Source organism: Bradyrhizobium jicamae (genome assembly GCF_018130695.1).
Taxonomy (GTDB): Bacteria; Pseudomonadota; Alphaproteobacteria; order Rhizobiales; family Xanthobacteraceae; genus Bradyrhizobium; species Bradyrhizobium jicamae_B.
Map to the genome: position 1 here is coordinate 1 of NZ_JAFCJX010000002.1, position 55,873 is coordinate 55,873.

A 55,873-nucleotide genomic window follows, 5' to 3' on the forward strand; every position below is an offset into this window, starting at 1 on the left:
ATCGAGCTGATCAGCTTCTACAAAGAGAACCCTGGACTGCTCAAGCGGTAACCCTGCGGCCTACGCCGAATGGATACGAATCGTTCCGGGCGCACCATGATTCAAGGTGTTTTTGACTTCGCGCTTCGGAGCAGAAGCGGTCCAGCTACCAACCAGCAACCATCGTGTTCGAACTCGATGCTGTCGGCGTGATGATTGCGCTGCCGGAGTAGGACCATTTTTTTATTCGACGTAGCCCCCACTGGGCAATCCGCCCCATACTTCGAATTTGCAAAAGGCGATTTATCCGTCGCTCCGTGTTGGCCAATCAAAGGGTATGAGCGCGCGCCCTGAAGCACGAGTCCAGCGCTCCCGAGTCGCAGCAACGTAACGCGCGTCGTCAGCGAAATATGCGTGCTCGATCAGGAGCACCTGTAATCCAACACGTCGAGCGGTTTCCTCGAAAAGAAAATTGATGTGCCGCCGCATGGCCTGCACATCCTCATCTTCCTCACCGCCGGCAATTTCAGCCTCGTCCTGTTGTTCCTCGCCACTAGTCGGAAAATAGGGGCGGCTGATTTGGTCGAGGACGAGAAGCCCCGGAACTGGGGCTTCCACCATCTCAAAATACCTTTGCAAAGCGAAGGAAAGCGCAATGTGAATGGCGAGGTAATTCTGGTCTGATCCGACGTCCGACATTCGAAGCACAGCTGCGCTTTCTGCCTCGATCACTGCCACCTCTGGTTCTCGGGACGAAAACTCAAGTTCTGATCCGATACATGGGGCCACGGTTGGCAGCGCTGCGAAAGCCTCAGACGCGAATTGTGAGATTTTTCGCTCGGCTCTTTGGAGCTTGATCTTCTTCGCCTCGCGATCGACGCGCGCCTCTAGCTCAGCGATCTCGGCTCGAAGGACATTCAAATCCCTAGAGGCTTGGCGCGGTTCATCAATGCTTGCCTCAAGGAAGAAAGAGACGCGCCCCAGTAGATGTGCCCTAACTTGCGCGAGATCGGCCAACCGGCGCGTCTCGTCAGTCTGGCGAAGCCACGTCTGGATTTGGTCATCTACTTGTCGAAGTTGGGCATTCAGATCTCGGATCTGTTCGTCTAAAGCGCGATCGTGCTCTACCAACCGCGGTTTTACTCGTTCTACTGCTGCGCTCTCTGCGCGCACCCTAGTCAAGATAGACTGAAGGGCACTTGCCGTGGCGCGACCGCGTTCTGAGGGGGCCTCGCAGACTGGACAGACAGATGTGATATCATGGATCTGAAGATGCTCAGCCAGCATAAGCTTCTCGCGCTGGCGGGAGACCGCTCTTCCGAAGCCTGTAGCCTCACGTATCGCTGTTTGAGTTGCTCGCAATTGGCGCCGTGCTTCCTCCAGCCCGGACAAGATCTCCCGACGTCTGCTGTGAAGCGCAGCCAGCTCGCCCTCGGAAGGATAGGCATTTGCCTCCAATTGGACGCTGGCCACAGTCTCCAGCTGTCCCAATAGCTCTGCTTCGCTGGAGTCAGGCGAGGGCGCACTGGCTATACCTATGCGATGTGCTTCTGTCAGCAGGCTCGTCGCCCGCTGCTTCAACGCAGTCTCCGCTGCCTCTCGTGACCTAGCCTTCGCTTCCTCCCGGTCGAGAGCGCGCTGCAGTTGCCGCAACCGTTGCTCATCCATCGCCGTCGCCTCGTCGGTGGCGCGAAGAAAATATGGCATGGTCGCGACGATATCGCGCGCCTTCTCAGCCCTTTCTAGTCCGTGGAGCAGGACCGTTTCACTGTCTATGACCTCCTTAGTGACAAACATATAGGGGGTGACGAAGCGAACGGTAGCTCGACCCCGATGGCCGGCACCTGGCTCGGGCTCTTCACGCACATCCCCGATTCCGAACACGCGCTCGATGAACGCTTTGGCTGCGTCGAGCGTCGTTGTTCCGTCAAACTCTTCGAGTGTCGTTGGTAGCGTCAGATTTCGGCCCGAAGCGGCGAACATCCGTGTGCTGGTCGCCTGTCCCACCGGCGGGATGACCCGGCCGATGATCATCTCGGCCTCGTCCAAAACCCACTTCACCCCAACTGCGATGCTGCGACGGCGTATATGAGCTGGCAGTTCACAGTTGCTGGAGCCGAGGCAATAGTCGATCGCTTTAATCAGCGTGGATTTTCCCGTGCCTGAGGCACCGGTAATGATGTTGACCGACCCAGGCATCAACGACACGTCGCGACGTTGACCAGAGGCACCCAAGAAAAAAATGGTTGCTATGTTCCAGCGGCTCATACCGTGAGTTCCATAACGTTGAAGACAGTTCTTGTTGAACCAGCCATCGCAAACCAAAAGCCAAGCCGTTCGGCGTGCTTTATCGATTGGGCTGGCTCATCACTCAGCGCCTTTACCGCACTCTTCTTCAACTTACTCGGCCCGAGCTGTAGACATCCCGCTTCGTTGAGATGCAATATCCGAGCGAAGCACGCAAATCGGATGGCATCGGTAACGATGTTCATGGATGCATTGATGCGGATCGATAGTCCTACATGAACGCGCGGATTTCGCTCCAGCCACTCCAATAGGCCTGTGTTTTTATTGGTGCCGGTGAACGTGGATGCCAGATCTCCCGATAAAGCTAGTGGCAGCGCCATATACGAGATCGGTAGCTCTGGTCCGTCTTTCTTGATGGAAAGATAGGATGTCACAAAGGCAGTTAGCACATAGGTACAAAAAGCCGGATTAGTCTCGGCGAATACGTCATGAGCAACAGTCATGCGTCGCCCCTGAGCAGATCGGTAAAATCAGGATGCCAGCCTACGGTTAGGTTAATGGCAAGCACTTGGTAGCTACCGCGCACGTAGTAGGGCGCGGTCCAACCCTCTGCTATCGGCCGGACGGAGAGGGGAGCCTCGTCATGCGTCCAGCGAAGCAGTTTCAGACCCTCTTTGCGCTTACTATCGTCTTGCTTTGAGCAATCCTCGCACATCTGCATGTGACGATCGGACCAGTGTTCTTGCAGTATCAGATCATATTCGGTGATGGTGGAGGCCATCGCCGAGTTCGCGCTTATCCAACTCGCTCGCTGCTCTCGGGCCTTCCACTCCTCCCGGATCGCCTTCATTAGGTCGGAAGGTTTCCCCTCCACAAGTTCAATTTGGCGAGCAAGCATGCCGTCGGGCTGGTAATCCTTTGGTTGAGTCGCTGTTTCGAACTCTGCGAAGAGCTTGCCCTGCTCTAAGTCGGCAACAATCGCCATGATCTGGGCCTGCAGCTCCGTCCGGGCTATCGCGCGTTCACGCTTGCCACAGAGTGAGTAGATTATCTGTCTGTCCCACCACTCGATCAGGCGCTTGGCGACAAGTGGCCGTTGATCGACCGGGAGTAATTTCAGGTGATCCGCAACTTGGCCCTCAATCTTGTCGATCGTTGAGCTGTTTTGCTTCACCAGAGCGCGGCGCATAAGATTAAGACGTTCGGTGTTCGAAAGACCCATGAATGCTTCGGCGCCATCTACTCGATCACCGTAGGGTAAGGGCTTTCCGGATTTCTTCGCCTCGGACCGGGCATCGACGACCCGCTGCGCTTCATCTACCATCGCGGCCACTAGCGCGGAGCGGTCCGTCTCAAGACTCGTCAGAGCTTGCAGAGGGCTGTCTTTGGGAATCTCGCCGATTGCAACTAAGTGCAACGTTGTGTCTGAAAGGGTGAGCGTAGGTAGGATATCGACCCAAACCTTGACCGTGCGCCAGAGCGCACGCGCCTTCACTGAGATCGGCGGGGGTGTCGCGCTGATTGAGTGCTTCAGCTGATAGAGCAACGTGTGGCCGTCAGCGCTCAGCTCGACGTCGTCAAGACGTTCCACCGCGATCGAGGCATCATCCGCACTCTGCGTGACCAAAGTCTCGAGCGCGAAGAACGTTTGAAAGTAGAAGCCGAGCGCGGCAGCCTCAGCCGTATGCAGCCCAATTTGTCCGTCGTTGCTCATAGTAGGTTGCGAATCGCTTTCGAGTACAACCAAGGCTTTACTGCCAATTTTTCGGGCACAAGAGCTTTATCGAAGCCGTCCCCGAGATTCAGGATGGGCTAATTGGCGTGGCCAGGGGACTTCTTACGCATCCCATAAAAGGGGAATTGCGAATTTTGAGAAGGGAGCTGCTGAGGCACTGCATCTTTTGTATAGCGCCGCGACTAGTCGCCTACAGCACGGACATGTCCCTGGACTAGTCGTTGCTTCGTGTAGCCGACATCCCAAGCGAAGAGGCAGTCGGCGTGACCTGCAATAGGTGTTGGTAATGGGGTTATGCCGCAGCGCACAAACAAAGCGCCTCGCTTCTTCCTCGAGTTTCGTGCATTCTAATTTGGTACTCATGATTGCAATGAGGATTTGCGATGGAAACCATCGGTGACAACTACGTTCGGTTGGTTGGCGGCGATCTGGTGTCCTCCATCATCACCGATACGCCGAGCATGCGGATCGAAATTCTTCGCAGGGAGACGGTCGGGCGCATGCATTGGCATTTTCGTCAGCCTGAGCTGTCTTTGTTCTGGTTCGGCAAGGGGGCCGAACGCTTAAGAGCGACGATTGACGGGCGTCCGGTCGAGCGCCGATTCCCGGGAAAATCTAAGCTCGCAATCTTTCCTGCCGCAACCGAGATCGAAGGTGAGTGGAACGTAGGACCGACCCTCGATTACACCGTGGTTTTCTTGAATCCATCTTTCGTGGGCGAACGCCTGCAGCACGCGATCACGAACTGCACGATCGCTTTTGAGCACGATGGATTGACGCGTGGCCTCGCCGAACTTTGCCGCGAAGCGACCTCGCCGGACAATGTTTTCAGTCTCATGGCGGAAGGATGGTCGATCCAGGCGCTGGCTCACATTTCTCGCGTCAGCGAGCGAAGTCAGCAGCCATGCAACAAACTGCGCGGTGGTTTGCCAGGCCGAAGCTTGCGGTATGTCGAGGAGTATGTGCGCGAGAACCTTACCCAGCCGATAACTCTCGCCGAACTCTCCGAAATCGCCGGCTTAAGCAAGCGGCACTTCCTGCGCGCATTTCAGGAAAGCGTCGGGCTGACGCCATACAGCTACGTTCTTTCGCTTCGGATCGACGAGGCGAAGCGGCGGCTGTCGGAAACGGCAGACAGTATCACCGATATAGCCCTTGCGATCGGTTTCAATGACGCCCAGCATTTCTCGACGCGCTTCAAGAAGGCGACCGGCATCACTCCATCCGCATTCCGTCAACGTTGCCTGTCATAGGCAACACCCCCTTCGGCTTTCGGGTCTAAATGGCGCTTTTACGGAAGCCCTGGCGCTATCCTGCAAGCCAGGATCAGATTCGCGATCTAACACTCTCCCATAAGAATCACGCAGACCCCGGCCGCTTTGCCGTGGCTCAAGGGAAGTTTGCGGGCGGAACCGGCCGGCACAAGGGAGAGCAGAATGGCAGTTTCTTTCAAGGGGTATGCGCTTATTGGGCTCACCGGAGCGATCGGTCTCGCCGCATCGGCCGGCGTGCCGACCTACGCGCAGGAGAAGGGCGCCATCAAGATCGGCCTGATGCTGCCGTACAAGGGCGTCTATGCAGTTCCGGCGGAAAGCATCGATCGCGGCTTTCAAATCGCACTGGAAGAGTACGGCGGCAAGATCAACGGCCGTCGCATCGAGATCATCCGCGCGGACGACGAACTGACGCCGAGCGTGGGCGTTCAAAGATTCAACAAGTTCGTTCAGTCGGACAAGGTCGATCTCGTTGCCGGTGTCGTCGGCTCGAATGTTGGCATTGCCGTCTCGGAACTCGCCGACAAGAACAAGATGCCGATGGTGTTCGTGAACGCTTTTGCGGACGAGATCACCGGTAAGTTCTGCAGCCCATACATTGCGCGCACCTCGTTCAGCGCCAACGGATTCGAATATGCCTCCGGCAAGTACTGGGCAAGCAAGGGGATCAAGACCGCCGTGACGATGGGGCCTGATTACTCCGCCGGCCGCGCATTCATCGGTGGCTTCAAACGCGGCTTTGAAGACAACGGCGGAAAGGTGATCGAGGAAATCTGGACGCCGTTCCAGAAGACCAAAGACTACAGCGCCGCACTGACGCAGGCTGCCAACTCCGGCGCGCAAATCATCTACGCATTCTATGCGGGCGCGGAAGCAATCCAGGTCGTCAAGCAGCACGCGGACTTCGGCCTGCGAAGCAAGATCCCGTTCATCGGCGATCACTGGGTTTACGACGAGGCGTTGTGGCCCGCACTCGGCGATCTCGCGCTCAATGCCCAGCACGTCGCCACGCACTACCCCGGCATCGAAACCGAGGTGAACCAGAAGTTCGTCAAGGCCTACAACGCGAAATACAAGCAAGATCCCGACGTGAGCGCAGCGCTTGGTTACGACAACGGCAAGGCGATCATGCTCACGCTCGAAACGCTCGGTGGCGAGATGCCGGAAGACCGTGCGAAGTTCATCTCGACCATGCGAGACCTTACGTTCGATTCACCGCGCGGGAAGATCAAGTTCAATGCGCAGAACAGCGCATTGCTCGAGAAGGTCTATGTGGTCGAGATCGTCAAAGGTCCCGACGGCAAGATGCAGCGTAAGCCCCTGGACCAGTTTCCGGGCGCCGGCGATCTGCCGGGTTGCACGAAGTCGTTCTGATCCGAGGCAGGCTTCGCCCGGCGGGGCCCGCGTCTCTCGAATTTGGGTGAAGCATGCAGCCTTTCCTGATCCAACTTCTCAACGGCGTGCAATTGAGCATGTTGGTCTTCCTTCTCGCCGTCGGCCTTACGTTGATCTTCGGGCTGATGAACATTCTCAATTTGGCTCACGGCGCCTTCTTTACGATGGGGGCCTATTTCGGGTTGGTCGTCGCCAACAGCACGGGTTCGTTCTGGCTCGCGCTGCTCATAGGTCCGCTGCTGCCGTTCGTGGCCGGCTTCGCCCTGCAGTTCTTCGTCCTGCAACCCCTGGCTCAGCGCGGCCGCTCGACGCATCTCGATCTCGCGCTGCTGACGTTCGGGCTGCTGTTCGCGACTGCCGGAGCAGTCGAGCACGTCTTCGGATCGGCGTTTCACAGCATTGTTACGCCTGACCTCCTGAAGGGCCGCGTCGGCCTGCTGGGAATGGAGTATCCGATCTATCGGCTGTTCATCATCGCGGTTGGCATCGCCATCGGCGTCGCACTCGTCCTGGTAATCGACCGCACGCGCGTCGGGGCCACGCTGCGGGCCGGGGTCGACAACCGCGAGATGGTCACGGCCCTCGGCATCAACATCAACATGTTGTTCGCGCTGGTATTCGGATTTGGCTCCGCACTCGCCGGATTTGCCGGAGTCGTCTCGGCCCCGGTCATGAGCATCTATTCCAGCATGGGCATCGGAATTGTCGTTACGACTTTTGTCGTCGTGGTGGTGGGCGGTCTCGGCAATCTCAAGGGGTCGTTCTACGCCTCACTCATCGTCGGCATGACGGATACGTTTGCCCAGGCCTACGTTCCGGAAGCCGAGCTGTTTGCGATCTATATTCTTCTGATAGCCGTGATGATCTTTCGTCCGCAGGGTCTTTTTGGCGCGGTCGGGAGGATTGCATGAGCGCAGATGTCGCCCTCTCGAGCGAGCAGAGAATCGGCGTGCTGAAGCGTCTGCCGCTTCCAGCTTCACGTCGTGCATACGCTGCGTTGTTCGCACTTTTTGCTGTCAGCTTGTGCGCGCTGCCATCGTTCGTGTCTGGCTACGTCATGACACTGGCAGTTGAAGCCATGATCGCGGGGGTATTTGCATCTGGCATCAATCTTCTGACCGGCTACACCGGTCTCGTGTCGCTCGGACAGGCGATGTTTCTCGGGTTCGGTGGATACGGCATTGCGATCGGAACGGCGCTGTTGGGCTGGCCGCTGTGGATCTCTGCCCCCGTCACGCTGGTGGTCGTGGCCGCGATTGCGGCGCCAATCGGTGCGATTTGCACCCGGACGCGTGGCGTCGAATTTCTCCTGATCACACTGGCGTTCTCGCAGATGTTCTATGGTGCCGCAATCAAGCTGCGCTGGACCAACGGGTCGGATGGCATGACGGGAATCCCGCGGCCGGATCTGTCGCTGCTCGGCGTGAGCGCAGACAACCCGACCGTCTTTTATTACTACGTACTTGCTGTCGCGGTCCTCTCCCTGTTGATGCTGTGGCGGATCGTAACGTCGCCTTTTGGCAGCGTACTCGTCGGCATTCGTGAAAACGAGCGTCGCATGATGTCGATGGGATACTCGGTAGCCAACTACAAGATCGGATCATTCGCGTTGGCCGCCGTGATCTGTGCGGTCGCGGGTATTCTTCAGTCGCAGTACACCTACTTCGTCAATCCCGACGCAATGAGCTGGCAGATGAGCGGTGAGGGCGTGCTGATGGTCATCATCGGCGGCGCCAATGTCGTTCTTGGGCCGTTTGTTGGAGCCACGGTCTTCGTGGTGGTCAAGCAGGCGCTGAGCATGATTACGGAAGAGTACAATCTGTTCTTCGGCATTTTCTTCATGCTTGTGGTTGCACTTTTTCGTGGTGGTGTTCTCGGCTTTATCAGCACGCTGATCGGAAAACGGCAATGAGTGCACTCGAGATCAGAAACCTGCGCAAGGCTTTCGGCGGTCTCCAGGTCATCAGTGACCTCGATCTTAAGGTACCGCCCGGCCAGCGCCATGCGGTGATCGGCCCCAACGGCGCCGGAAAGACCACGCTGTTCAACATCATCACGGGATGGCAGCCGCCCACCAGCGGTGAAATTCTCATTCAGGGCGTTCCGGTGCAGCAGGGCCGACCCGACCTCGTCACGCGGGGCGGCCTTTCGCGCTCCTTTCAGAAGAACATGCTGCTCGAGAGTGTCACGGTTCTGGAGAACCTGCGCGTTGCATGTCAGGCCCTCGATGCGTCGCGCCATTCGGTGTTCCGGTCATCCCGGTCGTTTTCCGACGTCATTCGGAAAGCTCGCCGCGCGGCCGAGCAGATGCATTTGGACACCGTGCTGGATCGGAAAGTCAACGAACTATCCTACGGGCAGAAACGTCAACTCGAAGTGGCGATCGCATTATGTGCGGAGCCGAAGATCTTACTGATGGACGAGCCGGCGGCGGGCACGTCGCCTGACGAGCGCAACAGTCTGATCAAGCTGATCAACGGCTTGTCACCGGAATTGACCATTCTGCTTGTGGAGCACGATATGGATGTCGTGTTTGCGATCTGCGACATCATCACGGTGCTGAGTTACGGCAGGGTGCTCGCAACCGGGACGAAGGACCAGATCCAGTCCAATCCTCAGGTTATCGAGGCTTATCTGGGGCGGCGCCATGCTTAAGGTCGAGCACCTTCACACCTACTATGGCGAAGGCCATATCCTGCAAGGCGTTGATCTCTCTGTGACCACCGCGCAGTGCGTGGCGGTGCTCGGCCGCAACGGTGCGGGCAAGACGACGACGCTGCGCTCGATATTGGGGCTGACGCCCGCGCGGCGTGGCCGCGTCGTCTTCAATGAAATTGATATCACACGGCTGTCGACGCATCGGATTGTGAGATCCGGCATTGCTTTCGTGCCGGAGGATCGCGGCATTTTCCCGACCGTGACTGTCGAGGAGCATCTTGCCATTGCCTATGGCGCGTCGAAACACCGGCCCCGACGTAAGCCCATCGCGTATGTGTTCGAGATCTTTCCCCGCCTCGCCGAACGGCGCAGGAGTCTCGGCGGACAATTATCTGGCGGTGAGCAGCAGATGCTGGCTGTTGGGCGGGCGCTGGTGGCTGGTCCTGACCTGATGATACTCGATGAGCCCAGCGAAGGCCTGGCGCCGGTGATCATCGAGAAGCTCGAAGCCGTGCTCAAGGACATCAAGGCATCCGGGACCGCCCTTCTGCTGGTGGAGCAGAACTATCACCTTGCGACCCAACTGGCTGACTATGTCTACGTGCTCAGTCAGGGACGGGTTCAATTCGCCGGCGACACGGAATCGCTGATCGCAAATAACGATATCAGGCGCACGTATTTGAGCGTGTGAGATTGAAGCTAAAGACCAAGCGTCGACCGAGGAGTGAAGAAATGCGAGGGCCTTTGAGTGGAGTGCGCGTCCTGGATCTGACAGCTGTGGTGTCGGGTCCATATGCGACCATGTTTCTGGCGGATCAGGGAGCGGATGTGCTCAAGATCGAACCGACCAGCGGCGACGGTACCCGCCGGAGCCGGACGCTGATCGACGCGGCCGGTGAATTCTCGGCGCTATTCGTATCGTGCAATCGCGGCAAGCGCTCGCTTTCGATCGATATCAAGAGCAAGACGGGCCGTGAGGTGCTGGCAAAGCTCGCGGCACAAGCGGACGTGCTGGTGCAGAACTTCCGTCCCGGCACGATGGAGCGCCTCGGGCTTGGCCAGGAGGAACTGCGCAAGAAGTATCCGCGGCTGATCTATGTCTCGATCAGCGGAGTCGGCGACTCAGGGCCGTATGTGAAGAAGCGCGTCTACGATCCGATCGTCCAGGCGCTGTCCGGCTTTGCCGACATCCAGTCGCAGCCGGTGACCAATCGCCCGCAGATGATCCGCACCATCGTCTGCGACAAAACAACCTCGCTGTTCACAGCGCAGGCGGTGTCCTCGGCGCTTTATGCGCGGGAGAGGACCGGGCAGGGGGACCACATCCAGGTGGCAATGCTGGATGCCATGATCTCGTATCTGTGGCCGGAGGGCATGATGCAATACACGGTGGTCGGCGCCGAAGCCACGACCACGGATCCCAACGACCGTCCAGACCTCGTGTTCAAGACGCTCGACGGTTATATCACCTGCGGCACAATCTCCGACTCGGAATGGCAGGGCTTCTGCAAGGCGTCTGGCGATCCGATGCTGGCCCAGGACGAGCGGTTTGCCACACCGGGAGCGCGCTTTGTAAACGCCACCGCGCGGATCAACAAGATGCAGGAATACATCGGAAAGCACACCACGGTCGAGTGGTTGAAGCGGCTCGACGAGAACGACGTGCCTTGCGCGCCGATCTTGCGCCGCGGCGAAATCGTCCAGAACGAGCAGGTCGTGGCGCGCGGTCTGATTGAAGAGTTCGACCAGCCGACGGTAGGGCGAGTGCGGCAGCCGAAGCCTGCGGCCATCTTCGAGGTCAACAAGGCCGTCATCGGTGGTCCGGCGCCACGAGTGGGTGAACACTCGCGCGTCGTGCTGCGCGAACTCGGTTACACCGATAGCGCGATCGACGCGATGATCGCAGACAAAGCTGTCCGCGCGGCGTCCAAATAGATTTGGTTTTGGAGATAGCAATGGTGAATCCAAGCGGGGTAGCCCTACTGGTTGGTGCAGGGGACGCCATAGGCGCAGCCGTGGCGCGCCGTTTTGTGCGAGGCGGATACAAGGTTTGCATCGCACGGCGCGAGGCTGCCAAATCCCAAGCACTGGTTGACGAACTCGGCGCCGCTGGACATGACGTCCGCGCTTACAGCGTCGATGCGCGCAAGGAAGACGAAGTTCAGAAACTATTCGCGGATGTCGAGAGAGATGTCGGTTCGATCGAAGTGTGCCTCTTCAACGCTGGATCGAACGTGAACAAGCCGTTGCTGGAGACGACGGAGAAGCTGTTCTTCAAGGCTTGGGAACTTGCTTGCTACGCGGGCTTTCTGGTGGGTCGCGAGGCGGCGAAGCACATGTCCGGACGTGGACGGGGTACGATGCTTTTCACCGGCGCGACCGCCAGCGTACGAGGCGGAAAGGGTTTTGCGGCGTTTTCGGCGGCGAAGTTCGGCTTGCGGGCCGTCGCCCAAGCGATGGCCCGTGAGCTTGGGCCGAAGAACATTCACGTCGTCCATCTCTTGATCGACGCGGGCGTTGACAGCGAAGCCATTCATCAGCGCATGAAGGCGGCAACTGGAATCAGCGCCAGCGAAATTCCGGCCGATAGCCTGACCAAAACGGAGTCCATCGCCGAGGCGTACTGGTTTGCTCACCAACAATCCAGAGACGGCTGGACACACGAGCTCGATCTGCGTCCATCGGTGGAGAAGTGGTGATGACAGATGATCTCATCCTGTGGGGTATCGGCACGTCGCGCACCATTCGCGCGCATTGGGCGCTCCATGAACTCGGTCTTCCGTACCAGTCCCGGCCGATCCTTCCGCGATCGGGAGAGACCAAGACGGCGGAATATACGGCGCTGAATCCGCGACAGAAGATTCCGCTTCTGCAGGACGGTGACCTGACCATCGGGGAAAGCGCTGCAATCGTCGCATATCTCGCCAGTAAGCACCGGACGTCCGATGGCGCCCTCGTTCCAAGCTGCCCAAATCTTTACGCTAAGTGGCTGGAGTGGTGCTTCTTCATCGTAACCGAATTGGATTCAACGAGCCTGTATGTCATGAGGCGGCATGGCACCAACAAGGGGCTGGCGCACATCTACGGCGAAGCTCCTCAGGTCGTGACCCAGGCCGCCGAGTATTTTCGCGGGCAACTTCGCCATGTCGATGTTGCCCTGTCGGACGGCCGTCAGTACCTCATGGGAAACCAGTTCACTACAGCCGACATATTGCTAACGACCTGTCTGACATGGGCGATCGAATACGGCGTCGGCATCTGCGACAGTGCCGTTCCGTATCTTGAGCGCGTCACGTCGCGCGAGGGATATCGGACCGGAGAAAGGGCAAATCTCGCACAGATCTAGGGAGAGACAGAAGGGCGATGACCACCTCCGGACCATTTTTGGCAAAGGAGGACGTCGAGAGCGATCTCTTGCACCGACGCAGCAACCGGGAAGTCGGGCTCTCCCGGACGTGCAGTCGAAATCGATGGCACTGGCTGCCGCTCTGAGAACATCCCTCCGAAGTGAACCTCGACCGTACGGACTAGCTCGGAGGGAGGCATGTCAACTTAGAAATCGGATTTCCTTCAAAACCTCGGCCGAACTGCCGCTGCGGCGATAGTGGGCATAGCCGGGACCTCATTTGCAAGTGAGGGTCCGCGCGGATCGCGATCCCAACTGGATCGCCGCTCCCGGAAGGTCTGACAGCGACAACGGATAGAATGCTCTATGCCAGCATCTTGCGCAAAGCGGCGCCTCCGAGGCTGAGCCTGGATTAGGTCCGGGACTTCGATACCCGATTAAAGTTCGGCATTCGCGCCGACCAGAAGTCAGGCCTTCTCTGGGTCCGTTCGGACGACGCCACGCCGTTGGCGTCAAGGGTCCAAACACAGCCGTAGGTCCTTCGCTTCAAGAAGGATCTTCTGAGCTTGAAGTCTGGGTCCAAGACGACAGGTTGAAGGTGGTCTTGATGGCATTGCGTTCGGACGGGATGGACCTTTGTACGTCAACGCCTTCCAGCGGCGAACTCTTCCGCATCTAAGCCAAATCGGGAGTCGCCGGCACCGTCACGAAGCTTGAGACTGACTTATCGAACTTGCCGCAACGCGGCGATTTGATCCGATGCGGTTGGACGCAGGAAAATTCGCGAAATCGGCCGGTAAGAGTCGTGAGTCCGGCATAGCTGAATGAGACGTCGTCTTGCTTTTCGGTGCCGACTGGTCAGAAGCAGAAGCGGCCAGTAAGCGGTTGTACAAGTCGCAGGCCATGAGCCGATCCATGATTGCGGAAGGAGCTTGGTCGCTGCGGCAGCCTCGTTCAAGGCGTCAGGTCTTGAGGGCTACAAAAGTCAGAAAAACTCTGAACAAATCAGCGTCCCTCGTAGACGGGTGGACGCCTCTGAGCCTCGGCGTCCCGCCCTTCCTGGAAATCCCTCGTCGTAAGCAGCGCGCGATATTGTTCGCCGAGCCCGACCAGCGCCGCGCTCTCCGATCCTTCGAGTGCCATGTGAGACGTTGCTAGGGACGCCTTGGTGCCGAGCGGACCGCTCGCAGCGATCTTCTTGGCAATTTCGATCGCCATCGCGAGCGCCGCTTCCCGGTCTGGAGCCAATTCTTGAACAGTACCCATCCGCAAGGCCTCTTTGGCTCCCCAATGGTCACCCGTTAAAATGTATCGCATGGCATTTCCCCAGCCGGCTTCCCTGGGAAAACGGATCGTCGCGCCGCCGCCGGGAAATCGGCCGTGCGTGTTCTCGTCCTGACCGAATTCTGTGTCTTCCGAAGCGACGCGTATGTCCGCAGCAAGGAAAAGTTCATGTGCCAGGTTCCAGGTATCGCCATGAACCGCGACCACCAGCGGCTTGGTGAGCGTTGGCTTGGTCCGACCCATTGGATCGATGAAGCCCGGCCCATCCATCAATTTCCTTCCGGATTGAGAAAACGACTTGGTGGCCTCGACATCGATGCCTTTGGAGAACCGCGGGCCGTAACCGAACAGGACCGCGGCGCGGAGCGACGGGTCTCGGTCATAATCGTAGTATGCCCTGGCGAGGCTCTCCATTGACTCTGGATCCACCCGGTTGTCGATGTATGGCCGATTGATTCCTATCAGTACGATCTGTCCTTGGCGTTCAACGGTGATTTTCGTCTGAAGACCATAGGGAATATCCGCCATACGATCGGTCTGTGATGTCGACAGCGCGCCCCCATTTTGCTGCGCCTGTAAGGGTGACAGCCAAAGCGCGGCGATTGCAAACGCGATCATCACGTTGTCAAAGCGAAACATCCAAATTTCTCCACCAAGACGAAAGAGTGTTGGAAGCGGCGGCGGTTGGTGAAAGGCTGGGCGGTCTCAGCTGCACCTCATAACCCCCGGACATCACCTTTTCAGAAACGAATTCACTCATCAAGCTAGTACGAATGAGAGTGTCCCAAGTCCCTGGATTGTGCTTTCGATCTTATCGCCCGCCTTCAACCAAGTCTGCTTCTCTTTGGGATATCCCGCGATCACCCCCGAGGGTGTCCCGGTGAAGACGATGTCCCCTGGTTCGAGAGCGAACAGCCGCGACGCGTGCGCGATAATCCTTTGAGGATTGAAGATCAATTTTGCGGTGTTCGACGATTGTCGCACCTCTCCATTCACCCGGGTTTCTAGATTCAGATTGTTGGGATCGATCTGATCCGCAGACACGAAATATGGGCCGATTGGAGCGAAGCCGTCGAGCGTCTTGCCGACCATCCACTGACCGCCGGCTCTCTCCAGCTGCAGATCTCTGGACGTGAAATCGTTACCGACGGCGTATCCGGCAACGTATGAGAGAGCATCGTCGATGGAGACGTTGCTTGCCTTCCGGCCAATTACGACGACCAGTTCGGTCTCATAGTCGAACTTGTAGCAAACGTCGCGGGGCGGGAGTTGAACCGTCGCCATATGCGGCGCAAGCGAATTGTTGTACTTGTTGAAGAGGATGGGTTGAGGAGGCAGTTTCTGGCTCGTTTCCTCGATGTGTTCTCGGTAATTGAGCCCGAGGCAGACGATTTTTCCGGGCCTGGTGAACAGACGTCCGAACTTGATCTTCGACTCATCGAGGAATGCCGCTTTCGCGTTGGGCGCCTTGAGAGCAGTCTCTACGAGAATGTTCACTTCCGCATAGGCCGCGTTGATGAGGAGCTCCTCCAGCGTGAGCGGTGCCGAGAGTCCGAGGAGCTTGGTCGCGGCGACAACGTCGAGCACGCCAACTGCGGTCTTCACGCCCATGGTTTCGCGCCCGTCCTCCTGGCGGATCGAAATGATAGTAAGCTTGTGAGGTAGCTCGCCGCTCGCGCTGCTCCGCGACGCCGTTTCGTGTGCGGTCTGCGCACTGACGTTGGTAGCGGCGAACGCGGCCGCAGCAAGGCCGGCCTTCATCAGTCTGCGACGCGAGGGCATGATAAGTCTCCCAGAGTGTTATTGTTGGTGAGCGGGTTCTGGCGTTGCTCAGTTGCCTCGAGAGGAAGCGTTCGGCAGCGGACCTTGGCGACCGGAATCATCATAGGACCGAAGGCCTCAGCGGCTCCAATAAGTCGGTCATGAAAATAAATAGGGTTGGGTTATCACCACGAACTTCTGCCAATTTGGCTAGGAGTTATTCAACGACGAATGACTTGGTCGGGGTGAACGTTGCACGCATAAGGTCTAGGTTGCCATGGGAGACTGAGAGTGGAACTGCGTCGCTTGAAATACATGTCTGTTCTGGCCGAGGAATTGCATTTCGGAAGGGCGGCTGAGCGCCTGGGCATTGCGCAGCCGGCACTCACGCAGCAGATTCGGGCACTCGAGCGCGAGCTCGACGTCGAGCTCTTCCACCGGACGAAGAGATCGGTGAAGCTCACGGTAGCCGGTCGGGTCACGCTGAACGAGGCGATCAGGACCCTTCAGCAAGCGGAAAAGACCGCCCTGGTTGCGCGCCAAGCGGGTCGCGGCGAACTGGGGCACATCGAAATCGGATATGTGGGGTCGGCAATCTTCACTGGCGTCCTGTCGAAGGCAATCGCCCGGTTTCGCGTCGAAAATCCTGTCGTAGAATTTCGCCTGAACGAAGTCGGGATCGTCCAGCAATTGGACGACGTCAGCAGCGGTCGCCTTGATCTTGGCATCCTTCGTCTTCCGGTGAAGTCAGTGCCGACCGGCGTCGGGATCATGTCGCTGCACCGCGAGCCGATCATATTGGCGATCCCGCGCGGGCACCGGCTCGCGCGGCAAAAGAACGTCGCGCTGAGCGCGTTGAAGTCCGAGCCTTTCGTCGCCGTGCAAATTCAGGAGGGTAGCGGCTTCAACGCGCAAGTTGCCCAGATATGCGCCGCAGGCGGGTTGTCACCTCAGATCACGCAACGCGCGGGACAATTCACGGCTCTTGCCGGACTGGTTGCGGGTGGTCTCGGTGTGGCCTTCGTGCCCGATTCACTTCGAAAGCTGCGGATTGACGAGGTAGTCTATCGGCCGTTGGCGAAGGTCAACCAGCACTCCGATCTCGCCATGGTCTATCGCAAGTCAGAGCGCGCCCCTGCCGTCGTCGCATTCCTCGATCAGTTGAGGAAGCTGGCGCGGCCGGCGCCATGACGATGATCCCGGCTGATACGATCTTCTTATTAAATTGGAGTGAATCATTATTGGCTGCACCAACCCTCCGCTCGATAGTCTCCTTTGAACGCCTCTAAAGATGGGCGACAGGGAGGGAAACAAAGTGGCGGTAAGGCCTATCACTCGGCGAGACGCGCGGCTCTGACATTGTCTGCAGCCGCCGGAGAAGCTCTTGAAGAGTGAGGCCGACTGTTGGGCGCCCTTTATGAAGCTCCTGAACATCACGCTTGACTGACCAGGAACTGAACGCGGCGCCGAATTGTGGTGCCTGTTGAGTCAATGTGGAGTGCGCCTTGAGAAGAGTGGTCCTGGGTTTGCTTGCTCTCGCGCTCGTCGTCCACGCGAGCGCCGCCGGAGCGGAGACGTTTCCGGCACGGACTGTTCGACTAATCGTGCCGAACCCCGCCGGAGGTTCAAACGACGCGGCAGCGCGCTTTCTGGCGGAAGCGCTCAGCGAACTGTGGCAACAACATGTTGTCGTGGAGAACAAGCCGGGAGGCGGCGGAAATATCGGAACCCAGGCCGCCGCGTCCGCGGCGGCAGACGGATACACCTACCTGGTCTCCTCGCCCGGTCCAATCGTCATAAACCCATCGCTCTACAAGAAACTGCCGTTCGATCCGCCGAAAGATTTCACGCCCGTCGCGCTGCTCGCAACCGTTCCAATCGTCCTGATCGTCAATCCAAGACTGCCGATCTCCACGCTCGATGAGCTCTTGAAGTTCGCCAGGGAGCAATCGGATGAACTGAACTACGCTTCCTCCGGAATCGGATCGACGCATCATCTGTCGGCTGAATTGTTCAAGAAGATGACGGGCCTCAAACTCAGACACGTCCCGTATCGCGGCGCCGCGCCGGCCATGAACGACATCATAGCCGGACACGTCCCCATTCTCTTCGACAATCTGCCTACCGTCATCCCGCAGGTGCAGGCGGGCACGGTTCGCGCCCTGGCTGTTGCAAGCCTGAAACGATTGGACTCACTGCCAGATGTTCCGACGTTCGAGGAGGCCGGATTGGCTCACTTCGAGGCATCTTCCTGGTTCGGCGTTTTGGCGCCAGCGGGAACGCCGACCGACATCGTGTCAAAAATGACAGCCGACATTGAGCAGGTCATGTCGAACCCGCGCTTTCGAAAGAGCCTGGAAGGAACGGGCGCGCAAGCGGGTACGGTCTTCGGGGCGGAGTTCGGTCGGTTCATGAAGGATGAAACCGAAAAATGGGGAGACGTTATCAAGAGCTCGGGCATATCCGTGATAGAATAGCCGGCGGAAGCTTCCGGATGCCGGCCGTCGTGCGCCGGCACTCGTCACCATTTTTCGACCCACGGCCGAAGCACCACCTCGAAGACCCAGGTCGATCGGTGCTGGCGATGTAGGTGCAGATAGGTTTCCGCGATGCGATCCGGGTCGGCCATGTTGTCGTTGACGGTCGTTCCGGCCAACCGGTGGGCGCGGGTCCCGTCCTCCTGCGTCCAGCCGATCGCGGCGTCGATAGGCACATTCGCCACGTGGATACCTTGTGGCATCAATTCCCTCGCCATACTTTGTGCGAGTCCCGACTTGGCATGACATGCCATCGCAAACGCGCCGCTTAACGGGAAGCCTTTAAGCGCTGCGCTGGCATTTGTGAAAATGATTGTACCTCTTGCCCCGTTGGCGTCGGGCTCGTTTCCGAGCATGACCTTGGCAGCTTGTTGCCCGACCAGGAACGCGCTGAACGCCGAGTTGCGAAGCGTCTCAAGCGCCATGCCTGGGTCCGCTTCGACAATGCCTTTGCGGAAAATGCCGGCGACGCGGCCGTCGATGTTATGAACGACAAGCCTCGGTGTCCCGAGGTCCTGCGCGATGTTCTCGAACAGCCGATCGACAGCGGCCGGTTCGCCCCCGTCACAGGCGTATCGATGTACCCCATGCGTCTTCTCAAGCGTCTCGAGCACCGCCTTTCCGGGGTTCCTGGCCGCCACGGCAACACGCATGCCATTCTCTGCGAACAATCTCGCGCAACTTGAGCTGATTCCCGGACCTCCGCCGACGATCAGCGCAACGTTCTGGATAGAAGGTTGAGTGGACTGAGACATGTCGCTACCCGCATGTGTGCTTTGTGGTAAATTCCAAATCAGAACTATATGCGTGCGTCGGATTGTCGCCAAATGGAAAGATTCCACGGACGGAGCGGCTACAAAGCCGCCATTGCAAGATCGGCCAGCGGTGCAAGGCGCAAGCGATGAGTTTCGTCATAGCTTTCAATCGAGAGCGTCTCTGGGTTCGTCTGGTTTGCGCCCAACCGGTCGAAACTGATGCAAATTGGTGATAGCGAGTGCTTATCAATACAGCGAAATAATGTATTGGAGCTCGGCGAGAGCGATACCTAGTATTCCCGAAAGTCTCTGAAGTGAACGAAGCGGGAGCAATATCGCATGTCGCCGACGGTTCAAGCAGGCCGCAACGAAGCATCGGAATTCCGTTGGCCGCCGCAGGGCGTAACCCGCGCGCCGTACCGTCTGTTCACCGACCCCGAAATCTACAAGCTGGAGCAGGAGCGGATCTTCAGGGGAAAGACCTGGAATTTCCTGTGCCTCGACATCGAGATCCAGAATGCCGGAGACTACCGAACCACGACCGTCGGCGAAACGCCGGTTGTCGTTACGCGCGACCGCGACGGCAAGATACATGCGATGGTCAATCGCTGCGCGCACAAAGGCGCTCTGGTTTGCCTGAAGAAGAAAGACAACGTCGCGAGCCTCTCGTGCGTCTATCACGCCTGGAATTACGAACTGGATGGCAAGCTCAAAGGCGTTGCTTTCCGTAACGGTGTGCGCGGTCAGGGTGGCATGCCGGAGGACTTTGATCCGGCGCAGCACCGGCTCCGCCCGTTGAGGGTGGAATCGTTCTGCGGGATGGTCTTCGGGACCTTTGCGGACGAGATCGAGGACGTTGAGACCTATCTCGGTCCCGAGATGGCATCGTTCATCAAGCGTAACCTCGGCCGGCCGCTGCGCATCCTCGGAACGCACAGCCAGATGATCCACAACAACTGGAAGCTATACGCCGAGAACCTGCGCGATTCCTATCATGCGACCCTACTTCATACGTTCTACACGACCTTCAAGGTGAACCGCCTCGACATGGACGGCGGTATCACACTGTCCGAGCGCAAGTGGCACCATCTGAGCTTCGCGCGCCGCGCGAAGATGCAGGAGGCGGTCGAATATGTGGAAGCGAAGGTGCATTCGGCCAACTACGAATCCGCTCTCGATGGTCCAGGCCTGCTCGAGGCCTGGGAGGAGTTCGACGACGGCATCACCCACAGTATCCAGACCGTCTTTCCCAACATGTGCATTCAGTTTACGCTGAACTCTCTGGCGATCCGCTTTTTCGCCCCGCGCGGCGTGGATCAGACCGAGTTGTTCTGGATCTATCTCGGTTACGAGCGGGATACCGAAGAACAGTCGAGCATGCGGGTAATGCAAAGCAATCTGACCGGTGCTGCCGGCCTGGTCTCCCTGGAGGACGGCTGCATCAACGAATTCGTGCAGCGCGGAACGCGCGCCGATCCCGACCAGTCGTCGTTCATCGAGATGGGGGGGCGTGAAGTGGAATCCGAAAGGAACTCGCGCGCAACGGAAACCGCGGTTCGCGGGTTCTGGCACGGCTATCGCCACATCATGGGCTTCTGAGGAGAGGCGAGATGCACAATGTTCTCGACAAGCCCTTAAAGCAGGTGGCCGCACCGACGCGAGACCAGGTCGTGGACTTGATCACGGCCTACGCACATTCGGTCGACGACATGAGGCTGGATGCCTGGCCGCAGTTCTTCACGTCGGACGCGCTGTATCACGTGACGACCCGCGAGAACCATGAGGCGGGACTTCCGATCGGCGTCGTGCGTTGTGTCGGAAGGGGTATGATGCAGGACCGGGTAAAGGCATTTTATTCGGCCAACATTTTCGAGCCCCACACCTATAGCCACATGATCGGCAGGTCGGAGTTTCTGGAGCCGACATCGGACGTGGCGATATCGGCTCGGTCGAACTTCCAGATCGTGCGTACCATGGAAACCGGCCGCATGGATTTGTTTGCAGTCGGCAAATACCTCGACGAAGTCGTGATCGAGGATGGTCAGCCCTGCTTCCGGAAGCGGGTGGTGATCCTGGATTCCCGGAACGTCGATATTCTGATCGTCATTCCCCTGTGACACCGATGACGACGGAAATCTCGCCGCGACAAGCATGGGACTTGTTGGCTGCCCAAAAGCACGCGCGGCTCGTCGATGTGCGGACGGAGCCCGAATGGGCCTATGTCGGAGTGCCGGATCTTGCAGATCTCGGAAAGGCGGTGGCAAAAATCTCCTGGCATGTCTTTCCGGAGATGCGCGTCAATTCCGAGTTTATTGGGAAATTGAGGGCGACGTACGATACGGCCCACCCAGTCATTTTCATGTGCCGCTCCGGCGGCAGAAGCCTTGCTGCCGCGAAGGCCGCCTTTGAGGCGGGGTTTGCGCGGTGTTTCAGTCTCGCTGGCGGATTCGAGGGCGATGTCGACGAAGATGGACATCGCGGCACGAAGAGCGGATGGAAGGCGGAGGGACTACCCTGGAGACAGCCCTGAGGGCGCGTTCAGTGGGCGGGCGCAGCGGCAAACTCCAATTCCGAGGAGATCAGCTCCGCCTCATCGCCTTCTTCGCACGGCTGGCTGCATACCGGCGACATCGCAAGATGCGACGAGCTTGGATACCTCTATATCGTGGACTGCAAGAAGGACATGATCATGACCGGCGGCTTGAATGTGTACACGAGGTCGAGCAGGCCTTGCTGACCAACCGTGGCATTGCAGACGCCGCCGTCGTCGGATTTCCGGACGATGTCTACGGCGAATCTGTCGTGACGTTCGTCGAACGACCGGCGGGCAGCCCGTTGACGATCGAAGACGTGATCGCGACCGCTCAAGGGCGAATCGCGGGGTACAAGAAGCCCAAACACGTCTTCCTGTCGATGACCTCTCGCGAAACGGTACTGGCAAGGTCTTGAAACACGAGCTGCGGCTGTGAGCGGAACGATTACGGGCGCCCGAGTAGAGCGGCCTACGGGCTGCGAGAGAGGACGAACTGTTAGCCTCCATTCGGATCCGGATTTCTAGCGGAAGAGGAGCCGCCCAGCGATCACGCCTGCAATCTTAGAAAATACCCGATAGAGGCGGGCTCTCGCCTGCCTATAATAGCTAATCGCTAGGATGAGGACAGTACAGCCGTTAAACCGCCGTCCACGGGCAGGATCTGACCGGTGATATGTTTGCCGGCGTCGCTGGCGAACAACATCGCGGCGCCTTTCAGGTCGTCTTCGTCACCGATGCGCTGAAGAGGTACACCTGCCGTCAGCTTCTCCATGCCAACCTGCTCGATTGTGCCCTTGGTCATTTTCGAAGGAAACATGCCCGGCGCCAACGCGTTCACCGTGATGCCGTAACGCCCCCAGCTGCCGGCGAGTGCCCTGGTGAAGTTGATCACCGCGCCCTTGCTCGTGTTGTAGGCGATCGTTTGAGGCGTGCTCGTGCTGCCGAGCAGGCCTGCGATCGACGCCAGATTGATGATCCGGCCGTATCGGTTCGGAATCATCGAGCGTTTTCCGATCTGCTGGCTAAGGAGGAAGAGCGAGCGAATGTTGAGGTTCATGACCTTGTCCCACGCCTCGATCGGGTGGTCCTCGGTCGGAGCCCCCCATGTCGCTCCCGCGTTATTGACGAGAATGTCAATTCGCCCGAGCTTGCCGAGCGCCTCGTCGACGAGACGCGAGATGTCGTCGTCCCTGGAGTTGTCCGCTGCGATCCATTGCGCGGAGATTCCGCGGCTGGCGAGATGCGCCTGTGCTTTTTCAAGATCCGAAGCCTTCCGCGACGACAGTACGACCTCCGCTCCTTGTTCGCCCAGCGCTTCGGCGATTTGAAGCCCAAGCCCACGGGAGCCTCCGGTCACGAGGGCTTTTTTTCCAGAGAGATCGAACAAGCTTTTCAAGCTGACCATTTTGAAGACCTGATGTTCTGTTGATGGCGGCGCCCGGATCTCAGCCGTGAATGGCGGTCGCGCGCGACCCCACTTTACACTTAACAAACATACTGTATAGTCAGAATGTTTCTCAAGGCCTAGAGAGCGATGAAAAACCGCGGCTCAGCCTCATGGAGGAGGGTGGGCCATGTCGAAGCCGCGAATTCGCGGCGGGGGCGGTAACCCTCCGCGCGCCGATGGAGCAAGAACATGGTACGCGACAGCGCCTGCGATTTGATTGTCTTTGGCGCAAGTGGCTTCACGGGTCGACTCGTGGCCGAATACCTCGCGGCGAGATACGGAAAGAAAATCAAATGGGGAATGGCGGGCCGCGACCCCGAGAAGCTCGCCGCTGTCCGCGCCGAGATCGGCGCGCCCGACGATACATTCCTGATCAAGGCTGACTCGGACGACGAAGCCTCGCTGCAAGCGCTGGCTCGCTCGACCCGCGCCGTGATCTCCACGGTCGGCCCCTTCCAGCTTTTCGGATCGAAATTGGTGGCCGCATGCGCTCGCGCGGGCACGGACTATCTCGACTTGAGCGGCGAGACCGTCTGGATGAGGAGCATGATCGACGCCCATGAGAAAGATGCCCGATCGAGCGGGGCCCGCATCATCTTCTCGTGCGGCTTCGATTCCGTGCCTTTCGAACTCGGCGTCTCCTTCCTGCAGGGCGCCGCCAAGAAGGCGTGGGGAGTGCCGGCCGAGCACGTGAAAGGCCGGGTCCGCGTGATGAAGGGCACTTTCTCGGGCGGAACAGCAGCCAGTTCACGCGCGACGATGGCTGCTGCGATGAGTGATCCGAAGGTGCTCGATCAGCTCAAGGATCCTTTCCTTCTGACACCCGGCTTTGTCGGGCCGAAGCAGCCGCATGGGATGAAGATTGAGCTCGACGAGGACCTCGGCGCCTGGGCGGCGCCATTCATCATGTCGCCGATCAACACCCGCAACGTCCATCGCTCCAACTTGCTCATGGGGCACCCTTACGGGACCGGTTTCGTTTACGACGAGATGATCGTCGCCGGTCCCGGCAAACAGGGCGAGATTACGGCCGCCAAGATTGCGGAGGATAACAGATCGTTCGGCGGAGAAGGCAGTCCGAAGCCGGGTGAGGGCCCCTCGAGGGCGGAGCGTGAGGCCGGTTGTTACGACATTCTGTTCATCGGGAGCAGCAAGGATCGCGGCAAGATCTCGGTCGCAGTTCGAGGTGACAGGGACCCAGGCTACGGATCGACGTCAAAAATGATCACCGAATGCGCGATCTGCCTCCTGCAGGACGCGAGCGACGTTCCTGCTGGCATCTGGACTCCTGGCGCTGCAATGGGCGAGAAGCTGATATCGCGGCTGGTTAGGAACGCCGGGCTCACCTTCGAAGTCGAGGGCTAGACGGGGCCATTGCGGGCCAAAAATTGTCATTGGGAAATGAAGCGTATGGCCGGTAGAATCCGGGGGAGGGCTCATGGAATGTGGTCTGATCGCGATCGAGTTCATTCCTGATCTGAACGTCGCTGAAATCAGAATGGGTCAGCTTCTCGTGTTGTTGTTCGGGCTGCCTCTAGCGCTCATCGTCCAGCTTGTTCTCCTGATTACACTGTGAAGCCGGCCGGGCGCAGGCTTTGATTTCTCCCAGACTGGTCCTGGAACTCGATCTCGGGCCACTTTTTTGCTCACAGTTTGTCGCGCGACGCTCCTATCAAAACGGGTAGGCAGTCATCCTCGGCAGACGCACGTGAGCGAAGCGGATCTCTGCACATCGCTCAATAGAGCAGCTTGATGCAGACCAGGCTAAAAACACCGATAAAGATCGAGGCAAGAGAGCCCAGGAGGGCAGGCCCAAAGCCCCTCTTTTGCAGGTTAGCCAAGTCCGTATGCATTCCCATTGCCGCAAGCGCGACCGTCAGCAGGAAGGTCGTGAACCAAATGAGATTCGATTTCAGTTCAACGGGAATGATGCCGATGCTGTTGATGCAGGTGGCGACGATGAAGCCGAGCACAAACCAGGGTGCCGCGGGCGTGCGCTTTGACATTTCCGCCGCTTCTCCCACCGCGCCCCTTCGCGACAGCAGATCCATGGCAAGCACCAGAGGCGCGAGCATCATGACGCGGGACAGTTTGGCGATCGTGCCCGTTTCGCCGGCGACCTGCCCGCGTTGAAACGATGCGGCAACCACCTGTGCAATCTCGTGAACGGAAGAGCCCGTCCAAAGTCCGAACTCTCGCGCATCCAAATGAAGAAGGTCCGGCAGAAACGGAAAAAAGAACATCGCGATGGTCCCGAAGATGGTGACGCATGCGACGGCATAGGTTACGTCCTCTTCCTTTCCGCCCACGACAGCGTTCGTTGCAACCACTGCCGACGCGCCGCACACACAGGTGCCCGCGGCAATGAGCTTTGCGAGCTTTTCGTCCACGCGCAGGAATCGTGCGGTGTGCAGCGTGAACACGAAGGTGGACGACAGCGCTGCGGCTAGAATAACGAAGCCGGTCACGCCTAAACTGCCTATGTCGGCGAAGGTAAGCTGAAGGCCAAGCAGCACGATGCCGATCCGAAGCAATCGCCGCTGGCTGAATAAAATGCCGCCTCTCGTCCAGCTAGGCTGGCCCACGACATTGTTGAGGGTTATCCCGATCAGCATTGCGAGCATCATCGGGCTAATGACGGACAGCAGCGGTAGGGTCCGCAGCCAACCAGCCAACACTGCAATCAGAAGGGCAGCAAGCAAACCCGGCACAATAACGGCGGTGCTATTGATCCATGACTTGATCATCGAAGAGTCGATTGCTCCAGCGGATACACGCCGATCCGCCAAATCATTCGTATGTTTTGGCGAGTTCGCGGGCGTCTCCGAAGAAAGCGCTTGGTGGCTATGGTCAAGGGCCGGACCGGTCTCTCAGCGATGACGACGGTCCGGCATTTGTCAGATCGGCATTTCGATCGATTGCGCGAGGTGAAGCAGATCACCACTTCTCGCCGTAGGGTCGGAGTTCGTAGTTGAACGACCATGCCGAGCGAGGCTGATGGCAAATGTGCCAGATCTCATCAGCGATCGTTGTCGGCTGGGCGAAGAACTCTTCCGGCTTGTCCTGGAACATCTTGCGCGCCCAGGGCACGTTGATGACTGCGTCGATCATCAGAAAGGCGACGTGGACGCCCTTAGGACCCAGATGCCGCGCCATCGATTCGGCGAGGATGCGTTCTGCTGCCTTCGACGGCGCAAAGCCGGCATAGTTCTCGACGCCACGATAGGCCGAGGTATTGCCAGTCGCGACGATGGCGCCGCTTTCTGCGTTGATCATCGCGGGAGCGACCGCTCTGGCAAGATAAAGCAGCCCCATGGTGTTGACTTTGAAGTTCGTCTCGAGAGCCGCCGGATCCACTTCCAGGAAATTGCCGAACGCTCCGCCTACAGCGTTATGGATGGCGATCGCAGGCGCGCCGTGATCGCGCGTGATTTTGGCGACGGTTTCGCTGACCTGCTTCTCCTGCGTGACATCGCAGATATGCGCGGAAGCGTCCGGCAACTCGGCTTGTAGCTTCGGAATGCGCTTCTCCGAGCGCGCGAGGAGGGCGACGTGGTAGTCGCGAGAGAAGCGGCGTGCGAGCGCGCTGCCGGTGCCCGGACCAACGCCGGTGATGATGCAAACTGGCTTTGTCATGGTCATGCCTGCACCTTTGCTGCGGCTTCGACGAATGGAAGCCGGTCGTTCCCGAAATAAAGATCCTCTCCGATCCGGAACGTAGGCGTCCCGAACAGACCGGCATCTTCGGCCGCCTTGTTGCGTGCCTTGAGTTCATCGAAAATGTCTTCTCGATCCATCAGCTCGATGATGCGGTCGGCAGGAAGCTCGTTCTTTTTGAGGAAATCCTTGAGGATTTCGACGTTGCCCAAATCAAGCACCTGAGAGTAGAGGCCGGAGAAAACCTTCGATACGAAATCGGGACCCACCCCGAGCTTGATCGCAGCGATGGCCCCGCGAAGCAGGAAGTTGAGGTCGATGTGGCGGAAGTTCGGGTTGGGCTCCCAGCCGACGCCGTACTTTTTGACCCAGCGTTGCAGATCGCTCTTCGCGTATTTCCTCTTCGCCCTGCACTCGATCGTTGTCGGGGTGTTGCCGGTTGCTTTCATCAAATCCAGCACGTTGATCGGCATGTAGACGATGTTGGCCTGCGTGTCTGCCGCCAGCTTCTCGAGCTGGGTCTGTGCGAGGTAGCTGTAGGGGCTACCGAAGTCGAAATAGAACTCAATCTGTTTGGTCATCCCTCGTCCTTTCTCCCTTGTTGGTCGCTCGCCTTGGCTCGATATGGTGCTGTGCAGCTGCCGAGCCGAGCCGCTGCTCTCGTGTATCTCACTGGTTTCCAAGACGAAAATCCGGATTCTCCCGATCACCAAGAAAGTTATTGACTGGTAAGTAAGTTAAATGTACATGAGTATCGATGTCAACTACTAGCCGCTTCGAAGAAGACTTCGCTGGGCCATTAGCATGTGTATTTCCGCTGCACTGTCGGAGGTTCTCGACGCCAGCCATGGCTCCGGTGAAAGGAGCGATCGTGCGCCTAGCGGTGCATTAGGGTTGCACGAGGCTTTACCTCGCGAGTCCAGTGATAATACGTTCGAGCGCATGAAAAAGCGCAAGAAACGACTGACAAATTCCGAACATCGCGAGTTGAGCATGTCGGCAGTATTGGCTGCCGCCGAGTTTCTCTTCGTGACTCAGGGCTACAACGGTACGACGACGGAGCAGATCGGGCAGCTCGCAGATCTGACCAAGGGCAGCGTCTACTTCTATTACGGCAACAAGGAAGGTGTCCTGCTTGAGCTGCTCAATCGCGTGCAAGCCAACGTCATGGAGCCGTACCTTCAAATCTTGCAAGATCAAGGCCTTTCGCCCGTCGAGCGCATGACGAAATACCTGGAGATGGCCGGCGAGGTCGCCCTTAACCATCCGGGCTCGATGTTGCTGCCGATCGTCGTCTCCATAGAGATGGCTGGAACTGAATCCGAAGCCGCGCGCAGGGTAAAGGCTGGCTACAATCGGATCGCACGAGAAGTGCGAAATGTCCTGGAACTGGGGCAAGCTTCCGGCGTCTTTCGCTCCGATCTGAGCAGTAGCGACATGGCTCGGCTCTTGATCTCAACCGGCGATGGCATCATGCTCGAGTGCCTCCGTCAGAATCTCCGCATCGACGTTCACCGCCTAGTTCGCACGCTCAAGGCTGTCGTGCTTACCGGTCTCCAAATCGCATCGGAGACGCCGAGAGACATCGAGGTCGATGATGGGCCCTCCGTTATCGATGTCTTGCGCGGCAATCTTCAGGACCACGCATAAACAGTCAGCGACTTGTAAACGACGGAAGTTTGACCATGGCTCAAGCGACGCTCGCGCGTGAAATCTCGGAAGAGGCAACTGAGGTCGCTCTGCAGACCCGAATCAAGGCTGGCGCAACGCTGGAAGATATCAGCGAGATGACGCCCCGCTATCGTGACGTGCTGGTCGCGACCATGTCGATCGCGGCCGATCTGGAAATCATGACGTTGCCTCTCGACTACGATGCCATAGCGTTTGCACCAAGCATCAATGATCGCATCGCCGTCGCGTCTGCACTGCAGGACGAGATGGGGCATGCCCAGGTCATGTTCCGCATGCTCGAGGACTTCGGCTTCGACTCCTATCACCAGGTGTTCGAGCGTGATCCCAAGAACTTCAAGACGTTCTTTCTGCTCGAGTTTGGGAACCTAAGTCCGATCGATGTGGGGCTGGGCCACCTTGTCGGCGATCAGGCGGGATATATCACGACGCGCGATCTCGAGGAGAATTGTTCATTTGGGCCGTATAGCCGATCGCTGCGGAAGGTGAACTTTGAAGAGAACTTCCACGTCAAGCGCGGCGAATACATGATCCGCCACTACATGCAGCAGGGCCCCGAGATGCGGAAGCGTGTCCAGGAACGGATGGACTTCTGGTTTCCCCTGGGGGCCGAGTGGTTCGGCGCGACGGATGATGTCAAGTCGAGGCCCGACCAGCTCCACTACAAGATTCGCGGCAGCAGCAACGATCAGCTCAGGCAGATCTGGTTGCAGCGCCTCGTCCCCTTCTGCGAGCAGGTTGGTTTGAACGTCCCGGCTCACTTCGACACAGAAAAAGGCATTTACGTCCTCGATTACCAAATGCCGATCCTGCTGAATTTCGAAACCATGAAGTGGGATTTTCGTACGGTCACGTGGCCCGAGAAGCTGGCGCAGTGGAAGAAAGGCGGTCCGTTGAAGCTGCCGGGCCTGAGCCGGATGCAGACGGAGCTTTGGGGGCAGGACCTGTGGTGACGGAGCAAGCGGTCCGAGAGGCGCTCCTCGCAGTGAATGACCCGCATATACCGGTCAGCATCGAGAGCATGGGGATGTTGCGGGCCGTCACGATATCGGAAAACGGCGTGGTCGATGTCGAGCTCGCCATTCCGTGTCTGGCCTGCCCTGGCGTCTCGATGTTGAAACAATCGGTCAGGGACGCAGTGAGCGGCCTTGATGGCGTCAGCAAGGTCAACGTCCTCGAAGGCTGGCATCACGATTGGACCACTCAATCCATTGAGCCCAATGCCCGACAGCTGATGCGCCGCTTTGGAATACAAGTCTAGGGGTCGCGACGATGAAGAAAATTATCGACAGACAGTTGGAGTTGGGCGGCGACAAGCCCGAATTCTACGAGGTATTTGCACGCCGGGATTCCGCAGAACCGCTCACGCATGTCGGTTCAGTCGAGGCCCCGAACGCAGAACTAGCGGAAGCACGCGCATGGTTTGTCTACGACCACCATACCTGGCGGGAGATGTGCATCGTACCACTATCGGCAATCGTCACGATTACCGAACGCGGCAGCAAATCGAAAGTGAAGGTGGTGTGATGGCTGTCATCGATTCAATCGAAGGCCTCTCGGAGGCCGATCAGTTCTTGCGGGACGAATTGTATTGCATCGCGGACGCCAAGCTGGTGCTCGCTGGCTGGTACATGATGGTGTTGCAGAATGGGCGATCCATCGCGGACTTTACGTCAATCTGCGCGATGATGCAGGGGCAATATGGTCATGCCCGCGCCCTTTATCAGCATCTCGGTCGTTTCGGCGTCACTCTCGATGAGGTGGAGTGGACGCGTGGCGCGAAGGACATTCGCTCGCCGAAGCTGCTGGATCGGCCGCCGCAATCGTGGTCCGATTTTGTCGCTACGATATTCATGGCCGAGCAGGCCATCTCCACGCAACTGAGCGCCTACAGAACGAGCCTAGCCGACAGAACCCTGGCACGTCTGGCCGGCAAGATCCTAAAGGAATCGCGCTTTCATCTCAGCTATTCGGTAGGTTGGATCAAGGCGCTACGCAAAGATCCGGCGTCGCCAGTCGACGAAGATGCCCGTCGCCGCCTGGTCGAAGCGTTGGATTGGTGGGGCGAGCCGGACCGGCCGGACATCGTTTTCTCAAGCGGCTATCGGGATGCGTCGGATTCGGACCTTCGCGAGCGCTTCCTCAAAGCGGTCGGCGAGACCTTCGATGTCCCGGACGGAATTGCCGGCCATGCAAGGTCCTGGCTGCGATCCATCCGTCGCAATGGCGCTCCGGGCATCCCGGAGAACCTGTTCGAGAAGATCCGTTTCAAGAATCGCGAACTGGCAATGCCGTGAACCGAAACGAACCAACATTCGACTTGCCGGTGGATGCCAGCAAGGTCGTTTGTCCGCACTGCGAGAGCGATGCCGTCGACATCGACTCGCCCTTCGGTGGGAGCGTCTCCGAGGTCTTGTTTCGATGCCGGCAATGCAAGTCATTCTTCCACTGGGTGAAGTGGCAGCCGGAGCCACCACGTTAGGCGAGGTAAGAAGAGCTCTAAGAGCAGCACAAGCTGCCAGAGCAACAAAGGGAGGATCATCGTGCTCGATCGAGCTATTTCGGTGTCCGATATTCTTCGGACGACGTCACGCGCTGTACCGCAAAAGACCGCTATTGTCGACGAGATCGGCTCGCTGAGCTATTTCGAATTCGACGCGACCGTGGATAGACTTGCGGCCGGACTTCAGAGACAAGGAATCACAACAGGCGACAGAGTAGCTTATCTGCTTTGGAATCAGCGCGAGCTCCTTTTATCCTACTTCGCGATCGCGCGGCTTGGTGCGCTGACCGTCTCTCTGAACTTCCGTCTGACTCCTGAGGAGTTGTCGTATCAGCTCGTCGCGGCGGAGTGCAAAGCGATCATCGTAGACCGGGATCTCGCGGAACTCGCATTAAAGGCGATTTCCATTTCCGAACTCTCGATCCTCCAGATCGTGGCCGGAGCAGAGGCTCGCCCCGGCCAGCTTGCTTTCGTCGACCTTTCGCATGGCGTGGCTGATGATATCCCGCAGTTTCCGACCGTCGGCGCCGACGCCGATAGCGGCATCTGGTTCACCTCAGGCACGACCGGCCGGCCAAAGGGGGCAGTGGTAAAGCATCGATCGGCGGTTGCCGCCGCGACGCTCAGCGCCATAGCGCTCGGCTTCCCGGAAGAGGTCAGATCGCTGGCGGTCGCTCCTCTCTTTCATCGCGGAGCAACGGAAAACTTCGCATTGCCGGTGATCCTGTGCAGGGGAACAAATTTTCTGCGCAAACGGTTCGACGCACCTCAAACCCTGGAAAACCTGGAGAAGTACAGGATCCAGCTTGCTTTCATCGTTCCAACGATGGCCTGGCAGCTCGTTCAGGAGCCATCCGCAGAGAACAGGACCTTGCCGCACCTCACGCACTGGATCTCTGCTTCGGCGCCGCTGCCCCCGGTGCTTGCAGAACGGATCCAGGAGAGATTCAAGCTGCCAGATGGGGTGACAAACGCTTACGGCATCACCGAGATGTTATTCGTCTCGAGATGTCCGCCGGACATGCTGGCCAAGAAGCCTGGCACTGCCGGGCTGCCAGCGCCGTGTACGCAGGTAGTCATTCATGACGAAAAGCGCGGCATTCTTCCGAATGGCGAAGTAGGTGAGATTCTTATCAGCGGACCGACGGGGTTCTCTCATTATTTGAATAATGAGGAGGCAACGCGTGAAGCGATCGTCAGTTTGAACGGAGCTGCCTGGTATCGAAGCGGCGACCTTGGTGTTATCGATGCTGACGGCTACCTTGCGATCAAGGACCGGAAGAAGGACATGATAATCTCCGGCGGCGAGAATATTTATTGTGCTGAGGTGGAATTGTTATTGATTGACCATCCCTCGATCCGGGAAGTCGCGGTGGTCGGGGTCCCCGATGAAAAATGGGGCGAGATCGTCGTTGCCGCGATCGTCACTGCTACGGAGACCATCGTCGATCTTGATCAGCTCGTAAAGAGCTGCTCCTCGCTGGCAAGCTACAAGCGGCCGCGTGAAGTCGTCTGCCTGGAGACACTGCCGCGCAACAGCTTCGGCAAAGTACGCAAGGATTTAGTTCGGGAGATGGTCCGCGAGCGGCTCCAAATATCAAGGCAGGCACGTCGCGCTTCCTAGTCAAACTTGTAGGGCCACATTCACAAGCGTCAGTTTTCGAAGAACCGGGTCGTTTCACTTGGGAGGGATGCTATGTTTGAAATCGTCAGACCTGCCTTTGCATTGATGCTGTTGACGCTCGGGTCAGTCGCGTATGCGGCGGATACTCCGGGGGTAACGGCGACCGAGATCAAGGTTGGGGGGGTCTTTCCCTTCAGCGGGCCCGCCTCGTCGCTTGGCATCATCGGCCGAAGTATTCAAGCCTATGTCCAGTCGATCAACGATCGTGGCGGCATAAACGGACGGAAAATAAACTATATTGCCTATGACGATGCTTACAGTCCGCCCAAAGCGGTGGAGCAGGTGCGCAAGCTCGTCGAAAGCGACGAGGTCTCATTCTTGTTTGGTCAGCTCGGCACACCGGGCAACACGGCGGTGGCGAAGTATCTGATATCGAAGGCCGTGCCGTCTATTTCAATCGTCTCGGGGTCGAACAAGTTTACGAATGTGGCCGATTTTCCGCTGACGACAACAGGCATCGTCAGTTTCGATACCGAGGGAAAGATCTATGCCAAGTTCCTGACCAAGACTTTGCCAGATGCCAGGTATGCCATTCTCTACCAGAACGATGATCTAGGAAAGGATTACCTGAACGCCTTCAAGGCGATCCTTGGCACCCGCTTTGACAAGAACGTCACCGCTATCCCCTATGAGCTGAGTGATCCGACGGTGGAGTCTCACATCGTCAACTTGAGGAGCTCAGGGGCCGATGCGTTGCTGCTGGCAGCAACGCCAAAATTTGCCGCTCAAGCCATCCGCAAGGCTGCCGAGATTGGCTGGAAGCCTGCGATCCTGCTGAACTACCCCTCCAGTTCGGTTGGCGCGACTCTGAAGCCGGCAGGCCTCGACAAGGCGATCGGGGTGATGGTCGGAACAAACATGAAGGATCCCAGCGATCCGCAATGGGTTCACACCGACGGAATGAAGAGCTATTTGACCTTCATCGACAAATACATGCCCGGCGTCGACATTGCCGATTTCAACATCTTGTATGGCTACACGCAGGGCATGCTGCTCGAACATCTGATCAAGCAGTGCGGGAGCGACCTTTCCCGCGAAAACATCATCAGGCAGGCGAAGAGCCTGAAGAATGTGGTGCTACCGACACTGTTGCCCGGCATCAGCGTCAACACGACCGACAAGATCAACATGAACTACACGCAAATGAGGCTGCAGCGCTGGACCGGCACGCGTTGGGAGCTCTTTGGTGATGTGCTCGACGCCTCCTCGGAGTGAGCACGTGTCGCCGGCGCCGTCACGATTGACGCCATCGAGAGCTGCGCACCCGGCCTAGCCGACGAGCGCGAGCGTGGCGGCCGCAGACCGACGATAAACCCGACCCTTCACCAGTTGACCGTACAGCGAGGCCTGGCAAATAGAGCGCGTCAAATGACTTGTAAAACACAAGTCACTAGACAACTGTAGAGCGAAATGAACCTTGCGGATCTCGGAGGCCTGATTGCACGGATTCGGACGGATCTGCGTCGGCCCATGCGTCCAAAATGAACAGCAAGGGAAGAAGTGGTTCGCATGCCACGATATGAGCTGATGTCGGATATTCCGATCGATTGAAGGAGAGACGAAATGGCAGATGCATTCATCTACGATCACGTACGCACGCCGCGAGGTCGCGGCAAAGCCGACGGCTCTTTGCACGAAGTGACGGCTCTTGCACTTGCGACCGTGCCGCTGAAGGCTCTGAAGGAGCGCAACGGCCTGGCGTCCGACAGCATCGACGACGTGGTCTACGGCGTTGTCGATCCGGTCGGCGAGGCGGGCGGCGACATCGCGCGGTTCGCGGCTCTTGCCGCTGGGTTCGGCAAGTCGGTGCCAGGTATCCAGATCAATCGTTTCTGCGCCTCGGGTCTCGACGCGGTGAACTTCGCCGCGGCGCAGATCATGGCCGGTCAGCACGAACTGACGATCGGCGGCGGCGCGGAGTCGATGAGCCGCGTCGGCATCATGTCGTCCGGATCGGCATGGCCGACGGACCCTTCGATGGCAGTGCCATCTTACTTCATGCCTCAGGGCGTGGCGGCGGACCTGATCGCCACCAAATACGGTTTCTCGCGTGACGACGTGGATAGATATGCGGTCGAGAGCCAGGAGCGTGCCGCGCTGGCCTGGGACGAAGGCCGGTTCAAGAATTCTGTCGTGCCGGTGAAGGACATCAACGGCATCACAATTCTCGATAAGGACGAGCATATTCGCCGCGGCACGACCATGCAGTCACTGGGCCAGTTGAAGCCGTCCTTCGCCACCATGGGCGCGATGGGTGGTTTCGATGCGGTGGCGGTGCAGTCGCATCCGGAAATCGAAGGCGTGAACTACGTTCACCACGCCGGCAACTCGTCGGGTATTGTCGACGGAGCTGGCGCCGTTCTTCTCGGTACCAAGGAAGCCGGCAAGAAGCATGGCCTCAAGCCTCGCGCGAAGATTCGTTCTTTCGTCAACGTCGGCTCCGAGCCTGCGATGATGTTGACGGGTCCGGTCGACGTGACGCAGAAGGTCCTGGATCGCTCGGGCATGAAGCTGTCGGACATCGATCTGGTCGAATTGAACGAAGCTTTCGCCTCCGTGGTTCTGCGCTTGATGCAGGCGTTCGATATCGACCGCGACAAGATCAACGTCAACGGCGGCGCAATCGCGATGGGCCATCCGCTCGGCGCGACCGGCGCGATGATTTTGGGCACCGTTCTCGACGAACTCGAGCGCACCAACAAGTCCACAGCGCTTGTCACGCTGTGCATTGGCGGCGGCATGGGCACCGCGACCATCATCGAACGAGTTTGAGCTTTGCCCCTCCTTGCGCAAGGCGGGGATCTCACAACGAAATCTAACCTGCCATCTCGCGAGCAGCGGGGGCCGCCTTCTTGGAATGCGGCAACGAATTGGAACCATCACATGACCTACAAGAATTTCAAGGTTGAAACGGATGCCGACGGCATCGCACTGGTGACGTGGGATCTTCCCGGCAAGTCGATGAATGTGATCGATGAGAACACGTCCGCCGAGCTCGACGCCATCATCGAGCAACTGACCGCGGACGCCGCGGTTAAGGGCGTCGTCATCACATCCGGCAAGGACGCGTTTTGCGCCGGCGCGGACTTGACGATGCTGCAGAAGATGAACCACACCTACGCGGAGACGCTAAAGTCGAAAGGCGAAGAAGTCGCAAACCAGTTCATGTTCGACGAGGCGCGCAAGCTGTCGCGAACGTTCCGCAACGTCGAGGTCGGCGGCAAGCCGTGGGTGGCCGCGGTCAACGGCACCGCTCTCGGGGGCGGCTTTGAGCTGGTGCTTGCCTGTCACTATCGCATCGCATCCGAGAATCCGAAAACCCGCGTCGGCCTGCCCGAAGTCAATCTGGGAATTTTCCCTGGTGCGGGTGGCACTCAGCGGTTGCCCCGCCTGATGCCGACCATGGATGCTGTGCAGATGTTGTTCAAGGGCGAGGCCATCGAAATTGAGAGAGCCAAGGCCCGCAACCTCATCCACGAAATCGTGCCTGCTGCAAACTTGATTCAGAAGGCCAAGGACTGGATCAAGGCTGGCGGCAAGGCGGTCGCTCCGTGGGATGATAAGGACTTCAAGCTGCCCGGCGGCAAGGTCTACTCGCCTGCGGGTTTGCAGTTCTTCCAGCCCGCCACGGCGATCCTGCGCCGCGACACCTACGATAATTATCCGGCCGCGCGCGCCATCCTGCAGTGCGTGTACGAAGGATTGCAGTTGCCGATGGATACGGCGCTGCGCGTCGAGGCGCGTTACTTCTCGAAAATCCTGCGCTCGAATGAGGCGGCGGCGATGATCCGCTCGCTGTTCATGTCGATGCAGGACCTTGGCAAGGGCGCGCGCCGTCCGCCGAACGTGCCGCCGGCAAAAATCAAGAAGATGGCGATGATCGGGGCCGGCTTCATGGGCGCCGGTGTCTGCTACGTCTCGGCTCAGGCCGGCATCGAGGTCGTGCTGGTCGATCGGGATCAGGAATCCGCCGACAAGGGCAAGGCTCATGCCAAGGCCAACGTCGACGCCGCCGTCGCCAAGGGCCGCATGAAGAAGGGGGATGGCGATGCGCTCCTGGCACGTATCACCTCGACCGCCGATTTCAATGCGATCAAGGATTGCGACCTCGTGATCGAAGCCGTGTTCGAGGATCGCAAGGTCAAGGCGGAGATTTATGCGAAGGCGCAGCCGCTGTTGAAGGAAGGCGCCATTTTCGCCACCAACACCTCGACGCTGCCGATCAATTCGCTGGCCGAGGAGTTCAAGGATCAGTCGAAGTTCATTGGCATACACTTCTTCTCGCCGGTCGAGAAGATGATGCTGTCCGAGATCATCGTCGGGCAGAACACCGGCGACGTGGCGCTGGCGACCGCGCTCGACTACGTGCGCCTGATCAAGAAGACGCCGATCGTCGTCAACGACTCTCGCGGCTTTTACGCAAACCGCTGCGTGATGCTCTTCATGTTTGAAGGCTACGAGATGTTCCTGGAAGGTGTGCCGCCGGCGATGATCGAGAACGTCGCCAAGATGGCCGGCATGCCGGTCGGGCCTCTCTCACTCACCGATGAGACCGGACTTGATCTCGGAATGAAGATCATGAAGGCAACCGAAGCCGACCTTGGTTCTCAGGCTGTCAATCAGGCTCATAAGAAGCTGATCGTCGACATGGCGGAAAAGCGGGGCCGTCTCGGCCGCAAGAACGGCAAGGGCTTTTATGACTATCCCGAGAAGGGCAAGGGCCAGAAGAGATTATGGGCGGAGCTGACGACGCTGCAATCCAAGCATCTCGATCCCGATACGCTCGACATCGAGGAACTGAAGCAGCGCTTCCTGGTCGTGCAGGCCGTGGAGGCCGCGCGCACGGTTGAGGACAACGTCGTTACTGATCCGCGCGAGGCCGACGTCGGTTCGATCCTCGGATTCGGCTTTCCGCCGTTCACCGGCGGCACGCTGTCCTTCATCGACTTCATGGGCACCAAGAACTTCGTCGAGCTATGCCTGAAGCTGGAGAAGAAGTACGGCTCGCGGTTCACGCCGCCAAAGCTCTTGATCGACATGGCCCGTGAGGGGGAGACCTTCTACGGCCGTTTCGCGCCCAAGAAGGTGGCTGCGGCATAACTGCGTCGGCGTCCGGCCCGCATGTGACGGGGCATTTGCGAATTCGGCGTCGCGGTGCCCCGCCTGATGACACGCTGATTTCGATGACCGCGTCCAAAACCGGGGCGAGTTTTTCGATTTCGGCTTTCACCTACAATTCGCCTAGTCGACGGGAGCGGTTTTATGACTACTGCTCGCTCATGGCTCGGGTCTTGGTAACGCAGGTTGGCGCGAGGCTTCATTGGGGCAAGCACTTTCCCTTGCAATACGAGCAAATCTCCGAGCTTTACCCGAAGCTAGAAACGTTCCGTCAGATCGCGCAGAACCGCGAGCCTAACGGGGTGTTTCGGAACGGCTATACGGCCGGGGTCTTGAACCTGCCGCCGCGCCGCGCCGCGCAATGATCGGCTCCAGGTAGAGACGCGCGAACGGCGTCGCGCAGCCCCGGGGTGGGCGGCGGGCGAACGCTTTTCTGGAGCATGTGGTTGATGACGACGCGGATGAAGGACGGCGACGAACGGCTGGCGAGAACCGTCGGCCTCCGTTGGCAGACGGCGGCCGAGGTTCAACGAACCTTCGGCGGGGTGACCCATGAGATAGCAGAAGCCTTGGATCGACTATGGAAGGCAGGCCGGTTGGAACGGGATGCGCGGGAGATAAACATCGGCGTCGGCCGCAAAGGCGGGGGCCGCAAGTTGCGTCTTATCCGGTACCGTGGTCGCGAGTGAGGTGGTCGTGCCAACGTTTTGAGATCCGCGCACTGGCGCGGGCGGCCTTCTTGATCGGGGCGTGAACCGATCGTAGGCCCGTCCGCTGCTCCGCGGGGCATTTCCTCCGACGAGAGGTGCCATTAAAGCAGAGAATAGGAGGTTCGCTCCTGCTCACGGCCGCTCATACCACTCTTGGAGGATGGGAACGCGGGCGGCTGGGACCTATCGGCTTTGCACGCGACAAGACTAAGCGAAATCTGCGCGCCGCCGCAATTCACCAATGAATTGCGGTACTCCGCAATTGGTATGTCCGGCCCTCGTCAGGCCCGGTAGATAGTCGATAGGGCTTTTACTTTGGATAGACGGACATGCTACTCGACGCGAGGTGTCAGCGATCACGGAACTGGCAAAATAGGCAGCTTAGCATGAAGCGGAAGCCATGACGGAGGTAGAACTCTAAGCTATCGGTGTTTCGTGCATCTCAGGGATCGCAGAGCAAATGAGTCATTCCCCGGAAAAGCCCGCGGAGCGCGTCACGGTTCCGACGATCAGCCGATGGAAGCAGGCCGGCCGACGCCTGGTCATGACGACTGCATACGATGCGGTCACCGCCCGTATCGCCAGTCCCATCGTCGATATCCTTCTTGTCGGCGACAGCGTCGGCAATGTCTGCCTTGGATACGACAATACGTTACCCGTCAGCGTCGCCATGATGAACCACCATCTCGAAGCGGTGGCTCGCGCGCGGCCGATGGCTCTGCTCGTGGCCGACATGCCGTTTCTCAGCTTTCATCTCAGTAGCGACGACACGATACGAAACGCAGGCGGATTTCTTCAACGAGGCGCCGACGCCGTGAAGCTCGAGGGCGGAGCCAAGCGCATCGAAATGGTCCGTGCGCTGGTCGATTGCGATATCCCGGTCATGGGCCACCTGGGTTTGACCCCGCAAAGCGTCAATGTGATGGGCGGATTCATGGTGCAGGGACAGAAGGCCGATGATGCTCTGCGCCTGCTCGACGAGGCTCACCGTCTGCAAGACGCCGGATGCTTTGCGATCGTGTTGGAGGGAATACCGGCGGAGCTCGCCGCCCGAGCGACAGAAACATTGACTATTCCGACGATCGGCATCGGGGCGGGCCCGTCCTGCTCCGGACAGGTTCTCGTGCTTCACGATCTGCTCGGATTGACGGAAGGACGTCGTCCCAAGTTCGCCCGAACCTACACCGACGGCTTCGGCCTATTGCAGAATGCCCTCTCACAGTGGGCAGCGGATGTCCGCGATGGCACATTTCCCTCGACAGAAGAGTCATACCGTCTCCCTGAAAGCGCTGCGGAAGCCCTGTCAGGCTGGAAGCCCACCAACCCGAATTGAGCACTTAATCAGAGATGAAAACAATCACGTCGGTGGCCGCGCTTCGCCAAGTTGTCAGCCTGGCTCGAACGGCCGGGAAACGGGTCGGCCTAGTGCCGACGATGGGGTATCTTCACGATGGCCATATGGCCTTGGTGGAGGCAAGCAGAAAGCAGTGCGATGTCACTGTCGTCAGCATATTCGTGAACCCGACCCAGTTCGGCGCGAATGAGGATCTCAACACCTATCCGCGCGACTTTCCGAGCGACGAAAGGCTCTGCCGGGATGCGGGCGTGGCCATCGTCTTCGCTCCCGATAATAAAGAAGTCTATCCGGAAGGCTTCGACACCTGCGTCGAGTCGGGCGAGCTCGCAAAGCCCTTGTGCGGCGGTTTCCGTCCCGGACATTTTCGCGGAGTCGCTACCGTTGTCTGCAAGCTCTTCAACATGGTGCAGCCGGACGCGGCATTCTTCGGCCAAAAAGATTTTCAGCAGTGTGCGGTGGTGCGGCGCATGACGAGGGACCTCAATCTTCCGGTCGAAGTCGTGACTTTGCCGACAGTCAGGGAACCTGACGGACTCGCCATGAGCAGTCGCAACCGATATCTGAGCGAGCAAGATCGTCGACGAGCCGTTACCATCAGTCGGGCCTTGTTCGCCGCTCAAGATGAATTTCGCTCGGGAACACGCGATGTTCAGAAGTTGATTGCGGTCGCCGAGCTGCATTTGCAGACCGTTGACCGGCTGCAATATCTGGAGCTTGTCGACAGCGAGACCCTCAAACCCGCCGAGAGCCCGCTGCGCCGCTCGTCCGCACTTTGTGTCGCGGCGTATATTGGCTCAACTCGGCTTATTGACAACGTGACGATGGAGTTGATCGTTTCCTAGCCGGGATCTGAAGCGAACAAGCGATCAGGTGCGGCCTGGCTAAGGATTCCGCTGAACGAGCGTACGACAGTTGGCAATCTTCCAAGGTGGCTCCGCAAGTGGCCTCAAGATCGATGCCTTCCCGTTTTAAGCACTGAGCTTTTGTTTCGAGCATGCTTGAACGAAGTTCGGGTTTGGTCGAGGACGGCGCCACCGATGCCAGCTGCTCATCGAGAGAAGCTGTTCGCTTTGCTGCTTTTGGCCGCGTGACACGTTGTCTTCCCAAACATGATCGAAGTAAAGGGAATCGAAAAAGCGGTCCGAATCATTGGCGGCGAAGGGGCTCGGTCGTTGATTGTGCGGGGGAGCGCTACGCAAAGCAGGTCCATGACCCGCGGATGACGACGGCCTTGTTCCTGGTATCAGGTCCTTAAGGACCCTGGTCCGGGCCGCCTTATTCATGAATGAGTAGGAGGATATGCAGATTTTGGATTGCGGGGACTTCCGCCAGGTCCTTAGTCCTCTGGCAAGTCGTTGATCTCTCTTAGGTGGCTTACAATGGCTGACCTCCGCATCTTTTCATATCTGCCTAACCCAAGAGTTTGGAAGGCGACGATCGCGGGACGATTCGTAGGAGTCGATATCGAGATCAAAGGCGCTCCCGCGAAGGAATTGAAGAACTGGCTTTGGGACTACAATGCCGCCCCAGTGGCCTCCTACGAGTGGCACGCGTACTCGCCGCTCGCTAGGACTGGCAGGGTAGGGCTGGCAGGAGAGCGCCTTTTCAAGACAGAAGCATTCATGGATGCCCACCCCTTTGGCAATGTTCCGGCCGCGTTCGCTCCCGGCGGAAAAACCGGCATCTTCGAATCGAATAGCATCATGCGAGCGGTGGCACGCCTGAGCAAGACCGATTTCCCTCTCTATGGGCGGGATGCTTACGAGACTTCCAGGATCGACAGCTTTCTGGATGCGAGTCTGATCTTTGCGCGAGACGCTCAGATCTATCTTCTCGCGCTGTCAGACGGGACCCTAGACGCCGCGGTCCACGCGAGAACTCAAGAAGCTTTCTCGATCTTCGCCTCGGGACTTGAGCAAGCGCTCTCGCCCGCCCGCACGGTGCTAGTCGGCGACAACATTTCACTTGCCGATATCTGCTTCGCCACTGAGTTCGCTCTTTTCATGAACGAACATTCTCGGCGGCGTCAGCTGGAGGATCTGGGCCTAAGCAGAATACTTCATCGTGGTGTCCGCAACGAGTATCCACGCATGATGAGACATTTCAGTCGCTTGTTGAAGCACGAGCATTTCGTTGCAGATCTTGGGCCATACGTAGATAAACTGGCCGCGGCGGCAGCCTGACGCAACGGTATGCGATATTGTCCACAACTCGACTCGCCGCGTTCCCTGAGGGGCTTATGAAATCGTACTTACGGGTGCCACCGGAGGCCTCATGAAGATCGCCGTTGCCAAGGAAATCGATCCGTCAGAACCGCGGGTCGCGGCTTCGCCTGATACGGTGAAGAAGTTCAAAGCGCTGGGCGCCGAGATCGCCGTCGAGCCGGGCGCGGGCCTCAAATCGGGCCTGCCGGATTCCGAATTCACCGCCGTTGGGGCCACCGTCAGCGCGGATGCGCTTGTTGATGCCGACATCATCATCAAGGTAAAGCGCCCCGAGGCCTCCGAGCTTTCGCAATACAAGCGCGGCGCACTCGTCATCGCCATCATGGACCCGTATGGCAACGAGGCCGCGCTGAAGACGATGGCCGATGCCGGCGTGTCTGCTTTCGCAATGGAATTGATGCCGCGCATCACGCGCGCGCAGGTGATGGATGTATTGTCCTCACAGGCGAACCTTGCCGGCTACCGCGCCGTGATCGAGGGCGCCGAGGCGTTCGGCCGCGCCTTCCCGATGATGATGACCGCGGCCGGCACCGTGCCCGCCGCAAAAGTGTTCGTGATGGGCGTCGGCGTCGCCGGCCTGCAGGCCATCGCGACCGCGCGCCGCCTCGGCGCCGTCGTCACCGCGACCGACGTGCGTCCCGCCACGAAGGAGCAGGTCGAATCGCTCGGCGCAAAGTTCCTTGCCGTCGAGGACGAGGAGTTCAAGAACGCGCAGACCGCCGGCGGCTACGCCAAGGAGATGTCCAAGGAATATCAGGCCAAGCAGGCCGCGCTCACCGCCGAGCACATCAAGAAGCAGGACATCGTGATCACCACCGCGCTGATTCCGGGCCGGCCCGCGCCGAAGCTCGTCTCCGGCGAGATGGTCAAGTCGATGAAGCCGGGTTCGGTGCTGGTCGACCTCGCCGTCGAGCGCGGCGGCAATGTCGAGGGGGCGAAGCCGGGCGAGGTCGTCGACGTCGATGGCATCAAGATCGTCGGCTACACGAACGTTGCCGGTCGCGTTGCGGCCTCGGCCTCGAGCCTCTACGCCCGCAACTTGTTCTCCTTCATCGAGACCATGGTCGACAAAAAAGAGAAGAAGCTCGCCGTCAACTGGGACGACGAGCTCGTCAAGGCCACCGCGCTGACCAAGGACGGCGCGGTGATCCACCCGAACTTCCAGCCCAAGTCGGTTTAATTGGGCGTAAGGAGAGCCGTCATGGAGCATGCTGCACAAATCGTCGACCCCTTCATCTTCCGGCTGTCGATCTTCGTCCTCGCCGTCTTTGTGGGCTATTTCGTGGTGTGGTCGGTGACGCCTGCACTGCACACGCCGCTGATGAGCGTGACCAACGCGATCTCCTCGGTGATCGTGGTCGGCGCGCTGCTTGCGGTCGGCGTTGCGAACGTCTCGAGCGGTTCGGGCTGGGCGCGCGGCTTCGGCTTCGTCGCGCTCATCTTCGCCTGCGTGAACATCTTTGGCGGCTTCCTTGTCACCCAGCGCATGCTGGCGATGTACAAGAAGAAGTCGAAGTAAGCGGCCACCTCGGGCTGATGGGATCAATGGGGACCTGAGATGAGCGCTAATCTCTCTGCATTCTTGTATCTCGTGGCGGGGGTGCTGTTCATCCTGTCGCTGCGCGGACTTTCGAGCCCGGCGTCGTCGCGCCAGGGCAATCTGTTCGGCATGATCGGCATGGCGATCGCGGTCGCCACGACGCTGGCGAGCCATCCGCCGGCTGACGGCGTGGCCTGGCTGCTGGTCATCCTCGCGATCGCGATCGGCGGCGGCATCGGTGCGGTGATCGCGCGTCGCGTGCCGATGACGTCGATGCCGGAACTGGTCGCAGCCTTCCACTCGCTGGTCGGCATGGCCGCGGTGCTCGTCGCCGCCGGTGCGTTCTACGCGCCCGAGGCCTTCGACATCGGCACGCCCGGCAACATCCACCCCCAGAGCCTGGTCGAAATGTCGCTCGGCGTCGCGATCGGCGCGCTGACCTTCACCGGCTCGGTGATCGCGTTCCTGAAATTGTCGGCCCGCATGAGCGGTGCGCCGATCATCCTGCCGTTCCGCCACATCATCAACATCGCGCTTGCGATCGCGCTCGTCGTCTTCATCGTCGGGCTGGTGATGTCGGGCAGCGCGCTCGACTTCTGGCTGATCGTCATCATCGCGCTGACGCTCGGCGTGCTCATGATCATTCCGATCGGCGGCGCCGACATGCCGGTCGTGATCTCGATGCTGAACTCTTACTCCGGCTGGGCCGCCGCAGGTATCGGCTTCACGCTCGGCAACTCGGCGCTGATCATCACCGGCGCGCTGGTCGGCTCTTCCGGCGCGATCCTGTCCTACATCATGTGCCATGCGATGAACCGGTCCTTCATCTCGGTCATCCTCGGCGGCTTCGGCGGCGAGACGGCTGCTGCCGGCGGCGGCTCCGGCGAGCAGAAGCCCGCCAAGCTCGGCTCGGCCGATGACGCGGCCTTCATCATGAAGAACGCCCAGAAGGTCATCATCGTGCCCGGCTACGGCATGGCGGTGGCGCAGGCCCAGCACGCGCTGCGCGAGATGGGCGACATCCTGAAAAAGGAAGGCGTCGAGGTGAAATACGCCATTCACCCGGTCGCGGGCCGCATGCCCGGCCACATGAACGTGCTGCTGGCCGAAGCCAACGTGCCCTATGACGAGGTGTTCGAACTCGAGGACATCAACTCCGAATTCGCGCAGGCCGACATTGCCTTCGTGATCGGCGCCAACGACGTCACCAACCCGGCGGCCGAAGAGGACAAGACCTCGCCGATCTACGGCATGCCCGTGCTGCAGGTCTGGAAGGCCGGCACCGTGATGTTCATCAAGCGCTCGCTGGCTTCCGGCTATGCCGGCATCGACAATCCGCTGTTCTATCGCGACAACACCATGATGCTGCTCGGCGACGCCAAGAAGGTCACCGAGAACATCGTCAAGGCGATGTAAAGGAACGCATCCAGGCACGGCAATTCGTTCACTGTCTGTTCGGAGACATTAAGCCTCAATCCGCCCTTGACGTTCTGCATGATAAGCATCATCCTGACGTAAAAGATGACGAGTGTCATTTCGCTCGCTCGGACATGTCTCGATGGGGTGGAAATGGAGAGCATGGTGAGCGTCGAAGGTGCGGAAGGCGAACATTTCTCCGAAGCGGATTCCTGTGCCAGAGCGCCGGAATCCACGGGCCACACACAACATAAATCTCGCGTAACAGAAACAAATTGGGATCTGTTCAGGCTCTTCTTCTCCGTGGCGCGCACCGGAAGCGTAAATAGGGCGGCGCGGGATTTGGGCATGAGCCAGCCCACCCTGAGCAGACGTCTCAAGGAGCTGGAGCGGAATATAGGTGCGCCGCTTTTCTTTCGGATTTCGTCAGGGGTAAAGCTTACCCAGGAGGGAAAGGACCTTCTTCGCTCGGCCGAAGAGATGGTTCGCTCTTTCGAGGATTTTCACCGGGATCTCTCCCTGCGGGTCGGCCATCGTTCGACGGCAGTCAAGATCTCGGCGACCGAAGGTTTGACCAAGCACTGGCTGCTGCCCCGCGTCAAGAAGTTGCGGGCGCTGAGCTCCCAAATTCGACTCGAGATCAATTCGACTGTAGAGCAGCAGAACCTCGCCACCAGCGATCTCGATCTGGTCATCCGGATCGGGCAGCCGGGCGACAGCGAGCTCGTCGGTCGTCGCGTCGGAGCAATCGCCTTCGGTCTGTTCGCATCCGATAGCTATTTGGCGGAGCACGGTTCACCGAAAGCGCTGAACGAGCTCACCGACCACGAATTGATCGGAAGCATGGCCGAGTACGGCGGCCTTCCGAGCGGGCGCGCCAGCCAAGTGCCGTTGTTGACGGCCTTCAATTCGGCAGCGCACGACCGAAGTACGTTGAAGCTTACGCCGGTCGTCAATCATTTCGCTGCGGCTGCCGAAGGTCTCGGCTTGGTATTTCTGCCCGTGCCGTTTGCCTTGGCGGAGGGCCTGGTGCGCGTGCTTCCGGGTGAGACTGCTCTTTTGGACTTGTGGCTGCTTCGCCGCCGCGAAAGCGATCTCAGAAAAATGACCAAGCAGGTGTGGCGCTTCCTGGAGGCGGAATTGACGAACACCAAGTCGTGGTTCGCGGGGCAGAAGGCGGCTCAGAAGCGCTTGCAGCGTGTCGCATAATCCACATCGGGACTCCACGCAAAGGTTTCGCCCGTCGGACGTTCGATCTACACTACCCAACGAACGTCGGTGCGCGGTTCGCGGACCAAGCGGGACGACAGCTAACGTGTGAAACTCTCAAACGCGAGGCGCTCCCCCTACGGAACAAGGACGGTTAAGGAGGCAAATGGCTAAGCGGGAGGGGACGGAAGCATCGATGAGCCGGCGCAGATCGCCAGCAGCAGCCGGCAAAAAGCCTCTACTGCTGGTCATCAAGGAATACACGATTAAGCAGGCGAAGATCAGAGCAATTCAGGATGGCACCAACGTATCCAAGGTCGCCGGCGAGTTGTTGAAAGGCTGGATTTCTGGGCTTTACCAACTCAAGCAGTAGAGAATGCGGGTATCTCGCAAGCCACGCATCGCCCTACTGTCGGCAGTTCCCTCCCTGCTACCAGGTCTCGCCGAACGGGCGCAGTTCGACAAGGAACGACCACGTCGAACGGTCTTGATGGGCCACTCGAAACATCTCTTCCGCTATGGCGGCGGGTTTTGCGAAATAGTCGTCGGGCTTGTCGGCCGCCAAGATCGGACGCGTACGGGGAGTGTCGATCGCCGCATCGATCATGAAATAGGCGACATGAATTCCCTTCGGTCCGAATTCTCTGGCCATTGATTCCGCCAAGATGCGCTGGGCCGCTTTGGTCGAAGCGAAGAAGCCCCAGTTGGCCTTTCCGCGAAAGGCGGAAGTATTGCCCGTCACCAGGATCGCGCCTTTTCCAGCCTCCAGCATCTGCGGGATGGTCTCGCGGGAGAGATGGAGCAGCGCGGTGGTGTTGACGCGGAAGTTCTTCTCCAAATCGTCGGGGTCCATCGCTAGAATGCTTCCCCGCGTCGCGCGCAGGGCATTGTGAACCACGATCTGGGGCGCACCCATTTCCGTTCTGATCAGCGCAAGCGTCCGAACCAAAGCTTCAGTGTCCGCGACATCGCAGGGGTAGGCGCGTGCGCCCTCGTACTTGGATGCCAGGTTTTGGAGGTTCCCCGCGTTGCGGGCGATCAAGGCGACGCGATAGCCGCCCTCGCTGAAACGCCTGGCGATCTCGGCGCCAGTGCCATGCTCGGGGCCAACGCCGGTGACGAGACAGACGGGACTGCTCATATGAGTGCTCCTCAAAGCTGAAATGACGGGCGAGCCGAGATTTTGGCGAACCAAGCGGCGATGGCAGGATAGCGCGTCTCGACATCCATCTTCAGCGTGTTGGCGGACCGCAGGGCGAAGAAACCGGTGATATCTGCGACACTGAACTCGGACCCGGCGACGAACACGTTTTTCGTCATGTGAGGCTCGACGCGACCGAGAAATATCTCCAACATTTCGCGGCCGCGGGTGACCAGCTCGGGCAATTGCGGCAGACCATTCCGTGTCCCCGGCACGACTCTGCCAGCGAAAGCCGGCATCGAATTTCGCACGGCATGTAGCATGGGTACAAGTCCGTCCAGCTCGAACCGCCGTAGCCACATGTCGATCACAGCACGCTCGGTGCTAGTGCGGCCGAAAAGTGCCGGTGTCGGATATAGTTCTTCCAGGTAGCGGCAAATCGACAACGACTCCGCGATGATCGTACCGTCGTCCAACTCCAAAAAGGGAACGCAGTGAAACGGGTTCATCTCGGTGAGGGCGGGAGTGTACTGTGCGCCTTCCCGGACGTTCAGCTGTTCGGTGGGGAGGTCGAGGCCCTTCTCGGCGAGGAATACCCGGACGCGCTGAGCGCTTGCTGCCGGCCCAAAATCATAAAGCTTCATAGTGGCCGTTTCCTAGCTGTTGATCGGGGCGATGGTCGTGGATCAGGCTCCAAAACCATTCTCTGTCTCACGCCAGAGCGCGAACGAGCGGTCCATATCGTCTCGGTCTGTGCCGTATCGCGACGAAGGCTGCTGCAGACGCCTCTCTATCCCTCAGTCGGCTCTCGGCATTCGACCAAGTCGAGGATGCTCCTTTGTGCCGCGCGCAGTATCTTGTCCGACATCGAAACATCCCTAGAGACCCGCGAAAGAGCGATCGCGCCGACCATCGTGCAGACGATAGCAATGGCCGACTCGTCTGGATGTTCGCCCTCCAGCAGGTCGGCCACGTTATCGAAATATTGCGAGAGAAAGCTAGTCATGACATCGCGCGTACCTCGATCGCTACGCGCAACGTCGCCGGCCAGGGCCGCAACCGCACATCCTCCACTCGGATCGTCTCGATGTGCCTTGTTGAGGTATGTGTTCAGCAACCTCTTTAGATTGCGTGGGCCCTTCGCGTTGCCCAGACGAACGGTTTCGGGGCCTCCTTCCGAAAGTGCCTTCGCCAAAGCCTCCGAGATCAACTGTTCGCGTGAGTCGAAATGGCCGTAGAACCCGCCGTGCGTCAATTTCGCCGACTTCATTAGTTCGGCGATCCTCAGGCCATGCAGTCCAAGCTCGCGCATCTGGATCGCGGCTGAATCCAAGATGCGCTGCCGGCTTCTTGCCTTGTCTGCTTGGGAGTGGCCCATCTAGTCGGCTCCATTCGAAATGCCAGCAACCTGCATACCAAGAACTGCGGACGACAGCCAATATCCAACATTTGGCGATCTCTGTGCTTTTGCGCAATTCCGCCGTCCGTTTATCCGCTGCTCCAGGGGGACGATTGGGCTCGGCCTAAGAAAGTCTCAGTCTTCAATCGGTTTCAGGCTCCACGTTTAGAATAATGTAGAACGGCATTGTAGAATTTTAAGCTGGCGCCGCGCCGGCTATTCATTGATGAAGGGTACCTAATCGTTTTGAGGGTAGCCGATGCGGCAAGCGGTGAAGGATTTGATGCCGATCGGCAGTCGCACGGATGCGCTCCGCTGCTCTATACGACCGTCATCGCACTTGGCGGACGCCCTTCAGTTGCCTGCTGCCATCTTTGCCTTTAATACGGACGTCGGTCTCGGTGGCTCCGACGTCGCCGGTCGACTCTAGACTTCCCGACGGCCCAGGAATGCGAGCCGTTCGAAAAGGTGCACGTCCTGCTCGTTCTTGAGCAGCGCGCCGTGCAGCGGCGGGATCAGCTTGCGCGGGTCGCGCTCGCGGAGTTGCTCGACGCTCATGTCTTCGTTGAGCAGCAGCTTGAGCCAATCCAGAAGCTCCGAGGTCGACGGCTTCTTCTTCAGGCCGGGCACTTCGCGCACCTCGAAGAAGATGCGCAGCGCTTCCTCGACCAGGCGCTTCTTGATGCCGGGGAAGTGGACGTCGACGATGCGGCCCATCGTGTCTGCATCGGGGAACTTGATGTAGTGGAAGAAACAGCGGCGCAGGAACGCGTCCGGCAGCTCCTTCTCGTTGTTGGAGGTGATCATCATGATCGGGCGCTGCTTGGCCTTGATCGTCTCGCCGGTCTCGTAGACATGGAATTCCATGCGGTCGAGCTCGAGCAGGAGGTCGTTCGGGAATTCGATGTCGGCCTTGTCGATCTCGTCGATCAGGAGAACCGGGCGCTGCTCGGCGGTGAAGGCCTCCCACAGCTTGCCGCGCTTGATGTAGTTCTTGATGTCGGACACGCGCGCATCGCCGAGCTGGCTGTCGCGCAGGCGCGACACCGCGTCATATTCGTAGAGGCCCTGCTGCGCCTTGGTGGTGGACTTGATGTGCCAGGTCAAAAGCGGCGCGTTCAGCGCCTTCGCCACTTCCTCGGCCAGCACGGTCTTGCCGGTGCCGGGCTCGCCCTTCACCAGGAGCGGGCGCTCCAGCACGATCGAGGCATTGACGGCGACCTTGAGATCGTCGGTTGCGACGTAATTTTTCGTCCCAGTGAATTTCATGGCCATCAGATGTGTTTGAGTGGGTAGTACGGAAGGTATGATCTGAAAGCGGCAGCTACAGGCGAATCAAATTCTCGGCCCTCGGTCACGTCCAACAGCCGCGCATGTTCCTGGAGTGACCCGCATGTAAAATTCGGTTACCGGCCAGAGCGGCAGCCACGTGATGAAAGTCGCATGCTTCAAGCGCTTTGTGCCTTATTCAAAGAAATTGATCGATCATCGGCAGAGCAAGATCAATGCGATTGGCTATTCACCGATGAGGCGTGCTTATTCTCGTTTGTCGATGGGTCGCGCCAAAATCCGGGATAATTTTGCCCGGATACTCGGATGGGCCATATATCATGTTCCTGCAATTCTTCACCTCTCTGCGCGACGCGCAGGTCCCCGTGACGCTGCGCGAATACCTCACGTTGATGGAGGCCCTCGACGCCGACCTCGCCGATCAGACGGTCGAGAATTTCTATTACCTCTCCCGCGCTTCCCTGGTGAAGGACGAGCGCAATCTCGACAAGTTCGACCGCGTCTTCGGCACGGTGTTCAAGGGGCTGGAAAGCCTGCTCGACGCCATGGAGAAGGCGGAGATCCCCGAGGAGTGGCTGAAGAAGCTCGCCGAGAAATATCTCAGCGAGGAAGAGAAGAAGCAGATCGAGGCCATGGGCTGGGACAAGCTCATGGAGACCCTGAAGAAGCGGCTTGAGGAGCAGAAGGGCCGGCACCAGGGCGGCTCGAAATGGATCGGCACCGCAGGCACCTCGCCGTTCGGCGCGCATGGCTACAATCCCGAAAGTGTCCGCATCGGCCAGGAGAAGAACCGCAACAACCGCGCCGTGAAGGTGTGGGACAAGCGCGAGTTCAAGGATCTCGACGGCAATGTCGAGCTCGGCATCCGCAACATCAAGGTGGCGCTTCGGCGCCTGCGCAAATTCGCGCGTACCGGCGCGCCGGACGAGCTCGATCTCGACACCACCATTCGCGAGACCGCCAATCACGGCTATCTCGACGTCCACATGCGCCCCGAGCGGCGCAATGCGGTGAAGCTGCTGGTGTTCTTCGACATCGGCGGCTCCATGGATTCGCATATCGAGCAGGTCGAGGAGCTGTTCTCGGCGGCGAAATGCGAGTTCAAGCACATGGAGTATTTCTACTTCCACAACTGCCTCTATGAGGGCGTGTGGAAGCAGAACAAGCGGCGCTTCACCGACCGCACGCCGACTTGGGACGTGCTGCACAAATACCCGCACGACTACAAGGTCGTGTTCGTCGGCGATGCGTCGATGAGCCCTTACGAGATCATGGTGCCCGGCGGCTCGGTCGAGCATGTCAACGAGGAGCCCGGCTCGGTTTGGCTCGACCGCATCATCCGCACCTATCCGGATACGGTGTGGCTGAATCCGGTCGCGCAGAAGCACTGGGACTATTCGGAATCCACCACCATCATCAAACGCATCTTCGCGGGCCGCATGTACCCGATCACGATCGAAGGTCTGGAGAATGCGATGAAGGAATTGACGCATTAGCGCGGTGGCTGGATCGGCTAGAGCCGAGCGGAGAGAGGTGCGCAGACGTTACCCTACCAGCGCCCGAAGATGACGCTGGCGTTCACGCCGCCAAATCCAAAACCATTCGAGATCACGTGATCCATCGCCATATTTCGGGCCTTTGGTCCGACGAGATCGACGCCTTCCGCTGCTTCGTCAGGATTTTCCAGATTGAGAGTGGGAGGGGCTATCTGGTCTCGGACGGCGAGGATCGCAAAGATGGCCTCGACGCCCCCTGCAGCGCCCAGCAAATGACCGGTCGCCGACTTTGTCGCGCTCACGGCGATGCCGCCGTGGGCTCCGAAAACGGATTTGATGGCGGCCAGCTCGGAGTTGTCGCCGACGGGAGTCGAGGTCGAGTGAGCATTGAGATGCTGCACGTTGCGCGGATGAAGTTCTGCCTGCCGCAGGGCCGCTTCCATTGCTCGCCGGGCGCCTGATCCGTCCTCGGGACCTGACGTGATATGATGCGCGTCAGCGGAAGTTCCATAGCCGACGAGTTCGGCGATTGGCCGGGCTCCGCGTGCTCGAGCGTGCTCGAGTTCTTCGATCACCAAAACTCCAGCTCCTTCGCCCATGACGAAGCCGTCGCGGTCCCGATCGAAGGGGCGAGACGCCTGCGTGGGCCTGTCGTTGAAGTGGGTGGAGATTGCACGGGCCGCCGCGAACCCTCCAAGGCTGACGAGATCGATGCAAGCTTCGGCACCCCCGCAGACCGCCACGTCGGCCTCACCTGAGCGGATTAATCGAGCGGCGTCGCCGATGGCCTGTACGCTGGCGGCGCACGCCGTTACGGGAGCGCCGATTGGTCCTTTAAAGCCGTACTGTATCGAAACGTGTCCGGCGGCGAGATTTGCCAGAAAAGATGGCACAGTGAACGGCGATAGGCGGCGGATGCCACGTTGATCGGTAGTCCGTACCGCTTCGACGATTGCCGGAAATCCGCCAATTCCAGAAGCTATGAGCGTCGCTGTTCGCTCCTGAGAGCGCTCGTCCGCAGGGGACCAACCAGCTTGCTTGACTGCCTCCGCAGCCGCGACCAACGCGAACTGAATGAACCGATCCATTTTCCGCTGTTCCTTGGGCGGGATGATCAGATCGGGATCGAACCCGCCATCGACGTCATTGTCCTTGGTCGGCACGAGTCCGGCAACTCTCCCCGGCAGCGAGGAAGCCCACTCGGGCAGGATAGTCAGCCCGGACCTGCCAGCAAGCAGTCGGGACCACGCCACTTCCGTACCGCAGCCGAGCGGAGACACCAGCCCCATTCCTGTGACCACTATTCGGCGCATGTAAGGACCCGATTCTTGGAGATACGATGGTCTATTGCCAGAGTTAGAGATCCCGATCATTCGTCAACAGTATCGGTTTCTCCTGAACTTCTTCTCCAGCGATGAGGGGGACGTCTTCACCCGTATAGGGAGTCGTGCTCTGCCCTGCAAATAGCTACGCTGAGCCACAATGCCAGAGCATCCACTAAATATACAGTAACTATTAAAGAACAATGGTCGGTCACGGTTCGTTTCAGCGCGGGGGACGGAAGCTCTCGCGGGAAGCTTTCGCCAATGTCGTTCGGGCTTCTCCAAAGCGAGATGCGGTCCGCGCCTCTCCTAGCCAAAGTCCCTCCTAGCCGGTTCGGGACCCCACTCGCCGCCAGATAAGTCAGCCTCTCGGCGAGAAGGGTCGGTTCACGCAGACGGTCAGGTAAATTTCGCGTTGTGGTCGGCCAATTGCTTCAGCAACGGTGCAGGCTCGAGCGACGGATCGCTTGCTTCCTTCGCATAGTCTGACAGTTTGGCAGCGATTGTCTTCAGCCCGACATGGTCGGCGTAATACATGGGGCCGCCACGATAGACTGGCCATCCGTACCCATAGAGCCACACCACGTCGATGTCGCTTGCTCGCGCCGCAATGCCTTCTTCAAGGATCCGAGCCCCTTCGTTAATCATCGCATATATCGTCCGCTCCAGGATTTCCTCATCGCTGATCGTGCGCCGCTTGCGCCCGAGACGCTTCAACGTCTGATCGATCAGTTTTTCGACCTCCGGATCGGCAAGGGGAGCGCGCGAGCCGCTTTCGTAGCGGAAGAAGCCCTTTCCGGTCTTTTGTCCGAAGCGGCCCGCCTCACATAAGGCGTCTTCGATCTCCGATTTGATGCCACGATCCTGTCGCGATCGCCACCCGATATCCAATCCGGCCAAGTCGCCCATCGCGAATGGGCCCATCGGCATGCCGAATTTGGTCAGGACGGCGTCGACCTGCTGAGGAAGTGCGCCGTCGAAAAGCAGCTGACTGGCCTGACGTTGCCGGGCCATGAGCATGCGGTTGCCGACGAAGCCGTCGCAGACACCGACGATCACCGGCACTTTTCCGATCTTCCGCGCCAATGAAACTGCGGTTACCAGCGTGTCGGGCGCTGTGCTATTGGTCCGAACGATTTCGCACAACTTCATCACATTGGCCGGGCTGAAGAAGTGCATGCCGACAACGTCCTGGGGACGCTCGGTCTCTTTGGCGATCTCATTGATGTCCAGGAAGGAGGTATTGGTTGCCAGGATAGCGCCAGATTTTCCAATCTTGTCGAGCTGTCCGAAAACCTCCTTTTTGATCGCCAAGGTTTCGAATACAGCCTCTATTACGAGGTCAGCTTGCCCGACGTTTTCAAGACCGACAGCTCCCGTGATGAGCGCCATGCGCTTCGCAGGCGCATCGGCGGGAATACCGCCGCGCGCTGCGGTGGCTTCATAGTTCTTGTGGATGACGCCCAATCCGCGATCGAGCTGATCCTTGCTGGTCTCCACCAAAGTGACAGGAATGCCTGCATTCGCGAATGACATAGCGATACCGCCCCCCATGGTGCCGGCGCCGATGATCGCCACCCCCTCGACCGAACGCGGCTTGGTGCCACTCTCAACACCGGCGATCTTCGCTGCCTCTCGCTCGGCGAAGAAAGCGTATCGCAGAGCCTTCGATTGATCGCTACTCATCAGCCGGAGGAACAACTCTCGTTCTTTCTTCAGTCCCTGCTCAAAGGGTAGATCTAGCGCATGGCCGATTGCATCGGCGGCAACGAACGGCGCCTCCAATCCTCGGACCTTTTTTGTAATCGCAGCTACCGCGCCGGTGAAGATCGAGCGGTCCGATCGAGCCGCAGCGAGCTTGGTGTCATCGTCGCGCAAGCTGCGAAGGGGGCGCTTGTCGGCAAGGATTTTTCGAGCGAAGGCTTCTCCGCCCGATGATGCCTCCTCGACCATCTCCTCGATTAATCCGTTCTGAAGCGCTTCGCTGGCGCCGATGGGATCGCCGCCGATGATCATTTTAACGGCAAGTTCTGGACCTACTGCGCGCGGGAGGCGCTGCGTGCCGCCGGCGCCTGGTAGTAGACCGAGTTTGACCTCGGGCAGGCCGAGCTTCGAACTCTTTTCCGCCACCCGGAAATGACACGCCAGGGCGACCTCAAGCCCCCCACCGAGAGCGGTCCCATGAATTGCCGCGACGACGGGCTTCGGGCTGCTCTCAATCGCGGTCAGGACCTCATCGAGGGTCGGCTTCTTCGGAGGCTTACCGAATTCCGTGATGTCGGCTCCGGCAATGAAGGTCCGTCCTGCGCAGGTCAACACGATCGCCTGAATGGAGGGGTCGGCGATGGCCTGTCGGACGCACTCCAGAATGCCGCCGCGTACAGCTGCACTGAGCGCATTGACGGGAGGGCTGTCGATGGTGACGATGCCTACGGCGTCGTGGGACTTCAGGCTTACGACGGTGCTCATCGATCTCCTCCATATCGCCGTCCTGGACGGCGCTTGCCGTTGGAATTGCCGGGTACGTTGGGTGGCTTTCGCGCCTTGAATGGCGGCTGGGCCGCCGCCGCGTGCACTACTTGCCGAGTTCGGCCGTGAGCTCAGGAACCGCCTGGTAGAGGTCGGCGACCAGGCCGTAGTCGGCGACCTGGAAGATCGGCGCGTCCTCGTCCTTGTTGATCGCGACGATCACCTTGGAGTCCTTCATGCCGGCCAGATGCTGGATCGCGCCGGAAATGCCCACCGCGACATAGAGCTCGGGGGCCACGACCTTGCCGGTCTGGCCGACCTGCCAGTCGTTCGGCGCATAGCCGGCATCCACTGCCGCGCGCGAGGCGCCGACACCGGCGCCTAGCTTGTCCGCGAGCGGCTCGATGTACTTGGCGAAGTTCTCGCGGCTCTGCATGGCGCGGCCACCGGAGACGATGATCTTCGCCGAGGTCAGCTCGGGACGATCACTCTTGGCGACTTCCTCACCGACGAAAGTCGACAGACCCGGATCGGCCGCCGCCGCGACGTTCTCCACCGCGGCACTGCCGCCTTCGCCCGCAGCAGTGAAGGTGGAGGTCCGCACCGTGATGACTTTCTTGGCATCCTTCGACTTCACCGTCTGGATGGCGTTGCCGGCATAGATCGGACGCTCGAAAGTATCGGGGGCGACCACCTT

General features: G+C 59.1%; 54 protein-coding genes (1 of these 54 cut by a window edge). 37 read left to right on the plus strand and 17 right to left on the minus strand.

The genetic code is table 11. The features are described 5' to 3' along the window. Positions 1-282 precede the first annotated feature (282 nt). The 3 genes from JQ604_RS02770 to JQ604_RS02780 are packed head-to-tail and all read right to left on the minus strand — an operon-like array spanning position 283 to position 3,940. Positions 283-2,247: a DUF3732 domain-containing protein gene (locus JQ604_RS02770; RefSeq protein WP_212352768.1), complete on the minus strand. Its 1,965-nt coding sequence runs from the start codon at positions 2,245-2,247 to the stop codon at positions 283-285. Then, a complete protein-coding gene (locus JQ604_RS02775) occupies positions 2,244-2,729 on the minus strand; it encodes a three component ABC system middle component (RefSeq protein ID WP_212352770.1) in 486 nt (161 codons plus the stop codon). Before JQ604_RS02775 ends, JQ604_RS02770 begins: the two co-directional genes overlap by 4 nt. After that, on the minus strand, positions 2,726-3,940 hold the full coding sequence (locus JQ604_RS02780; protein WP_212352772.1) for an ABC-three component system protein: 1,215 nt from the start codon (positions 3,938-3,940) through the stop codon (positions 2,726-2,728). Before JQ604_RS02780 ends, JQ604_RS02775 begins: the two co-directional genes overlap by 4 nt. 404 nt (positions 3,941-4,344) lie before the next feature. On the opposite strand from JQ604_RS02780, the gene JQ604_RS02785 reads away from it, so the two are divergent. The 9 genes from JQ604_RS02785 (at position 4,345) to JQ604_RS02825 (ending at position 12,634) form a co-directional block, all read left to right on the plus strand. Beyond that, positions 4,345-5,214 carry a helix-turn-helix domain-containing protein gene (locus tag JQ604_RS02785; RefSeq protein ID WP_212352774.1) on the plus strand — a complete coding sequence of 290 codons (870 nt, stop codon included), beginning with the start codon at positions 4,345-4,347 and terminating at the stop codon, positions 5,212-5,214. Between the two features lie 126 nt (positions 5,215-5,340). Beyond that, positions 5,341-6,609, plus strand: a complete 1,269-nt coding sequence (locus JQ604_RS02790) for an ABC transporter substrate-binding protein (RefSeq protein ID WP_249157964.1) — start codon at positions 5,341-5,343, stop codon at positions 6,607-6,609. A gap of 53 nt (positions 6,610-6,662) precedes the next feature. Continuing rightward, complete coding sequence (locus JQ604_RS02795) at positions 6,663-7,541, plus strand: branched-chain amino acid ABC transporter permease (RefSeq protein WP_212352776.1); 879 nt, start codon at positions 6,663-6,665, stop codon at positions 7,539-7,541. Beyond that, positions 7,538-8,542 carry a branched-chain amino acid ABC transporter permease gene (locus JQ604_RS02800; RefSeq protein WP_212352777.1) on the plus strand — a complete coding sequence of 335 codons (1,005 nt, stop codon included), beginning with the start codon at positions 7,538-7,540 and terminating at the stop codon, positions 8,540-8,542. Before JQ604_RS02795 ends, JQ604_RS02800 begins: the two co-directional genes overlap by 4 nt. Next, positions 8,539-9,285 carry an ABC transporter ATP-binding protein gene (locus tag JQ604_RS02805; RefSeq protein ID WP_212352779.1) on the plus strand — a complete coding sequence of 249 codons (747 nt, stop codon included), beginning with the start codon at positions 8,539-8,541 and terminating at the stop codon, positions 9,283-9,285. Before JQ604_RS02800 ends, JQ604_RS02805 begins: the two co-directional genes overlap by 4 nt. Further along, the gene (locus JQ604_RS02810; protein ID WP_212352781.1) at positions 9,278-9,979 is read left to right on the plus strand and encodes an ABC transporter ATP-binding protein; all 702 of its coding nucleotides are present in this window, start codon (positions 9,278-9,280) and stop codon (positions 9,977-9,979) included. The genes JQ604_RS02805 and JQ604_RS02810 overlap by 8 nt, the downstream gene beginning before the upstream one ends. Before the next feature lie 41 nt (positions 9,980-10,020). Beyond that, a complete protein-coding gene (locus tag JQ604_RS02815; RefSeq protein ID WP_212353847.1) occupies positions 10,021-11,223 on the plus strand; it encodes a CaiB/BaiF CoA transferase family protein in 1,203 nt (400 codons plus the stop codon). A gap of 20 nt (positions 11,224-11,243) precedes the next feature. Continuing rightward, a complete protein-coding gene (locus JQ604_RS02820) occupies positions 11,244-11,987 on the plus strand; it encodes an SDR family NAD(P)-dependent oxidoreductase (protein WP_212352783.1) in 744 nt (247 codons plus the stop codon). Further along, complete coding sequence (locus tag JQ604_RS02825) at positions 11,987-12,634, plus strand: glutathione S-transferase family protein (RefSeq protein ID WP_212352785.1); 648 nt, start codon at positions 11,987-11,989, stop codon at positions 12,632-12,634. Before JQ604_RS02820 ends, JQ604_RS02825 begins: the two co-directional genes overlap by 1 nt. Before the next feature lie 1,005 nt (positions 12,635-13,639). Here JQ604_RS02825 and JQ604_RS02830 read toward each other — a convergent pair. Beyond that, complete coding sequence (locus JQ604_RS02830; protein WP_249157965.1) at positions 13,640-14,557, minus strand: enoyl-CoA hydratase-related protein; 918 nt, start codon at positions 14,555-14,557, stop codon at positions 13,640-13,642. A 120-nt stretch (positions 14,558-14,677) separates the two neighbouring features. Beyond that, a complete protein-coding gene (locus JQ604_RS02835; protein WP_212352787.1) occupies positions 14,678-15,700 on the minus strand; it encodes a fumarylacetoacetate hydrolase family protein in 1,023 nt (340 codons plus the stop codon). Positions 15,701-15,970: 270 nt separating this feature from the next. Here JQ604_RS02835 and JQ604_RS02840 point away from each other — a divergent pair, with 270 nt between their 5' ends. Both JQ604_RS02840 and JQ604_RS02845 read left to right on the plus strand, forming a co-directional pair. After that, the gene (locus tag JQ604_RS02840) at positions 15,971-16,870 is read left to right on the plus strand and encodes a LysR substrate-binding domain-containing protein (RefSeq protein ID WP_212352789.1); all 900 of its coding nucleotides are present in this window, start codon (positions 15,971-15,973) and stop codon (positions 16,868-16,870) included. 323 nt (positions 16,871-17,193) lie between these two features. Further along, positions 17,194-18,156 (plus strand): Bug family tripartite tricarboxylate transporter substrate binding protein, encoded by a 963-nt coding sequence (locus JQ604_RS02845; RefSeq protein ID WP_349631052.1) that lies wholly within the window; start codon positions 17,194-17,196, stop codon positions 18,154-18,156. A gap of 44 nt (positions 18,157-18,200) precedes the next feature. On the opposite strand, the gene JQ604_RS02850 is transcribed toward JQ604_RS02845, so the two are convergent. Further along, positions 18,201-18,971 (minus strand): SDR family oxidoreductase, encoded by a 771-nt coding sequence (locus JQ604_RS02850; RefSeq protein WP_212352793.1) that lies wholly within the window; start codon positions 18,969-18,971, stop codon positions 18,201-18,203. Positions 18,972-19,310: 339 nt separating this feature from the next. Here JQ604_RS02850 and JQ604_RS02855 point away from each other — a divergent pair, with 339 nt between their 5' ends. From JQ604_RS02855 to JQ604_RS41415, 4 genes are all read left to right on the plus strand, one after another. After that, positions 19,311-20,570: a Rieske 2Fe-2S domain-containing protein gene (locus JQ604_RS02855; protein ID WP_212352795.1), complete on the plus strand. Its 1,260-nt coding sequence runs from the start codon at positions 19,311-19,313 to the stop codon at positions 20,568-20,570. Between the two features lie 11 nt (positions 20,571-20,581). Continuing rightward, positions 20,582-21,088, plus strand: a complete 507-nt coding sequence (locus JQ604_RS02860) for an aromatic-ring-hydroxylating dioxygenase subunit beta (protein ID WP_212352797.1) — start codon at positions 20,582-20,584, stop codon at positions 21,086-21,088. A gap of 5 nt (positions 21,089-21,093) precedes the next feature. Next, positions 21,094-21,501, plus strand: a complete 408-nt coding sequence (locus JQ604_RS02865; protein WP_212352799.1) for a rhodanese-like domain-containing protein — start codon at positions 21,094-21,096, stop codon at positions 21,499-21,501. Between the two features lie 107 nt (positions 21,502-21,608). Next, the gene (locus JQ604_RS41415; RefSeq protein ID WP_433996224.1) at positions 21,609-21,920 is read left to right on the plus strand and encodes an AMP-binding enzyme; all 312 of its coding nucleotides are present in this window, start codon (positions 21,609-21,611) and stop codon (positions 21,918-21,920) included. A 197-nt stretch (positions 21,921-22,117) separates the two neighbouring features. Here the strand turns inward: JQ604_RS41415 and JQ604_RS02875 are convergent, their stop codons facing one another. Then, a complete protein-coding gene (locus JQ604_RS02875; RefSeq protein ID WP_212352802.1) occupies positions 22,118-22,909 on the minus strand; it encodes an SDR family oxidoreductase in 792 nt (263 codons plus the stop codon). A 231-nt stretch (positions 22,910-23,140) separates the two neighbouring features. Between JQ604_RS02875 and JQ604_RS02880 the strand changes: the two genes are divergently transcribed. Then, a complete protein-coding gene (locus tag JQ604_RS02880) occupies positions 23,141-24,316 on the plus strand; it encodes a saccharopine dehydrogenase family protein (RefSeq protein WP_212352804.1) in 1,176 nt (391 codons plus the stop codon). 371 nt (positions 24,317-24,687) lie between these two features. Here the strand turns inward: JQ604_RS02880 and JQ604_RS02885 are convergent, their stop codons facing one another. The 3 genes from JQ604_RS02885 to JQ604_RS02895 form a co-directional block, all read right to left on the minus strand. Continuing rightward, complete coding sequence (locus JQ604_RS02885) at positions 24,688-25,698, minus strand: YeiH family protein (protein WP_212352806.1); 1,011 nt, start codon at positions 25,696-25,698, stop codon at positions 24,688-24,690. A 190-nt stretch (positions 25,699-25,888) separates the two neighbouring features. Further along, a complete protein-coding gene (locus JQ604_RS02890) occupies positions 25,889-26,593 on the minus strand; it encodes an SDR family NAD(P)-dependent oxidoreductase (RefSeq protein ID WP_249157967.1) in 705 nt (234 codons plus the stop codon). Beyond that, on the minus strand, positions 26,590-27,189 hold the full coding sequence (locus tag JQ604_RS02895) for a 2-hydroxychromene-2-carboxylate isomerase (RefSeq protein WP_212352808.1): 600 nt from the start codon (positions 27,187-27,189) through the stop codon (positions 26,590-26,592). Before JQ604_RS02895 ends, JQ604_RS02890 begins: the two co-directional genes overlap by 4 nt. Before the next feature lie 361 nt (positions 27,190-27,550). Here JQ604_RS02895 and JQ604_RS02900 point away from each other — a divergent pair, with 361 nt between their 5' ends. The 20 genes from JQ604_RS02900 (at position 27,551) to JQ604_RS02990 (ending at position 46,432) form a co-directional block, all read left to right on the plus strand. Continuing rightward, on the plus strand, positions 27,551-28,258 hold the full coding sequence (locus tag JQ604_RS02900; protein WP_212352810.1) for a TetR/AcrR family transcriptional regulator: 708 nt from the start codon (positions 27,551-27,553) through the stop codon (positions 28,256-28,258). Between the two features lie 35 nt (positions 28,259-28,293). Continuing rightward, positions 28,294-29,250: a 1,2-phenylacetyl-CoA epoxidase subunit PaaC gene (locus JQ604_RS02905; protein WP_212352812.1), complete on the plus strand. Its 957-nt coding sequence runs from the start codon at positions 28,294-28,296 to the stop codon at positions 29,248-29,250. Beyond that, positions 29,247-29,558, plus strand: a complete 312-nt coding sequence (locus JQ604_RS02910) for a metal-sulfur cluster assembly factor (RefSeq protein ID WP_212352814.1) — start codon at positions 29,247-29,249, stop codon at positions 29,556-29,558. The genes JQ604_RS02905 and JQ604_RS02910 overlap by 4 nt, the downstream gene beginning before the upstream one ends. A gap of 11 nt (positions 29,559-29,569) precedes the next feature. Further along, positions 29,570-29,824: a phenylacetic acid degradation b gene (locus tag JQ604_RS02915; protein ID WP_212352816.1), complete on the plus strand. Its 255-nt coding sequence runs from the start codon at positions 29,570-29,572 to the stop codon at positions 29,822-29,824. Continuing rightward, on the plus strand, positions 29,824-30,594 hold the full coding sequence (locus JQ604_RS02920) for a Phenylacetic acid catabolic protein (protein WP_212352818.1): 771 nt from the start codon (positions 29,824-29,826) through the stop codon (positions 30,592-30,594). Before JQ604_RS02915 ends, JQ604_RS02920 begins: the two co-directional genes overlap by 1 nt. Continuing rightward, entirely contained in the window at positions 30,591-30,779 is a 189-nt protein-coding gene (locus tag JQ604_RS42085) for a PaaD-like zinc ribbon domain-containing protein (RefSeq protein ID WP_433996220.1), read from the plus strand. Before JQ604_RS02920 ends, JQ604_RS42085 begins: the two co-directional genes overlap by 4 nt. A 61-nt stretch (positions 30,780-30,840) precedes the next feature. Beyond that, positions 30,841-32,424: a class I adenylate-forming enzyme family protein gene (locus JQ604_RS02925; RefSeq protein ID WP_212352819.1), complete on the plus strand. Its 1,584-nt coding sequence runs from the start codon at positions 30,841-30,843 to the stop codon at positions 32,422-32,424. Between the two features lie 72 nt (positions 32,425-32,496). Further along, entirely contained in the window at positions 32,497-33,699 is a 1,203-nt protein-coding gene (locus tag JQ604_RS02930; protein ID WP_212352821.1) for an ABC transporter substrate-binding protein, read from the plus strand. A 348-nt stretch (positions 33,700-34,047) separates the two neighbouring features. Continuing rightward, positions 34,048-35,256, plus strand: a complete 1,209-nt coding sequence (locus JQ604_RS02935; RefSeq protein ID WP_212352823.1) for an acetyl-CoA C-acetyltransferase — start codon at positions 34,048-34,050, stop codon at positions 35,254-35,256. A 111-nt stretch (positions 35,257-35,367) separates the two neighbouring features. Continuing rightward, the gene (locus tag JQ604_RS02940) at positions 35,368-37,584 is read left to right on the plus strand and encodes a 3-hydroxyacyl-CoA dehydrogenase NAD-binding domain-containing protein (RefSeq protein WP_212352825.1); all 2,217 of its coding nucleotides are present in this window, start codon (positions 35,368-35,370) and stop codon (positions 37,582-37,584) included. A gap of 23 nt (positions 37,585-37,607) precedes the next feature. Next, a complete protein-coding gene (locus JQ604_RS02945; RefSeq protein ID WP_349631041.1) occupies positions 37,608-37,967 on the plus strand; it encodes a D-arabinono-1,4-lactone oxidase in 360 nt (119 codons plus the stop codon). Between the two features lie 84 nt (positions 37,968-38,051). Further along, positions 38,052-38,291: a hypothetical protein gene (locus JQ604_RS02950; RefSeq protein ID WP_212352829.1), complete on the plus strand. Its 240-nt coding sequence runs from the start codon at positions 38,052-38,054 to the stop codon at positions 38,289-38,291. Between the two features lie 481 nt (positions 38,292-38,772). After that, positions 38,773-39,645 carry a 3-methyl-2-oxobutanoate hydroxymethyltransferase gene (panB, locus tag JQ604_RS02955; protein WP_212352831.1) on the plus strand — a complete coding sequence of 291 codons (873 nt, stop codon included), beginning with the start codon at positions 38,773-38,775 and terminating at the stop codon, positions 39,643-39,645. Between the two features lie 14 nt (positions 39,646-39,659). Continuing rightward, the gene (panC, locus tag JQ604_RS02960; RefSeq protein WP_212352833.1) at positions 39,660-40,511 is read left to right on the plus strand and encodes a pantoate--beta-alanine ligase; all 852 of its coding nucleotides are present in this window, start codon (positions 39,660-39,662) and stop codon (positions 40,509-40,511) included. 537 nt (positions 40,512-41,048) lie between these two features. After that, a complete protein-coding gene (locus JQ604_RS02965; RefSeq protein WP_212352835.1) occupies positions 41,049-41,852 on the plus strand; it encodes a glutathione S-transferase family protein in 804 nt (267 codons plus the stop codon). A gap of 91 nt (positions 41,853-41,943) precedes the next feature. Continuing rightward, a complete protein-coding gene (locus JQ604_RS02970) occupies positions 41,944-43,074 on the plus strand; it encodes a Re/Si-specific NAD(P)(+) transhydrogenase subunit alpha (protein ID WP_212352837.1) in 1,131 nt (376 codons plus the stop codon). A gap of 21 nt (positions 43,075-43,095) precedes the next feature. Continuing rightward, positions 43,096-43,413 (plus strand): proton-translocating transhydrogenase family protein, encoded by a 318-nt coding sequence (locus tag JQ604_RS02975; protein ID WP_212352845.1) that lies wholly within the window; start codon positions 43,096-43,098, stop codon positions 43,411-43,413. Between the two features lie 39 nt (positions 43,414-43,452). Continuing rightward, complete coding sequence (locus JQ604_RS02980; RefSeq protein ID WP_212352847.1) at positions 43,453-44,850, plus strand: NAD(P)(+) transhydrogenase (Re/Si-specific) subunit beta; 1,398 nt, start codon at positions 43,453-43,455, stop codon at positions 44,848-44,850. 105 nt (positions 44,851-44,955) lie between these two features. Next, entirely contained in the window at positions 44,956-46,059 is a 1,104-nt protein-coding gene (locus JQ604_RS02985; RefSeq protein ID WP_249157970.1) for a LysR family transcriptional regulator, read from the plus strand. A 196-nt stretch (positions 46,060-46,255) separates the two neighbouring features. Beyond that, positions 46,256-46,432, plus strand: a complete 177-nt coding sequence (locus JQ604_RS02990) for a hypothetical protein (protein WP_212352849.1) — start codon at positions 46,256-46,258, stop codon at positions 46,430-46,432. A gap of 57 nt (positions 46,433-46,489) precedes the next feature. Here JQ604_RS02990 and JQ604_RS02995 read toward each other — a convergent pair whose 3' ends face one another. The 4 genes from JQ604_RS02995 to JQ604_RS03010 form a co-directional block, all read right to left on the minus strand. Further along, positions 46,490-47,200 carry an SDR family NAD(P)-dependent oxidoreductase gene (locus JQ604_RS02995; RefSeq protein ID WP_212352851.1) on the minus strand — a complete coding sequence of 237 codons (711 nt, stop codon included), beginning with the start codon at positions 47,198-47,200 and terminating at the stop codon, positions 46,490-46,492. An 11-nt stretch (positions 47,201-47,211) separates the two neighbouring features. Continuing rightward, the gene (locus tag JQ604_RS03000; RefSeq protein ID WP_212352853.1) at positions 47,212-47,844 is read right to left on the minus strand and encodes a glutathione S-transferase family protein; all 633 of its coding nucleotides are present in this window, start codon (positions 47,842-47,844) and stop codon (positions 47,212-47,214) included. Between the two features lie 146 nt (positions 47,845-47,990). Beyond that, entirely contained in the window at positions 47,991-48,578 is a 588-nt protein-coding gene (locus JQ604_RS03005) for a TetR/AcrR family transcriptional regulator (RefSeq protein WP_212352855.1), read from the minus strand. Positions 48,579-49,025: 447 nt separating this feature from the next. Beyond that, complete coding sequence (locus JQ604_RS03010) at positions 49,026-49,868, minus strand: AAA family ATPase (RefSeq protein WP_212353854.1); 843 nt, start codon at positions 49,866-49,868, stop codon at positions 49,026-49,028. 341 nt (positions 49,869-50,209) lie between these two features. Here JQ604_RS03010 and JQ604_RS03015 point away from each other — a divergent pair, with 341 nt between their 5' ends. Beyond that, positions 50,210-51,385 (plus strand): vWA domain-containing protein, encoded by a 1,176-nt coding sequence (locus tag JQ604_RS03015; protein ID WP_212352857.1) that lies wholly within the window; start codon positions 50,210-50,212, stop codon positions 51,383-51,385. 53 nt (positions 51,386-51,438) lie between these two features. Here JQ604_RS03015 and fabF read toward each other — a convergent pair whose 3' ends face one another. From fabF to JQ604_RS03030, 3 genes are all read right to left on the minus strand, one after another. Continuing rightward, positions 51,439-52,698 (minus strand): beta-ketoacyl-ACP synthase II, encoded by a 1,260-nt coding sequence (fabF, locus tag JQ604_RS03020; RefSeq protein WP_212352859.1) that lies wholly within the window; start codon positions 52,696-52,698, stop codon positions 51,439-51,441. Positions 52,699-53,106: 408 nt separating this feature from the next. Then, the gene (locus tag JQ604_RS03025) at positions 53,107-55,176 is read right to left on the minus strand and encodes a 3-hydroxyacyl-CoA dehydrogenase NAD-binding domain-containing protein (RefSeq protein ID WP_212352861.1); all 2,070 of its coding nucleotides are present in this window, start codon (positions 55,174-55,176) and stop codon (positions 53,107-53,109) included. 106 nt (positions 55,177-55,282) lie between these two features. Continuing rightward, positions 55,283-55,873, minus strand: partial view of an electron transfer flavoprotein subunit alpha/FixB family protein gene (locus tag JQ604_RS03030; RefSeq protein ID WP_212352863.1) — the 3' portion only. 345 nt of this gene lie beyond the right edge of the window; only the last 591 of its 936 coding nucleotides appear in the window; its start codon lies off the right edge, out of view; the stop codon is at positions 55,283-55,285.

What these genes read in the sequence shown, in the direction of transcription:
- JQ604_RS02815 (WP_212353847.1), top strand. Translation starts at nt 10,021, where the DNA reads ATGCGAGGGCCTTTGAGTGGAGTGCGCGTCCTGGATCTGACAGCTGTG.
- JQ604_RS03000 (WP_212352853.1), bottom strand. Translation starts at nt 47,844, where the DNA reads ATGAAGCTTTATGATTTTGGGCCGGCAGCAAGCGCTCAGCGCGTCCGG.
- JQ604_RS02900 (WP_212352810.1), top strand. Translation starts at nt 27,551, where the DNA reads ATGAAAAAGCGCAAGAAACGACTGACAAATTCCGAACATCGCGAGTTG.
- JQ604_RS02780 (WP_212352772.1), bottom strand. Translation starts at nt 3,940, where the DNA reads ATGAGCAACGACGGACAAATTGGGCTGCATACGGCTGAGGCTGCCGCG.
- JQ604_RS02920 (WP_212352818.1), top strand. Translation starts at nt 29,824, where the DNA reads ATGGCTGTCATCGATTCAATCGAAGGCCTCTCGGAGGCCGATCAGTTC.
- JQ604_RS02975 (WP_212352845.1), top strand. Translation starts at nt 43,096, where the DNA reads ATGGAGCATGCTGCACAAATCGTCGACCCCTTCATCTTCCGGCTGTCG.
- JQ604_RS02825 (WP_212352785.1), top strand. Translation starts at nt 11,987, where the DNA reads ATGACAGATGATCTCATCCTGTGGGGTATCGGCACGTCGCGCACCATT.
- JQ604_RS02805 (WP_212352779.1), top strand. Translation starts at nt 8,539, where the DNA reads ATGAGTGCACTCGAGATCAGAAACCTGCGCAAGGCTTTCGGCGGTCTC.
- JQ604_RS02905 (WP_212352812.1), top strand. Translation starts at nt 28,294, where the DNA reads ATGGCTCAAGCGACGCTCGCGCGTGAAATCTCGGAAGAGGCAACTGAG.
- JQ604_RS41415 (WP_433996224.1), top strand. Translation starts at nt 21,609, where the DNA reads ATGCGACGAGCTTGGATACCTCTATATCGTGGACTGCAAGAAGGACAT.
- JQ604_RS02970 (WP_212352837.1), top strand. Translation starts at nt 41,944, where the DNA reads ATGAAGATCGCCGTTGCCAAGGAAATCGATCCGTCAGAACCGCGGGTC.
- JQ604_RS02895 (WP_212352808.1), bottom strand. Translation starts at nt 27,189, where the DNA reads ATGACCAAACAGATTGAGTTCTATTTCGACTTCGGTAGCCCCTACAGC.
- JQ604_RS02890 (WP_249157967.1), bottom strand. Translation starts at nt 26,593, where the DNA reads ATGACCATGACAAAGCCAGTTTGCATCATCACCGGCGTTGGTCCGGGC.
- JQ604_RS03025 (WP_212352861.1), bottom strand. Translation starts at nt 55,176, where the DNA reads ATGAGCACCGTCGTAAGCCTGAAGTCCCACGACGCCGTAGGCATCGTC.
- JQ604_RS02990 (WP_212352849.1), top strand. Translation starts at nt 46,256, where the DNA reads ATGAGCCGGCGCAGATCGCCAGCAGCAGCCGGCAAAAAGCCTCTACTG.
- JQ604_RS02915 (WP_212352816.1), top strand. Translation starts at nt 29,570, where the DNA reads ATGAAGAAAATTATCGACAGACAGTTGGAGTTGGGCGGCGACAAGCCC.
- JQ604_RS02770 (WP_212352768.1), bottom strand. Translation starts at nt 2,247, where the DNA reads ATGAGCCGCTGGAACATAGCAACCATTTTTTTCTTGGGTGCCTCTGGT.
- JQ604_RS02865 (WP_212352799.1), top strand. Translation starts at nt 21,094, where the DNA reads ATGACGACGGAAATCTCGCCGCGACAAGCATGGGACTTGTTGGCTGCC.
- JQ604_RS02965 (WP_212352835.1), top strand. Translation starts at nt 41,049, where the DNA reads ATGGCTGACCTCCGCATCTTTTCATATCTGCCTAACCCAAGAGTTTGG.
- JQ604_RS02885 (WP_212352806.1), bottom strand. Translation starts at nt 25,698, where the DNA reads ATGATCAAGTCATGGATCAATAGCACCGCCGTTATTGTGCCGGGTTTG.
- panC (WP_212352833.1), top strand. Translation starts at nt 39,660, where the DNA reads ATGAAAACAATCACGTCGGTGGCCGCGCTTCGCCAAGTTGTCAGCCTG.
- JQ604_RS02875 (WP_212352802.1), bottom strand. Translation starts at nt 22,909, where the DNA reads ATGGTCAGCTTGAAAAGCTTGTTCGATCTCTCTGGAAAAAAAGCCCTC.
- JQ604_RS02985 (WP_249157970.1), top strand. Translation starts at nt 44,956, where the DNA reads ATGACGAGTGTCATTTCGCTCGCTCGGACATGTCTCGATGGGGTGGAA.
- JQ604_RS02800 (WP_212352777.1), top strand. Translation starts at nt 7,538, where the DNA reads ATGAGCGCAGATGTCGCCCTCTCGAGCGAGCAGAGAATCGGCGTGCTG.
- JQ604_RS03010 (WP_212353854.1), bottom strand. Translation starts at nt 49,868, where the DNA reads ATGAAATTCACTGGGACGAAAAATTACGTCGCAACCGACGATCTCAAG.
- JQ604_RS02835 (WP_212352787.1), bottom strand. Translation starts at nt 15,700, where the DNA reads ATGCCCTCGCGTCGCAGACTGATGAAGGCCGGCCTTGCTGCGGCCGCG.
- JQ604_RS02855 (WP_212352795.1), top strand. Translation starts at nt 19,311, where the DNA reads ATGTCGCCGACGGTTCAAGCAGGCCGCAACGAAGCATCGGAATTCCGT.
- JQ604_RS02930 (WP_212352821.1), top strand. Translation starts at nt 32,497, where the DNA reads ATGTTTGAAATCGTCAGACCTGCCTTTGCATTGATGCTGTTGACGCTC.
- JQ604_RS02795 (WP_212352776.1), top strand. Translation starts at nt 6,663, where the DNA reads ATGCAGCCTTTCCTGATCCAACTTCTCAACGGCGTGCAATTGAGCATG.
- JQ604_RS02950 (WP_212352829.1), top strand. Translation starts at nt 38,052, where the DNA reads ATGACGACGCGGATGAAGGACGGCGACGAACGGCTGGCGAGAACCGTC.
- JQ604_RS02980 (WP_212352847.1), top strand. Translation starts at nt 43,453, where the DNA reads ATGAGCGCTAATCTCTCTGCATTCTTGTATCTCGTGGCGGGGGTGCTG.
- JQ604_RS02820 (WP_212352783.1), top strand. Translation starts at nt 11,244, where the DNA reads ATGGTGAATCCAAGCGGGGTAGCCCTACTGGTTGGTGCAGGGGACGCC.
- JQ604_RS02880 (WP_212352804.1), top strand. Translation starts at nt 23,141, where the DNA reads ATGGTACGCGACAGCGCCTGCGATTTGATTGTCTTTGGCGCAAGTGGC.
- JQ604_RS02830 (WP_249157965.1), bottom strand. Translation starts at nt 14,557, where the DNA reads ATGTTTCGCTTTGACAACGTGATGATCGCGTTTGCAATCGCCGCGCTT.
- JQ604_RS02860 (WP_212352797.1), top strand. Translation starts at nt 20,582, where the DNA reads ATGCACAATGTTCTCGACAAGCCCTTAAAGCAGGTGGCCGCACCGACG.
- JQ604_RS02775 (WP_212352770.1), bottom strand. Translation starts at nt 2,729, where the DNA reads ATGACTGTTGCTCATGACGTATTCGCCGAGACTAATCCGGCTTTTTGT.
- JQ604_RS02935 (WP_212352823.1), top strand. Translation starts at nt 34,048, where the DNA reads ATGGCAGATGCATTCATCTACGATCACGTACGCACGCCGCGAGGTCGC.
- panB (WP_212352831.1), top strand. Translation starts at nt 38,773, where the DNA reads ATGAGTCATTCCCCGGAAAAGCCCGCGGAGCGCGTCACGGTTCCGACG.
- JQ604_RS02810 (WP_212352781.1), top strand. Translation starts at nt 9,278, where the DNA reads ATGCTTAAGGTCGAGCACCTTCACACCTACTATGGCGAAGGCCATATC.
- JQ604_RS03015 (WP_212352857.1), top strand. Translation starts at nt 50,210, where the DNA reads ATGTTCCTGCAATTCTTCACCTCTCTGCGCGACGCGCAGGTCCCCGTG.
- fabF (WP_212352859.1), bottom strand. Translation starts at nt 52,698, where the DNA reads ATGCGCCGAATAGTGGTCACAGGAATGGGGCTGGTGTCTCCGCTCGGC.
- JQ604_RS02850 (WP_212352793.1), bottom strand. Translation starts at nt 18,971, where the DNA reads ATGTCTCAGTCCACTCAACCTTCTATCCAGAACGTTGCGCTGATCGTC.
- JQ604_RS02995 (WP_212352851.1), bottom strand. Translation starts at nt 47,200, where the DNA reads ATGAGCAGTCCCGTCTGTCTCGTCACCGGCGTTGGCCCCGAGCATGGC.
- JQ604_RS03005 (WP_212352855.1), bottom strand. Translation starts at nt 48,578, where the DNA reads ATGGGCCACTCCCAAGCAGACAAGGCAAGAAGCCGGCAGCGCATCTTG.
- JQ604_RS02785 (WP_212352774.1), top strand. Translation starts at nt 4,345, where the DNA reads ATGGAAACCATCGGTGACAACTACGTTCGGTTGGTTGGCGGCGATCTG.
- JQ604_RS02940 (WP_212352825.1), top strand. Translation starts at nt 35,368, where the DNA reads ATGACCTACAAGAATTTCAAGGTTGAAACGGATGCCGACGGCATCGCA.